The sequence below is a fragment of the Haematobacter genomosp. 1 genome (genome assembly GCF_002196855.1).
Classification (GTDB): Bacteria; Pseudomonadota; Alphaproteobacteria; order Rhodobacterales; family Rhodobacteraceae; genus Haematobacter.
This window is the reverse complement of record NZ_NIPW01000005.1, coordinates 112,861-170,413: the sequence shown is the minus strand read 5'-3', so window position 1 is coordinate 170,413 and position 57,553 is coordinate 112,861. Positions and strand designations below refer to the sequence as shown.

Annotated in this window: 52 protein-coding genes (2 of these 52 running past the window's edge); 32 read left to right on the top strand and 20 right to left on the bottom strand. The window is 64.1% G+C overall.

What is annotated here, in order from left to right; all coding sequences use genetic code 11:
* From CDV49_RS02930 to CDV49_RS02830, 21 genes are all read left to right on the top strand, one after another.
* Positions 1-257: the final stretch of an ABC transporter substrate-binding protein gene (locus tag CDV49_RS02930; RefSeq protein ID WP_088214081.1), read on the top strand. The gene continues 1,333 nt to the left of window position 1, outside the view; 257 of the gene's 1,590 nt are visible here — the last part of the coding sequence; its start codon lies off the left edge, out of view; it ends in the stop codon at positions 255-257.
* Between the two features lie 54 nt (positions 258-311).
* A complete protein-coding gene (locus CDV49_RS02925) occupies positions 312-1,244 on the top strand; it encodes an ABC transporter permease (protein WP_088214080.1) in 933 nt (310 codons plus the stop codon).
* A gap of 9 nt (positions 1,245-1,253) precedes the next feature.
* Positions 1,254-2,075: an ABC transporter permease gene (locus tag CDV49_RS02920; RefSeq protein ID WP_035747025.1), complete on the top strand. Its 822-nt coding sequence runs from the start codon at positions 1,254-1,256 to the stop codon at positions 2,073-2,075.
* Positions 2,072-3,049, top strand: coding sequence for an ABC transporter ATP-binding protein (locus CDV49_RS02915; protein ID WP_088214079.1), 978 nt, complete (start codon positions 2,072-2,074; stop codon positions 3,047-3,049). The genes CDV49_RS02920 and CDV49_RS02915 overlap by 4 nt, the downstream gene beginning before the upstream one ends.
* Positions 3,042-4,043, top strand: a complete 1,002-nt coding sequence (locus CDV49_RS02910) for an ABC transporter ATP-binding protein (protein ID WP_088214078.1) — start codon at positions 3,042-3,044, stop codon at positions 4,041-4,043. The genes CDV49_RS02915 and CDV49_RS02910 overlap by 8 nt, the downstream gene beginning before the upstream one ends.
* A gap of 1 nt (position 4,044) precedes the next feature.
* Complete coding sequence (locus CDV49_RS02905) at positions 4,045-5,571, top strand: L,D-transpeptidase family protein (RefSeq protein ID WP_088214077.1); 1,527 nt, start codon at positions 4,045-4,047, stop codon at positions 5,569-5,571.
* A 154-nt stretch (positions 5,572-5,725) separates the two neighbouring features.
* A complete protein-coding gene (locus tag CDV49_RS02900; protein WP_088214076.1) occupies positions 5,726-7,528 on the top strand; it encodes a methanol/ethanol family PQQ-dependent dehydrogenase in 1,803 nt (600 codons plus the stop codon).
* 151 nt (positions 7,529-7,679) lie between these two features.
* Entirely contained in the window at positions 7,680-8,201 is a 522-nt protein-coding gene (locus CDV49_RS02895; RefSeq protein ID WP_088214075.1) for a c-type cytochrome, methanol metabolism-related, read from the top strand.
* On the top strand, positions 8,201-9,025 hold the full coding sequence (locus CDV49_RS02890; protein ID WP_088214074.1) for a substrate-binding domain-containing protein: 825 nt from the start codon (positions 8,201-8,203) through the stop codon (positions 9,023-9,025). Before CDV49_RS02895 ends, CDV49_RS02890 begins: the two co-directional genes overlap by 1 nt.
* A 123-nt stretch (positions 9,026-9,148) precedes the next feature.
* A complete protein-coding gene (locus tag CDV49_RS02885) occupies positions 9,149-10,357 on the top strand; it encodes an ABC transporter substrate-binding protein (protein ID WP_088214073.1) in 1,209 nt (402 codons plus the stop codon).
* 10 nt (positions 10,358-10,367) lie between these two features.
* The gene (locus tag CDV49_RS02880; RefSeq protein ID WP_373447780.1) at positions 10,368-11,336 is read left to right on the top strand and encodes a YVTN family beta-propeller repeat protein; all 969 of its coding nucleotides are present in this window, start codon (positions 10,368-10,370) and stop codon (positions 11,334-11,336) included.
* A 14-nt stretch (positions 11,337-11,350) separates the two neighbouring features.
* A complete protein-coding gene (locus CDV49_RS02875; protein ID WP_088214071.1) occupies positions 11,351-11,791 on the top strand; it encodes a hypothetical protein in 441 nt (146 codons plus the stop codon).
* Positions 11,792-11,817: 26 nt separating this feature from the next.
* Positions 11,818-12,066, top strand: coding sequence for a PepSY domain-containing protein (locus CDV49_RS02870; protein WP_256947209.1), 249 nt, complete (start codon positions 11,818-11,820; stop codon positions 12,064-12,066).
* Positions 12,067-12,070: 4 nt separating this feature from the next.
* Positions 12,071-12,823 carry an ATP-binding cassette domain-containing protein gene (locus CDV49_RS02865; protein ID WP_256947208.1) on the top strand — a complete coding sequence of 251 codons (753 nt, stop codon included), beginning with the start codon at positions 12,071-12,073 and terminating at the stop codon, positions 12,821-12,823.
* A 61-nt stretch (positions 12,824-12,884) separates the two neighbouring features.
* A complete protein-coding gene (locus CDV49_RS02860; RefSeq protein ID WP_256947224.1) occupies positions 12,885-13,709 on the top strand; it encodes an ABC transporter permease in 825 nt (274 codons plus the stop codon).
* Entirely contained in the window at positions 13,706-14,302 is a 597-nt protein-coding gene (locus tag CDV49_RS02855) for a hypothetical protein (protein WP_088214068.1), read from the top strand. The genes CDV49_RS02860 and CDV49_RS02855 overlap by 4 nt, the downstream gene beginning before the upstream one ends.
* Positions 14,299-15,816 carry a sensor histidine kinase gene (locus CDV49_RS02850; protein ID WP_143413110.1) on the top strand — a complete coding sequence of 506 codons (1,518 nt, stop codon included), beginning with the start codon at positions 14,299-14,301 and terminating at the stop codon, positions 15,814-15,816. Before CDV49_RS02855 ends, CDV49_RS02850 begins: the two co-directional genes overlap by 4 nt.
* Positions 15,813-16,493, top strand: coding sequence for a response regulator transcription factor (locus tag CDV49_RS02845; protein WP_088214066.1), 681 nt, complete (start codon positions 15,813-15,815; stop codon positions 16,491-16,493). The genes CDV49_RS02850 and CDV49_RS02845 overlap by 4 nt, the downstream gene beginning before the upstream one ends.
* A complete protein-coding gene (locus tag CDV49_RS02840) occupies positions 16,490-17,128 on the top strand; it encodes a hypothetical protein (RefSeq protein ID WP_088214065.1) in 639 nt (212 codons plus the stop codon). Before CDV49_RS02845 ends, CDV49_RS02840 begins: the two co-directional genes overlap by 4 nt.
* A 3-nt stretch (positions 17,129-17,131) precedes the next feature.
* Positions 17,132-17,473, top strand: a complete 342-nt coding sequence (locus tag CDV49_RS02835; protein WP_088214064.1) for a hypothetical protein — start codon at positions 17,132-17,134, stop codon at positions 17,471-17,473.
* Between the two features lie 99 nt (positions 17,474-17,572).
* Entirely contained in the window at positions 17,573-18,529 is a 957-nt protein-coding gene (locus tag CDV49_RS02830; protein ID WP_088214063.1) for an NAD(P)-dependent oxidoreductase, read from the top strand.
* A gap of 4 nt (positions 18,530-18,533) precedes the next feature.
* Here the strand turns inward: CDV49_RS02830 and CDV49_RS02825 are convergent, their stop codons facing one another.
* On the bottom strand, positions 18,534-19,517 hold the full coding sequence (locus tag CDV49_RS02825; RefSeq protein WP_088214062.1) for an SdiA-regulated domain-containing protein: 984 nt from the start codon (positions 19,515-19,517) through the stop codon (positions 18,534-18,536).
* 218 nt (positions 19,518-19,735) lie between these two features.
* Between CDV49_RS02825 and CDV49_RS02820 the strand changes: the two genes are divergently transcribed.
* Positions 19,736-21,025: a PQQ-dependent sugar dehydrogenase gene (locus CDV49_RS02820; protein WP_088214184.1), complete on the top strand. Its 1,290-nt coding sequence runs from the start codon at positions 19,736-19,738 to the stop codon at positions 21,023-21,025.
* A gap of 49 nt (positions 21,026-21,074) precedes the next feature.
* Here the strand turns inward: CDV49_RS02820 and CDV49_RS02815 are convergent, their stop codons facing one another.
* The gene (locus tag CDV49_RS02815; protein WP_256947207.1) at positions 21,075-23,105 is read right to left on the bottom strand and encodes a DEAD/DEAH box helicase; all 2,031 of its coding nucleotides are present in this window, start codon (positions 23,103-23,105) and stop codon (positions 21,075-21,077) included.
* Between the two features lie 450 nt (positions 23,106-23,555).
* Between CDV49_RS02815 and CDV49_RS02810 the strand changes: the two genes are divergently transcribed.
* The 4 genes from CDV49_RS02810 to CDV49_RS02795 all read left to right on the top strand — a co-directional run bounded on the left by CDV49_RS02810 (position 23,556) and on the right by CDV49_RS02795 (position 29,044).
* On the top strand, positions 23,556-25,133 hold the full coding sequence (locus CDV49_RS02810; protein ID WP_088214060.1) for a peptide ABC transporter substrate-binding protein: 1,578 nt from the start codon (positions 23,556-23,558) through the stop codon (positions 25,131-25,133).
* Positions 25,134-25,391: 258 nt separating this feature from the next.
* On the top strand, positions 25,392-26,315 hold the full coding sequence (locus CDV49_RS02805) for an ABC transporter permease subunit (RefSeq protein ID WP_088214059.1): 924 nt from the start codon (positions 25,392-25,394) through the stop codon (positions 26,313-26,315).
* Positions 26,308-27,426 carry an ABC transporter permease gene (locus tag CDV49_RS02800; protein ID WP_088214058.1) on the top strand — a complete coding sequence of 373 codons (1,119 nt, stop codon included), beginning with the start codon at positions 26,308-26,310 and terminating at the stop codon, positions 27,424-27,426. Before CDV49_RS02805 ends, CDV49_RS02800 begins: the two co-directional genes overlap by 8 nt.
* A 1-nt stretch (position 27,427) precedes the next feature.
* Positions 27,428-29,044: an ABC transporter ATP-binding protein gene (locus CDV49_RS02795; protein ID WP_088214057.1), complete on the top strand. Its 1,617-nt coding sequence runs from the start codon at positions 27,428-27,430 to the stop codon at positions 29,042-29,044.
* Between the two features lie 37 nt (positions 29,045-29,081).
* Here the strand turns inward: CDV49_RS02795 and CDV49_RS02790 are convergent, their stop codons facing one another.
* From CDV49_RS02790 to CDV49_RS02770, 5 genes are all read right to left on the bottom strand, one after another.
* Positions 29,082-29,447, bottom strand: a complete 366-nt coding sequence (locus CDV49_RS02790) for a DUF1850 domain-containing protein (protein WP_256947206.1) — start codon at positions 29,445-29,447, stop codon at positions 29,082-29,084.
* Positions 29,447-31,600 (bottom strand): TRAP transporter permease, encoded by a 2,154-nt coding sequence (locus CDV49_RS02785; RefSeq protein WP_088214056.1) that lies wholly within the window; start codon positions 31,598-31,600, stop codon positions 29,447-29,449. Before CDV49_RS02785 ends, CDV49_RS02790 begins: the two co-directional genes overlap by 1 nt.
* Positions 31,601-31,629: 29 nt before the next feature.
* Complete coding sequence (locus CDV49_RS02780) at positions 31,630-32,580, bottom strand: TAXI family TRAP transporter solute-binding subunit (RefSeq protein ID WP_088214182.1); 951 nt, start codon at positions 32,578-32,580, stop codon at positions 31,630-31,632.
* A gap of 215 nt (positions 32,581-32,795) precedes the next feature.
* Positions 32,796-34,121 carry a sigma-54-dependent transcriptional regulator gene (locus CDV49_RS02775; protein ID WP_088214055.1) on the bottom strand — a complete coding sequence of 442 codons (1,326 nt, stop codon included), beginning with the start codon at positions 34,119-34,121 and terminating at the stop codon, positions 32,796-32,798.
* A complete protein-coding gene (locus CDV49_RS02770; protein ID WP_088214054.1) occupies positions 34,118-35,944 on the bottom strand; it encodes an ATP-binding protein in 1,827 nt (608 codons plus the stop codon). Before CDV49_RS02770 ends, CDV49_RS02775 begins: the two co-directional genes overlap by 4 nt.
* Before the next feature lie 100 nt (positions 35,945-36,044).
* Here CDV49_RS02770 and CDV49_RS02765 point away from each other — a divergent pair, with 100 nt between their 5' ends.
* From CDV49_RS02765 to betC, 3 genes are all read left to right on the top strand, one after another.
* A complete protein-coding gene (locus CDV49_RS02765) occupies positions 36,045-37,067 on the top strand; it encodes an LLM class flavin-dependent oxidoreductase (protein ID WP_088214053.1) in 1,023 nt (340 codons plus the stop codon).
* Positions 37,068-37,143: 76 nt separating this feature from the next.
* Complete coding sequence (gene choX, locus CDV49_RS02760; protein ID WP_088214052.1) at positions 37,144-38,085, top strand: choline ABC transporter substrate-binding protein; 942 nt, start codon at positions 37,144-37,146, stop codon at positions 38,083-38,085.
* 12 nt (positions 38,086-38,097) lie between these two features.
* The gene (gene betC / locus CDV49_RS02755; RefSeq protein WP_088214051.1) at positions 38,098-39,606 is read left to right on the top strand and encodes a choline-sulfatase; all 1,509 of its coding nucleotides are present in this window, start codon (positions 38,098-38,100) and stop codon (positions 39,604-39,606) included.
* A gap of 3 nt (positions 39,607-39,609) precedes the next feature.
* Here the strand turns inward: betC and CDV49_RS02750 are convergent, their stop codons facing one another.
* Positions 39,610-40,332 (bottom strand): haloacid dehalogenase type II, encoded by a 723-nt coding sequence (locus CDV49_RS02750; RefSeq protein ID WP_088214050.1) that lies wholly within the window; start codon positions 40,330-40,332, stop codon positions 39,610-39,612.
* Positions 40,333-40,426: 94 nt separating this feature from the next.
* Between CDV49_RS02750 and CDV49_RS02745 the strand changes: the two genes are divergently transcribed.
* The gene (locus CDV49_RS02745) at positions 40,427-40,876 is read left to right on the top strand and encodes an NUDIX hydrolase (RefSeq protein WP_088214049.1); all 450 of its coding nucleotides are present in this window, start codon (positions 40,427-40,429) and stop codon (positions 40,874-40,876) included.
* Between the two features lie 40 nt (positions 40,877-40,916).
* A complete protein-coding gene (locus tag CDV49_RS02740; protein ID WP_088214048.1) occupies positions 40,917-41,534 on the top strand; it encodes a DUF1345 domain-containing protein in 618 nt (205 codons plus the stop codon).
* 158 nt (positions 41,535-41,692) lie between these two features.
* On the opposite strand, the gene CDV49_RS02735 is transcribed toward CDV49_RS02740, so the two are convergent.
* From CDV49_RS02735 to CDV49_RS02710, 6 genes are all read right to left on the bottom strand, one after another.
* On the bottom strand, positions 41,693-42,628 hold the full coding sequence (locus CDV49_RS02735) for a LysR family transcriptional regulator (protein ID WP_088214047.1): 936 nt from the start codon (positions 42,626-42,628) through the stop codon (positions 41,693-41,695).
* Between the two features lie 95 nt (positions 42,629-42,723).
* A complete protein-coding gene (locus CDV49_RS02730; RefSeq protein ID WP_088214181.1) occupies positions 42,724-43,746 on the bottom strand; it encodes a histone deacetylase family protein in 1,023 nt (340 codons plus the stop codon).
* 33 nt (positions 43,747-43,779) lie between these two features.
* Entirely contained in the window at positions 43,780-45,375 is a 1,596-nt protein-coding gene (locus CDV49_RS02725) for an ABC transporter ATP-binding protein (protein ID WP_088214046.1), read from the bottom strand.
* Positions 45,376-45,383: 8 nt separating this feature from the next.
* Positions 45,384-46,223 carry an ABC transporter permease gene (locus CDV49_RS02720; RefSeq protein WP_088214045.1) on the bottom strand — a complete coding sequence of 280 codons (840 nt, stop codon included), beginning with the start codon at positions 46,221-46,223 and terminating at the stop codon, positions 45,384-45,386.
* 9 nt (positions 46,224-46,232) lie between these two features.
* On the bottom strand, positions 46,233-47,210 hold the full coding sequence (locus CDV49_RS02715) for an ABC transporter permease (RefSeq protein WP_088214044.1): 978 nt from the start codon (positions 47,208-47,210) through the stop codon (positions 46,233-46,235).
* 74 nt (positions 47,211-47,284) lie between these two features.
* Positions 47,285-48,832 carry an ABC transporter substrate-binding protein gene (locus CDV49_RS02710; protein ID WP_088214043.1) on the bottom strand — a complete coding sequence of 516 codons (1,548 nt, stop codon included), beginning with the start codon at positions 48,830-48,832 and terminating at the stop codon, positions 47,285-47,287.
* 287 nt (positions 48,833-49,119) lie between these two features.
* Here CDV49_RS02710 and CDV49_RS02705 point away from each other — a divergent pair, with 287 nt between their 5' ends.
* A complete protein-coding gene (locus CDV49_RS02705; protein WP_088214042.1) occupies positions 49,120-50,364 on the top strand; it encodes a Zn-dependent hydrolase in 1,245 nt (414 codons plus the stop codon).
* Positions 50,365-50,798: 434 nt separating this feature from the next.
* On the opposite strand, the gene nrdF is transcribed toward CDV49_RS02705, so the two are convergent.
* From nrdF to CDV49_RS02675, 6 genes are all read right to left on the bottom strand, one after another.
* On the bottom strand, positions 50,799-51,776 hold the full coding sequence (nrdF, locus tag CDV49_RS02700) for a class 1b ribonucleoside-diphosphate reductase subunit beta (protein WP_088214041.1): 978 nt from the start codon (positions 51,774-51,776) through the stop codon (positions 50,799-50,801).
* 186 nt (positions 51,777-51,962) lie between these two features.
* Positions 51,963-54,038 carry a class 1b ribonucleoside-diphosphate reductase subunit alpha gene (gene nrdE, locus CDV49_RS02695; RefSeq protein WP_218821878.1) on the bottom strand — a complete coding sequence of 692 codons (2,076 nt, stop codon included), beginning with the start codon at positions 54,036-54,038 and terminating at the stop codon, positions 51,963-51,965.
* A 59-nt stretch (positions 54,039-54,097) separates the two neighbouring features.
* Positions 54,098-54,487 carry a class Ib ribonucleoside-diphosphate reductase assembly flavoprotein NrdI gene (nrdI, locus tag CDV49_RS02690; protein ID WP_088214039.1) on the bottom strand — a complete coding sequence of 130 codons (390 nt, stop codon included), beginning with the start codon at positions 54,485-54,487 and terminating at the stop codon, positions 54,098-54,100.
* 12 nt (positions 54,488-54,499) lie between these two features.
* Positions 54,500-54,721, bottom strand: coding sequence for a glutaredoxin-like protein NrdH (gene nrdH / locus CDV49_RS02685; RefSeq protein WP_035711562.1), 222 nt, complete (start codon positions 54,719-54,721; stop codon positions 54,500-54,502).
* A 438-nt stretch (positions 54,722-55,159) separates the two neighbouring features.
* Positions 55,160-56,977, bottom strand: a complete 1,818-nt coding sequence (locus CDV49_RS02680; RefSeq protein WP_088214180.1) for an ABC transporter ATP-binding protein — start codon at positions 56,975-56,977, stop codon at positions 55,160-55,162.
* Between the two features lies 1 nt (position 56,978).
* Positions 56,979-57,553, bottom strand: partial view of a gamma-glutamyltransferase family protein gene (locus CDV49_RS02675; protein WP_088214038.1) — the 3' portion only. 1,207 nt of this gene lie beyond the right edge of the window; 575 of the gene's 1,782 nt are visible here — the last part of the coding sequence; the start codon falls outside the window, past its right edge — the gene reads right to left on this strand; the stop codon is at positions 56,979-56,981.

Below are 57,553 nucleotides of genomic sequence, written 5' to 3'. Positions count from 1 at the left end.
GCTCGGCCTACAAGAACCTCGAATTCGACAAGGTACTGGATGCTGCCGCCGCCGAGGTCGATCACGGCAAGCGCGTGGCGCTCATCCGTGAGGCCGAAGGCATCGTGTTCAACGATGCGCCGGTGTGGTTTCATAACTACAACAAGGCGGTGCTTGCCACGCAGCCCTGGATACACGGTGTCGATGCGAATGTGACCGAGGCCGCGATCCTTGAGGTGGACAGCATCTGGGTGGACGAGAACAAGCCCAACCGCTGACCGCAGGGCGACCCGAAAGGGTCGCCGGCATCCCAGCCAGAGCAAGGACATGCCATGCTACCGGTGATCGGCAGGCGACTGCTGCAATCCCTCGTGACCATCTGCGCGGTGGTGACGCTCGTCTTCCTGCTGTTCAGCGTGATACCGGGGTCGTTCACCTCGGCACTTCTGGGCGACAAGACGGATGTGGATCCCCGCGTGCTGGAGCGTATCGAGACGCAGCTCGGGCTGAACCAGCCGGTGCATGAGCGTTTCGGAGGCTATGTGGCAGGGCTGGTCCGGGGTGATCTCGGCACGTCCTTCGCCACCCAGCGCCCGGTGACCGACGTTCTTGCGGGCCGGATCGGCGCGTCGCTTTCGCTCGCCGTGGCGGCGATCCTGTTTGCCGTGGCGGTGGGCCTGCCGCTCGGCTTCATCGCGGCTGTCCGGCAGGGCACATGGGTGGATACGCTGGCAATGACATTCGCGGTTTCCGGTCTGTCTGTCCCCGCCTTCTGGTTCGGGCTGCTGGCGATGTATTTCTTCTCGGTCCAGCTCGGGCTGCTGCCGACCTTCGGTTATGGCAACGGCGCGTTCAGGAACCTCATCCTGCCTGCCGTGACGCTGGGGATCGCCCCGATGGCCCTGCTGGCCCGCACCACCCGCGCCGCCGTTCTGGAAACGATGAATGCCGATTTCATCCGCACCGCGCGCTCCAAGGGCAACCCGGAGCGGCGTGTGATCACACGCCACATGGCGCGGAATGCCTTCGTGCTGGTGCTCACCACCATCGGGCTGCAATTCGGCTCCATGCTGGGCGGCTCGGTGGTTATCGAGAACCTGTTCGCCTGGCCGGGTATCGGGTCGCTTCTCACCCAGTCGGTCGCTGTGCGCGACATTCCTACGGTGCAGGGCTGTATCCTGCTCATCGTCGGCTTCTTCCTCGTCATCAACACGCTGGTCGATATCGCCTATCTGATGATCGACCCGCGCATCCGCTATCGCTGAGGGGCCGGGATGAAGCTGTCACCCAATCTGCTGATCGGCCTGACGATCTTTTTCATCGTGCTGATCCTCGCGGTTTTCGCGCCGATCATCGCGCCATTCGATCCGGTGGCGGACAGCAACCTCATGTTCTCCGAGGAGCCTCCCTCCGCCCGGTTCTGGTTCGGGACGGACGAGCAGGGGCGGGACATCTTCTCCCGCATCGTCTATGGCGCACGCATTTCGCTGACCATCGGGTTGGCGGTCCAGCTCATGAACACGGTGATCGGGGTCTGTCTCGGCCTTTCCGCGGGCTATCTCGGCGGTTGGTGGGACGAGGTGGTCCAGGGGTTGACCAACCTCATGCTCTCCATCCCGACGGTGGTTTTCGCGCTCGCCCTGATGACGATCCTCGGGCCGGGGATCCTGTCGCTGCTGATCGCGCTCGGCCTGACGGACTGGGCCTATTCCTGCCGCATCTCCCGCGCACAGGTTCTCAGCCACAAGGGGCAGAACTATGTGCAGGCGGCACGCACGATGGGCTTCGGGCGCGGGCACATCATGTTCCGGGAAATCCTGCCGAATATCGCCGGGCCGCTCGTCGTCGTGGCGACCATGGGCATCGGCTCCGCAATCATGGCAGAGGCGGCGCTCTCCTTCCTCGGTCTCGGCGTGGTGCCGCCCGATCCGTCGTGGGGGTCCATGCTGTCGCGCGCACGGGAGCAGTTGATGACAACGCCCTGGGTCGCGATCTTTCCGGGTCTGGCGCTGTTCGTCACGGTTCTGGGGTTCAACCTGCTGGGGGATGGTCTGCGCGACCTGCTCGATCCGCATGGCAAGGCGCGCCGGGCATGAGCGGGCCGATCCTCGACGTAAGCGGCCTTCGCCTCGCCCTCCGCGCGGACGGGGCGGAGTATCAGGCGGTCAATGGCGTGAGCTTCTCCATCGACCGGGGCGAGGTCTTCGGGTTGGTGGGGGAGTCCGGTTGCGGCAAGTCCATCTGCGCGCTGACCATCGCGGGCCTCCTCCGACCGCCGCTGCATGTCACGGGTGGCAGCGTGTCCTTTGACGGAGCCGATATCGCGCGGCTGTCGAACCGCAGCCTGCGTCAGCTTCGCGGCAATCGCATCGCCATGATCTTTCAGGAGCCGATGACCGCCCTGAACCCGCTGATGACCATCGGCGAGCAGATCGGCGAGATGTTCATGCTGCATGAGGGGCTGAGCGCGCGTGCGGCCCGCCGCCGGGCGGTGGAGGCGTTGGAGCAGGTTCAGGTGCCAAGCCCGGAGCGGCGCGTGCGCGATTATCCGCACCAGTTGTCCGGCGGGATGCGGCAGCGGGTGATGATCGCCATCGCTCTCGCCTGCAACCCTGACCTGCTGATCGCGGATGAGCCGACGACCGCGCTCGATGTGACGATCCAGGCAGAGATCGTGCAGCTCATCCTCGACCTCTGCCGGGAGCGGGGGACGGCGGTGCTGATGATCTCCCACGACCTTGGCCTCGTCGCACGGATCTGTGACCGGGTCGCCGTCATGTATGCGGGCGATCTCATCGAACAGCGCCCCGCGCGGGAGGTGTTTCTGGACCCGCGCCATCCCTATACCCGCGGCCTGATCGCCTCGCTCCCCCGGATGGGGCGGCGTCTGGCGGAGGGGCAGCGTCCGCTGGCGGAGATACCGGGCATCGTGCCGCCGCTTTCCGAGCGGGTGGTAGCCTGCGGTTTCGCCCCGCGCTGCCCGCTCGCGACCGACCTCTGCCGGACGACGCCGCCCCCGGTGGAGCGGCTCGCGGAAGGCGGCCTCATCAGGTGTTACCATCATGACTGATCCCGCAACGCCCGAGAGCGACGAGGTTCTGCGCGTCTCGGGTCTCAAGGTGCATTATCCGGTCCGCGAAGGCTTCTCCCATCGCCAGTTGAAGGCGGTGAATGGCCTCGACCTCACGCTCCGCGCCGGGGAATGCCTCGGCTTGGTGGGGGAGTCCGGTTGCGGCAAATCCACCCTCGCCGGGGCGATCATGGGGCTGACGCGGATCACCGAAGGCTCGGTCACCGTTGCGGGGCAGGATGTCGGCGAGGCGATGCGCGCCGACCCGCTGGCGCAGGCGCGGCGTGTGCAGATGGTGTTTCAGGATCCCTTCGCCTCGCTCAACCCGCGCAAGACCATCCGTCAGGCGCTGGCCGAGCCGTTGCGGCTTCACGGGCTTCGCGATGCGGCGGAAATCGAACACCGCGTCATCGCGATGCTGGACCGGGTCGGCATCAAGCCGGACGGGGCAGGGCGGCGCCCGCATGAATTCTCCGGCGGTCAGCGGCAGCGCATCTGCATCGCCCGCGCCCTGATCGTGGAGCCGCGTCTGCTTGTCTGCGATGAGCCTGTCTCTGCGCTCGACGTCTCCATCCGGGCGCAGATCATCAACCTGCTGCTGGAACTGAAGAACGAAACCGGCGTGGCGCTGCTGTTCATCTCCCACGATCTGGGGGTGGTGGAGCACATGTCCGACCGGATCGCCGTCATGTATCTGGGCCGCATCGTGGAGGAGGGGCCTTGGTCGGACATCTTCACCCGTCCCGCGCATCCCTACACACAGGCGCTGATCGCCTCCATTCCAGATCCGCTGTCGCCCGCGTTTCGGGAAAACCGCATGACAGGAGAGGCCCCCTCCGCCCTTGCTCCGCCGCCGGGCTGCGCCTTCCATCCCCGCTGTCCGAAGGCGTTCGGGCCGTGCCGGACGGGAGAGATTCCCGCCTTCACCACAATTTCCGCAGCGGGCGGCGACATGCATCGCGCGCGCTGTCACCTGCTTCACCAAGGATCATGAGATGAGCCAGCATCACCACGGAACCCTCATGCAGAACGTCGTCATCGTTCGTGTCGGCCACGATCCGGCCCGCCCGCATATGGGAACCCTCTCCATCGGGGAATGGACGGTGCCCTGCGCCACGGGCCGCGGCGGGCTTCGCTGGCCGACAGAAAAGCGCGAGGGTGACGGCGCGACCCCGATCGGCCGCTTCCCGCTCCGCTACGGCATGTATGACCCGGAGGTTTTCGGGCCGGATATGCGGGGCCTCGCCTTTTCCTTCATCGAAAAGCCCGACACCTATTACTGGGAGGAGGATCCAGCCTCCCCGTTCTACAACCGGCTGGTGTTTGAGACCGATATCGCCCGCCCCAAGCGCCGGGGCCAGCGGTTGTTCGACCTCATCGTTCCCATCGGCTTCAACGATGCGGAAGTCCGGGCGGGGGGCGGTTCCGCCATCTTCTTCCACGCCGCACGGGAGGATTTCAGCGCCACGGCGGGCTGTGTCGTCATCGCGCATGACCAGCTTGCAGAGTTCGCCCGTCGCCTGCTGCCCGGCATGCATATCGACATCGCACCCGTCGATGCCGCGCCGCCTCACGACAGTGACGATGCCCGCGCGTTGGAGACTGTGACGTTCCACGGGCTGGAGCGGGGGCCGCGTGTGATCGTGACCGGGGCCGTTCACGGCAACGAGCCCTCCGGCCCCATGGCCATCCGCCGGTTGATAGAGGAGTTCCGCTCCGGCAGGCGGAGGCTGCTTCGCGGGCGGCTTACCTTTCTTCCGGTGACCAACCCTCTCGCCTTTGCCAGGAACACCCGGAGCGGGGATCGGAACCTGAATCGCCTGCTGGCCGAAAGCGCCATTCCGCAGGACAACGAGGACCGGGTGGCAAACGCCCTCTGCCCGCTGCTGCGCGACAACGATGTGCTGATCGACCTGCACAGCTTCGGGTCCGAGGGGGAGCCGTTCGCCTGCTTCGGGCCATCCAACAACGATGGCCCGCTGGAACCCTTCCGGCACGCTGCGGAGGAGGAGGCTCTGGCCGCCGCGCTCGGGTTGCCGCTGCTCGTGCACGGCTGGCTCCCGGCACATCAGAAGGCAATCGCGATGAAGGAGCGGGAGGGCGTCATTGGCCTTTCCCCTCTCACCGGCGTTGGCACGACGGAATATATGCGGGCGGTCGGCGGCTATGGCGTGACCGTCGAATGCGGGCAGCACCTGCAGGCGGACGGGCCGGCCATTGCCTATGACGTGACGGTCAACGGACTTGTCCATCTGGGTCTGATCGCTGGCCCTGCGGTGACCAGACCCCGCCCGCGCGTGATCGAGATCGCGGACGCCATCCTTGCGGAATCGCCGGCCGACCGCCTCTCTCGCCGCTTTGCCGCGGGCGAAGTGATCCGCGAGGGCGACGTGCTCGGCACGCGCGCCGACGGGCGCGCCATCGTTGCGCCCTACGGCGGAGCGGTGATCTTCGCCTCGGTCACTGCGCCTGCCAACAGCGAGTTGTGCTTCCTCTGCCGCGACAGCAACCGGATCTCATGACCCTTCATACTTAGGGAGGAGACCGAGGAACTTATATTTTACTGGCCGCGTGAGGAGTTTTATAATAATTTCATAAGACGATAGCCTGATCGGAGGATGCCCATGCGGGCAGAGCAGGCAGTCAGCGGAATCGCACTCAAGGGAGGAGGTCGCGATGACTATGAAAATGGCAGGGCTGGCTTTGCTGCTCGCATCCGTGGGGATGCCGGCGCTTGCCAACGATTCCCTCATGCAGATCACCAAGGATCCGAAGCAATGGGGAACACAGCTCGGGAATTATGCCGGGATCCGGTATTCCGAGCTTGACCAGATCAACGCGAAGAACGTCAAGGATATGCGCGTCTCCTGGATGTTCTCCACCGGCGTGCTGAGGGGCCATGAAGGCTCCCCCCTTGTGATCGGCGATGTGATGTATGTGCACACGCCCTTCCCGAACATCGTCTATGCGCTCGACCTGAAGAACGAGGGCAAGATCCTCTGGCGCTATCACCCGGAACAGAACCCGGACGTGATCGGCGTGATGTGCTGCGATACGGTGTATCGCGGGCTCGCCTATGCGGACGGGATGATCTTCCTCAATCAGGCCGATACGACGCTCGTCGCTCTGGACGCCAAGACCGGCCAGGTGAAATGGAGCGTCAAGAACGGCGACCCCTCCAAGGGTGAGACCTCCACCGCCACCGTGCTGGTGGTCAAAGACAAGGTGCTGACCGGCATTTCGGGCGGCGAGTTCGGTGTGCGCGGCTCCATGACCGCCTACAACATCAAGGACGGATCGCTCGCTTGGCGCGCCTATTCCACCGGCCCGGATGCGGAAATGCTCGTGGACCCGGAGCACACGACGGTGCTGGGCAAGCCCATCGGCAAGGACAGCTCGCTCAAGTCGTGGGAAGGCGATCAGTGGAAGATCGGCGGCGGCACCACCTGGGGCTGGACGACCTATGATCCCGATCTGAACCTCATCTACTACGGCACCGGCAACCCCTCCACCTGGAACCCATCGCAGCGTCCCGGTGACAACAAATGGTCGATGACCATCATGGCCCGCGACCCTGACACGGGCATGGCGAAATGGTTCTACCAGAAGACCCCGCATGACGAATGGGACTATGACGGGGTGAACGAGAACCTGCTGGTTGACAAGGAGATGGACGGCCAGATGCGCAAGCTGCTGGTCACCTTCGACCGGAACGGGTTTGCCTATACGCTCGATCGGGCCTCCGGCGAGTTGCTCGTGGCCGAAAAATACGATCCCGCCGTCAACTGGGCCACGAAAGTGGACATGGACCGGAACTCCGCGACGTTCGGTCGCCCGCTCGTCGTCGCGGAATATTCGACCTCTCAGAACGGCGAGGATGTGAACACGACCGGCATCTGCCCGGCCGCGCTCGGGACGAAAGACCAGCAGCCCTCCGCCTATTCGCCCAAGACCGGCCTTTTCTACGTGCCGACCAACCACGTCTGCATGGATTACGAGCCCTTCCGGGTGAGCTATTCCGCAGGTCAGCCCTATGTCGGCGCGACGCTGTCGATGTATCCCGCACCGAACAGCCATGGCGGCATGGGTAACTTCATCGCCTGGGACGCGGTGCAGGGTAAGATCGTCTGGTCGCTGCCGGAGCAGTTCTCGGTCTGGTCCGGTGCTTTGGCGACGGCCGGCGACGTTGTCTTCTACGGTACGCTTGAGGGCTATCTGAAGGCCGTGGACGCCAAGACGGGTGAGGAGCTTTACAAGTTCAAGACGCCGTCCGGCATCATCGGCAACGTCTTCACCTATGAAAGCGCTGGCAAACAGTATGTCGGTGTGCTTTCCGGCGTTGGGGGTTGGGCGGGTATCGGTCTTGCGGCCGGGCTGACCAATGCCAACGAAGGCCTGGGGGCGGTGGGCGGCTATGCTGCGCTGCACGACTACACCGTGCTCGGCGGCCAGCTTACCGTGTTCGAGGTCCCGAACTAAAATCTGACAAACGTCAGCCGACGCCGCCGGATATCTTTCGGCGGCGTTGTCATGACCGTTTCGCGGCGAAACTTCATACCGAAACTAAAGTCTGATTCCGATGGGGAAGGCACTGCGGTAGCCTCGACCCAGCTCTTTGGGAGGAGAGATTATGCTGTCAGCAATGCGCCCCCTTGCGCTCGCCACGACCCTTGTCGCGTCCGTCATCAGCCTGCCTGTTGTCGCTCAGGCCGCCCCGGACACCGCCGTCGCAGAATTTGACGGCACACGCTACAGAAACGCTGAAGGCAACCCGACCTTCAAGGTGGAGGACGGCGTCGTCGATTGGCCGACCTTCTCGGGCTATCGCCGGTATCACGCGGAATGTCACGTCTGCCACGGGCCGGATGGGGAGGGCTCGACCTATGCGCCTGCACTCAAGAATTCGGCCCTGAAGATGGATTACTACGATTTCGTCGGCACCATCGCCAGCGGTCGGCAGAAGGTGGGCAACACGGAAAACCAGGTGATGCCGGCTTTCGCAACGAATCCGAACGTCATGTGCTATGCCGACGATATCTATACCTACCTGCTCGCCCGCGGCACCGAGACGATCCCGCGTGGCCGTCCCGCCAAGCGCGAAGACAAGAGCGAAGGCTATGCCGCCGCCGAAAAAGCCTGCATGGAGCAGTAATGACCCGCTCCATGATAATCGGCCTGCTCTGCGCGGCGTTCTGCGGCGCGGGAGCGGCTGGCGCTCAGGTTGCCGACCTGGTGGACCGCGACAGCTTTCGGGTCTGCGCCGACCCGGCCAACAAGCCGCTCTCGGCGGAGGATGGCTCCGGTTTCGAGAACCGTATAGCGGCCCTGCTCGCGGAGCGCCTTGGTGTTCCCTTGCACTATACGTGGTTTCCGCAGGTCACCGGATTCGTGCGGAATACGCTGGGAGCCGGCAAGTGTGATGTGGTGATCGGCTTTGCGCAGGGCGATGATCTCGTGCTTAACACCAATCATTATTACACTTCCACACACGTCCTTGTGACCCGTGCGGACAGCGAACTCGCCGCCGTGGACAGCCTCTTCGATCCCCGTTTGAGAGGGCATCGGATCGGGGTGGTCGTAGGTGCCCCCGCCACCACCCATATCGCCCGCGCAGGGCTGATGAAGGACGCGGAGCCCTATGCGCTGATGGTGGACCGGCGGGTCGAGAACCCCGCGGGTCAGATGCTGGAGGACGTCAAGAGCGGCAAGACAGATGCCGCTGTCCTCTGGGGTCCGATCGGTGGCCCGCTTGCGAAGGGTGATCCTGCGCTCAAGGTCACGCCCCTGCTGAAAGATGAAGGGACGCCGCGACTTTTCTACCGGATCACCATGGGCGTTCGTGCCGGTGAGGATAACTGGAAGCGGGAGCTCAACAGCCTTATCCGCCGCAATCAGTCCGATATCGACGCGATCCTCAGGGACGCCGGTGTGCCGATTCTGGATGATTACGGCAAGGGCCTGAAGCCGGCAGGCTGAGGGACGGACCATCATACAAAAGTATGGAAACCCCACTAAGGCATTCTTATAATTTACTTATCATGAAAAATTGCTTTGCGGACCCCGTACTTTGCTGTCCGATAAGGGCGGGGAGGACTTGGGATGATACCTGAGCGTTGGACAGATGCCGCGCCGCTTGCGCGTACTCTGGCGCTATGTCTGGGCGCCAGCCTGCTCTGCGCCACATCCGTCGCCGCACAGAGCGAATACCGTGCGGCTGTGCTCCGGGTCGATGCGCCGAAACCGTTGCCGATCTCGCGCCTTGACCTGCCGCCCCCGGACCTGGGGTTGGCCGGGGCGGCGCTGGCCACGTCCGACAACATGACGACCGGCAGCTTCATGAAGCAGACCTTTACCACGGAGACGGTCGTTGCCACGCCGGAGACGGCGGAGGCGGAGATGAAACGCCTGATCGCCGAGGGTATTCGATTCATCGTCACCATGGCCGACGAGGACATGACGCTGAAGCTGGCCGATGCGGCCGGAGACGGCGTTGTGGTCATCAACGCCTCGGCTACGGGCGACAGGCTCCGGGGCGCGGATTGCCGCGCGAACCTGCTCCACACCGCGCCTTCGGACGCGATGCTGACGGATGCATTGGCGCAGTTCCTTGCGTGGAAACGCTGGACGCGCTGGTTCCTGATCGAGGGCAGCCACCCAGAGGACAAGGCGCTTGCCGAATCCTACAAGCGCGCGGCGAAGAAATTCGGCGCCCGCATCGTCGAAGAGCGCGTCTATGAGGATCGTGGCGGCGCGCGGCGGACGGATTCCGGCCAGGTGCCCGGTCAGCAGGAAATGCCCGCCTTCACCCAGCGCGCCGCGGAACATGACGTCGTCGTCGTCGCCGATCACAGTGGCTATTTCGCGGATTACCTGCCCTACCATACCTGGGAGCCGCGCCCGGTGACCGGGTCCGCCGGTCTTGAGCCGGAAAGCTGGTCGCCCGCGCATGAGGCCTGGGCCGGGATGCAGTTCCAGAGCCGGTTCGAGAAAATCTCCAACCGCCCCGCGCGCCCGGAGGATTATCAGGTCTGGATGGCGCTGAGAACGCTGGGAGAGGCCGCGACCCGCACCAAGTCCGAGGATTTTGCCACGCTGCGCGACTACATCGCCAGCGGGAAGATGGAGCTTGCAGCCTTCAAGGGCCAGAAGCTTACCTTCCGCGACTGGGACGGGCAGTTGCGCCAGCCCATCCTGCTGGTCGCAGGGCCGGTTGTGGCCACGGTCTCGCCGCAGGCGGAGTTCCTGCATCAGGTCAGCCAGCTCGACACGCTGGGGATCGACCGGCCAGAGACGCAATGCAAACGCTGAGGGGGGAATGATGACACGATTGGCCTTGCTGCTCTGCACAGCCGCGCTCGCCGGAGGGCCGGCTTTCGCGGACAAGATTTTCGTCTCCAATGAAAAGGGCAATTCGATCAGCGTGCTCGATGCCGACAGTCTGGAGGTCATCCATACCATAACGGGCATGCAACGCCCGCGCGGCATCACCGCAAGCCCGGATGGCAAGATCATCTATGTCTGCGCTTCCGACGATGATCTGGTGCGCGTCTATGACGCCACGACCTATGAGGAACTGCCCTCGCTGCCCTCCGGGCCGGATCCGGAACTGTTCGTGCTGCACCCCTCCGGCAACCCGCTCTACATCGCCAATGAGGATGACAACATCGTCACCGTGGTCGATGTCCATACGCGGCAGGTGCTGGCGGAGGTTCCGGTCGGCGTCGAGCCGGAGGGTATGGGCGTATCGCCGGATGGCAAGACGGTGGTCAACACCTCCGAAACCACCAACATGGCGCATTTCATAAACACCGAAACGTTCGAGATTTATGAGAACGTGCTGGTGGACAGCCGTCCGCGTTTCGCACAGTTCAATTCGGATGGCTCGATGCTCTACGTCACCGCAGAGATCGGCGGCACGGTAAGCGTCATCGACCCGGCGAAGTCGGAGGTTGTCCATACGATCACCTTCGCCGTGCCGGGCGTGCTGCCGGAAGCCCTGCAACCCGTCGGCCTGCGCCTTACACCGGACGACAAGACCATCTTCGTGGCCCTCGGCCCCGCCAACCGTGTCGCCGTGGTGAACGGCGAGACATGGGAGGTGGAGGACTATCTGCTGGTCGGTCAACGGGTCTGGCAGCTCGGGTTCTCGCCCGATCACAAGTGGCTCTACAGCACGAACGGCAATTCCAATGACATCTCGGTCATCGATGTGGCCAACCGCAAGGTGGTGAAATCGGTGCAGGTGGGCGAGCAGCCCTGGGGTGTCGTGGCAGTCAAATCTGAGTAGTAGGGGAGGATGCAATGAAACAATGGATCGCCGGTGCGGCGCTCATCGCTGCGGTGCTCGGGGCGCCCGTCGCAGCGCAGCAGTTCGACTATGGTTTCGCCGGCCTGATGGGCAAGGCCAACCGGTCGCAGCTTCCCGATCTGACGCTGGCCGCGGGCAAACCGGTGGCCGAGGGGCCGATCGAACTGAAATCGGGCGGCTACTACAAGATGAAGATCAACGCCGACGGATCGCAGGAATTGGCGCTGTCGGGAGGAGATTTCTTCCGCGCGATCTGGATCAACGAGATCGTCATCAACGGCATCGAAATTCGGCCGATGGGCGTTCATTCCATCGAGTTCGACAAGGCGGGCACTGCGGAAGTGTCCTTCATCGCGGTGCTTCCGGGCAAGTACGAACTGCATATTCCGGGATCGACCGGAGAGTCGCAAAAAGCCGTATTTACTATTCGCTGAGTTTTTTTTGAGGGAGGAGTATGACAATGAAACCTATCCTGATTGCAGCCGGCATCCTGATGATGGCGGGCCCCGCGCTGGCCGATGACAAGGCGACGCCGGAGCAGCTCACCCGCATCGACGAGGTATTGAAGTCGATGAGCTGTGAGGTGGATCATGACAACGTCGAGGTGGAAAACGGGATCTTCGATCTCGACGACGTCATGTGCGCGGACGGGCAGTATGACATCAAGCTCGACGCGTCCTACAACGTGACGAACCGCCGGAAGGAGTAAGGGTGTGGGCGGCAGGGTGCAAAGTGGCGCGACCGGCCTGCCGCCCGCGCTTTCCATCCGGGGGGTAAGCCATCGCTTCGGCAGAGTGGTCGCCCTGGAGGATGTGAGCTTTACCGTGCCCCGTGGGAGTTTCACGGCCCTTCTGGGGGTGAACGGCGCGGGAAAGACCACGCTTTTCTCGCTTATAACAAGGCTTTACGATTCAAACTCCGGCGTGATCGAAGTGGCTGGCCATGATGCGCGCCGCGATGCGGGAGAGGCGCTGGCGCGGCTGGGCGTGGTGTTTCAGAGCCGGGCGCTCGACCTTGATCTGACGCTGCGGCAAAACCTCACCTATCATGCCGCGTTGCACGGGATGGGCGGGAAGGCCGCTGCGGCACGGATCGCCGATGTGCTGCGCCTTGTCGTTCTGCAGGACAAGGAGGGGCAGCGGGCGGGCACACTCTCGGGAGGTCAGCAGCGACGGGCGGAAATCGCGCGTGCGCTGCTGCACGGGCCCGAGCTGCTGCTTCTGGATGAGGCGACGGCGGGGCTGGATGTCCGCTCCCGCGCGGAGGTTCTCGCGCTGGTGCGTCGGCTGATCCGGGAGGAGGGGGTTTCGACCCTGTGGGCCACCCATGTGTTCGAGGAGATCGCGCCGGAGGATCACGTGGTCATTCTCCACAAGGGGCGCGTGCTTGCCGACGGTCTTGCGGGGGGTATCGGCGAGGGCGGGCTGACACCGGCGTTCCTTGCCCTCACGGGAGAGGCGGCGTGAACGTCAACCAAGGATCAGCGGCATGACCACGGTTGAGGAGCGCCACACCCCATCGCGGCGGATGCGGAGACCGCGGCTTCTCCGCCCCGGCTCGGGCGTCGCTTTCCGTGGTATCGCGCGGCGGGAGTTCCTGCGCTTCTTCCATCAACGCGAGCGGTTCTTTGCCGCGCTGGTGCGCCCGCTGGTCTGGCTGTTCATCTTTGCGGCGGGCTTCCGGTCGGTGCTCGGGCTCTCCATCACGCCGCCCTACCAGACCTATGTTCTTTATGAGGAATACGTCACGCCTGGTCTTTGCGGAATGATCCTTCTGTTCGCCGGGATGCAGTCGTCGCTTTCCATGGTGTATGACCGGGAAACGGGGGCGATGCGGACGCTGCTGGTCAGCCCCTATCCGCGGTGGTTCCTGCTCGGATCGAAACTTTTCGCCTCGGTCCTTGTGGCGACGCTTCAGGTCTATGCCTTTCTGCTCATTGCCTGGTTCTGGGGGATCGAACCGCCGGTGTGGGGTTATGTCGCGGTGTTTCCGGCGCTGATCCTTGCAGGTCTGATGCTTGGGTCGTTGGGACTGCTCATCTCATCCACCATCCGGCAGTTGGAGAATTTCGCGGGTGTGATGAACTTCGTGATCTTCCCCATGTTCTTCGCTTCGACCGCGCTTTACCCGCTCTGGCGGATGCGGGATGCGAGTGTTCTGCTGCACGATATCTGCGCGCTGAACCCGTTCAGCCATGCCGTCGAACTGATCCGATTTGCGCTTTACGGCCGGTTCGACCCGCTGTCTTTCTGGGTGGTGCTGGGCTGCTTCGCGGCGTTCTTCGGCGCGACCGTTTTCATGTATGATCCGGCCAAAGGTCTTTGGCGTGGCCGGGGAAAGGGGGGAGCATGATCCGCTGGATCGCCACCGTCATCTGTCTTGCGGGCACGCCCGCGCTGGCCGCGGGACCGGTGGACCCGGATTGGCCTTGCATCCAGCGCCGGGTGCCGCATCTGTCGCTCGGCCAGGTCTGGTCCGGCCCGGTGCCGGATGCCGCGGCGACGGAACGGTCACAGAGCGCGGAGATCCGGGATCTGGCCCGGGTCATTTCTTTGCGCCGGACCGATCTGAAGGAAGCGGGCGCGGCGATAGACAGCTTTGCCCCGGGCCGCTCGGCGACGGATTTGACGGCACTCATGGTGGCCACGTTCCGGGATATCGACACCACGCGGGACCGTGTGATGAGCGGTATCACCCGCTATGCCCACAAGCAGGAGGATCTGGATCGCGAGATCAACGCCCGGCGCAATGAGTTCGACACCGTAAATGCCGCGGAACCCAAGGATTTCGACCGGCTCGACGCGCTGGAGACCCAGATCGACTGGGCGACGCGGGTTTTTCGTGACCGGCAGCAATCCCTGACCTATGTCTGTGAGACGCCTGTCATCCTCGAGCAGCGGGCCTTTGCGCTCGGCCGACTCATCGCGGCCCACCTGCCGGAGTGAAACGCCTGCCGCGCCGTTACCGACTCAACCTGTCTTTGCGGTTGGCGCTTGCTGCTGCAACGCTCGCACTGCTCACTGTCGCCGCGGCGGGGGTCGCGCTCTATGGTCTGGACCGGACGGCGCGGCTTGCGGCGGAGGCCATGGCGGCACAGCGGCGACTTGAGGCCTATGCGACCTATTCCGGCCGGGTGAACGAGTGGACGCTGTCGTTGATATCCGGCGCTCCGGCCGGTGATGCGGGGGTCATCGCCTCGCTCGATGCGCTTGACCGGCTGACCGAGGAGGACATCGCGGCGGCGCAATCGGAGGCGGAAGCCGCGGAGCGCACGCAGGGCCATGTGCCCGCGCGGCTCCGCGCGCAATTCGGACAGTTGTCGCGGAGCATGACGTCATCTGCCAGCGGTGCGGCCAGCGTAACGGCGGCCCAGCTTTACGCGGCCTCGGCCCCCGCGATCATCGGCCAGCAGATCGTGCGGGAGGCGGAGCGTCGCGACGAGGCCCTCACCCAGATGGAGGCCGCACGGCGGGGGATGCGGCGGGCCGCCATCGCCATCGGCATCGCGGCCCCTCTGGTGCTCGGTGTGCTTTATCTCGCCATCCTCCGGCCGCTGTTCAGTCGGCTGCAGAGCGCCAGCCGCGCGGCGGAGCGGCTGGTCGCCGGCGGGGCGGTCGGCGAAGGTTACGGCCATGACGAGCTGGGCCTGCTGTTCGCGCGGCTTCGGCAGATGGCCGCGCGGCTTGACCGGCGGCGCGGCGCCCTCCTGCGCGACCGGGAGCGGCTGGGTCAGCTGGTGGAGGAACGGACAGCCGAGCTTTCCCGCGCCAATGAGCGGCTTGAGGCGGCTGACCGGCAGCGCCGGCGTTTCTTTACCGACGTGAGCCATGAGCTGCGCACGCCGCTCACTGTCATTCTGGGGGAGGCGGAACTGGGCGCGCAGCGGGGCGATGCGGAGACCCGCGCCGCCTTTGCCACGATAGAAGCCCGGGCGTTGCGTCTTTTCCGCCGGATCGAGGATCTGCTTCGGATCGCGCGTTCGGAGAGCGGTCAGCTCGAACTGCGACAGGAGCAGGTGGATCTGGCTCGCGTGGTGGCGATGGCTGTTGCCGACCTTCAGCCTCTGGCGCAACGGGGAGGGTTGGCGATCGTCACCGATGTGCCCTCTCTTCTCGTTACCGCCGACCCGGATTGGCTGCGGCAGGTCATCTCCGGCATCGTGGAAAACGCTGTGAAATATGCCGGACGTGGGGCGACGCTGACGATCCGCGGGGCGGAGGCGGGGCAGATGGCGGCGCTCACCCTGACCGACGACGGGCCCGGTATGCCGCCACAGATGCGGGCGCACCTTTTTGACCGTTTCGCGCGCGCGGGCGAAGCGCCCGGCTTCGGTGTGGGGCTTGCACTTGCAGCCTGGGTGGCAGAGGCTCAGGGCGGCGGGCTCGAACTCCTGCCCGCGCCGGAGGAGCAAGGGACGCGTCTGTGCCTGACCCTGCCGCTCTGGAAGGAGGAGACATGACGCGCATCCTGATCGTCGAGGACGATGCCGATATCGCTTCGCTGCTGGCGCGCGGGCTGGGCGCCGCGGGTCATGCCACCGACTGGGCGGAAACGCCGGAGGCCGCGATGGACAGGCTCGGCGGGGCGGATTACGACGCGGCGATCATCGACATGATGCTCGGCCATGACAGCGGTGCTGCGCTTCTGAGCGACATGCGGGCGCGCGGTCACCGGCTGCCAGCCATCATGCTCTCCGCACTTTCGCGGGTGGAAGAGCGGGCGGAAGGGCTGTCCGCCGGCGCGCAGGATTACGTGGTGAAGCCGTTCCAGATGAGCGAGCTGCTGGCGCGGCTGGAAGTGCAGCTTGTCCGGGCCGCGCCGCGGGTGGAGCCGATGCGCCTCGCGGGGCTGTCCTATGACGGTGCCACGCGCACCGTGACCGGGGCTGCACGCTCCGTGCTGCTGACGGAGCGGGAGGGGGAGTTGCTGGCCTATCTGCTGGCCCGCCCCGGTGACGTGCTGAAAAGGGCGGAGATCTTCGACGCGCTCTGGGCGCCGTTGGGCGGTTCGACGGAGAATGTCGTGGATGTCTATCTGGGATATCTGAGACGAAAACTGGGAAATTTCACCGAATACGGACTCGCGCTTCGGACGATGCGGGGGCGGGGGTTCGTGCTGACGCTGGAGGATGAATGAGGCTCTGTCTCGTGCAAACAATCGCCCGTATGGTTGCCGGCGCCGTTGCCGCAGCCGTTCTTTCGTTGCCATTGCAGGCTGGCGCCCTGTCGGATGACGTCATGGCGCCGGGAGGCTTCGCGGGGGCACAGACTGGTGTGTTGCTCAACTACAGCCACAGCCGGACCCTGCCGCCGAGCGCGGCGAAGAACAACCTGACCGACACGCATGTCTGGCTGCAGTCCGATCCGGGGGAGCATGGCCCCGTGCTGTCGCTGTTCGAGGAGAGGGACGGCAAGACCCGGCCCATCGCGGCCTTTCCGGCGCAGGGAGCGAACCCGGTGCTGCTCTACTATCTGGAAGGCGTGGTGCATGCGATGGCAGAGGCGACGGGAGGCAGTCCCTTCTATATCCGCAACCGGATACGGGACGCGCTGGTCGCGGCCCCTGCGGGAGAGGTCGTGGATGGTCGCGTCACCGCCATCGTCACTCCTTTCGCCAGCGACCCCAACCGCGCGCATATGGGCAGCTTCGGGGATCTGACGCTGACCATCACCTATCCGAGCGATGCGCCGACGCGGCTTCTCAGCCTTTCGGCGGATACACCGGATGGGGATGAGGGTTATCATGACACGATGCATCTCATGGGGGAGTGACAGATGCGCCCGTCCTTTATTCTCGCGCCGCTCGCGCTGGCGTTGACGGCCGGAGCGGCGCCGGTCGTGAACGATTACCCGACCAATGCCCGGGCGGAGTATGTCTTCGCCTGCATGGCAACGAACGGTCAGACGCAGGTTGCCCTGGAGAAGTGCTCCTGCTCCATCGACGAGATTGCCCAGATCGTTCCCTATGACCGTTATGTGGAAGCGGAAACCGTGTTGCGCATGCGTCAGACCACGGGGGAGCGTGCCGCGGTGTTTCGCGGCAATGCACCGACGACCTCGCTTGTGGCGGAGTTGCGACGGGCGCAGGCCGAGGCGGAGATGACCTGCTTCAACTGACCGCACGCCCTCTTGCCATTCGCGCCGCTCTCCGGGAAAGGAGGGCGGCCACGCCGGTCACCCGCGCTGGCCTTGCGAAACCTTGAGCGGGATATCCCCATGAAATGCCTGATCCTTCAGCCGATCCACGCCGCGGGCCAACGCCTTCTTGTGGAGGAGGGCATTACGCCGGTTCTTGCGCCGGACACCCGGCTGGCGACGATCCTGCCGCTCATCTCCGATTGCGATGCCGTCATTACCCGTGACCATGGCCTGTCGGCGGCGGCGTTCGCGGGCGGGCAGCGGCTTCGCGTGGTTGTCGTCCACGGCACGGGACATGACGCGGTGGACAAGGCGGCAGCGGCGGCGCAATCCGTTCTGGTCTGCAATACGCCGGGCGAAAATGCGCGCTCCGTATCGGAACTGGCGCTTGGCCTGCTGCTCGCGGCGGCGCGGCGCATTCCGGCTGCGGATCGCTCCGAGCGGGCCGGGGTGACAGGTTTCCGGGAGTCCGCGTCGTTCAGCGAACTGTCCGGTAAGACTGCGCTGATCATCGGCTGGGGAGCGATCGGTAGCGGGCTCGGGCAGATGCTGGCCACGACCTTCGGGATGCGGGTGATGATCTATTCGCCGCGCGGGGAGGTTCAGCCTCCGTTCGAACGGGTGGAGCGGCTCGAGGATGCGCTGCCGCTTGCGGATGCCATCTCGCTGCACACGCCCCTTCGCCCGGAGACGCGGCATCTGATGAACGCGGAGCGGCTGGCGCTGGTGAAGTCCGGCGCGATTCTTGTGAACACGGGGCGGGCGGGGCTGGTGGATGAGGCGGCGCTGACGGCGGCGCTGGCCTCCGGGCACCTTGGTGCGGCGGCGCTTGACGTCTATGAGCATGGCGCGCCGACCGGACCTCTTGCGGCCTTTCAGAACGTCATCTTCACCCCGCATCTGGGTGCGACGACGGAGGAGGCGCTGCGGCGCGTCGCGGAAGGCGCCGCCCGCCATGTGATCACAGCGCTTCGGGGCAAGCGTCCTGCCACCACCCTGAACCCGGAAGTCTGGCTGGACGTGCCGGCAGAGTGAGCGCCTAATCCTCCCGGGCCGCGACCTGCGTCTGGCGGGGGCCGCGGTCGAAGCGATAGAACAGGTTGGGTTCGGAGGTGAGGTAAATCTCCCCCTCCGGCCCCACGGCGACGCCTTCCGCCTGCGGGATGGTTTCTGCGAGACCGTGCCAGCCCTTCCACAGCGGCATGACGGAGACCGGCGTTCCATCCCGCCGGTATTCGGAGAGCGTGCCGCTCATCTCGCTCAGCAGGAGTAGATTGCCGGTCCTCTCGTCCTGCGTGATCGATGAGAGATCGCCTGCCGCATGGCCAAAGCTGTGGCCGGGCTTCCACTCCCGGATATCGACAGCCAGCGCTTCGCCTGCGGCCGCCTGCTCCAGCCCGGTGACTTCCAGCACCCGGACGGGCAGCATTTCCTGCGTCACCAGCAGGCGCCGGTTCGCAGCATCCCAATGAAGCCCTTCGATTCCCATGTTTCCGAAAAGACCGAGGTTCAGCACGGTGCCTGCTGCGCCCGACAGGTCGAGTTCGGTGGCCTCTGCGGGAAGGTCAAACAACACGATCCGCTGCCGGGCTTCCTCCGCCAGTGCGAACCGCGTGCCCTCGATATGCGCGATACCCTCCGGGTCATCGATGCCTTTCAGAGGTATGCGGCGCAAAAGCTCCCCTGTGCGTGACAACTCCACCATCTCCGCCGGACGGTTGACCACACCGAAAAGCGTGCCCGTCTCAACGTTGAAGGTCAGGCCGGAGAGGTTGTCCCGGAGACCGGCAACCTGAACACCCTGCACCGCGGCACTGTAGGCGGGAAGCCAGATCGACCCTTCCGTCTCCTCCGCCCCCCTCTGTCCGAGAAGCTGGAAAGCGACGCCGCCAAGTCCGCTCATCCAGAGCCAGCCGCTCGTGCCTGTTAAGGCGAGGAGGGCGGTGACAGCCGCGGCGCGCAGCGCTCGCTTCGCGGGTCGCTCCCTGGCGACCCGCCCATGGAGATACGAATGGTCGGTCATGCTCTGTCCCCATGCGCCGGATCTCTGTCCGGTGTGCTGCCGCGGTCTCCTAGCAGACAGGCGCGGGCCTGTCGCGGGCAATCACCATGCATCCGCAGCATTCCGTCCACACACGACAGCGATATGTCGTGGGCCACGCGGGATCATGACAAATGCGACTGGCCTTGACGCGGGCGGTGCGGCTAGGGTCGCCGAGACTGAAGAACCGGGGGACGATGATGGACATGATGGCACGGCTGGTCGCCGCAGTCGGCGGCGCGATGGTCTGGGCGCGGCGCCGCGACACACCCGAAACACAGGCGACGGGTACTGCCCCCCGCATCCCCACCGCCCGGAAACAGGGATTGATGACCCTGAAGATGCCGACGGCCAAAGGATGGGAACCGGGCGGGACGCCGACGCCCGCAGCAGGGCTCGCGGTCAATGCCTTTGCCACCGGTCTTGCCCACCCCCGGTGGATCGAGGTGTTGCCCAATGGCGATGTGCTGGTAGCCGAAGCGTTGCAGGAACCGCGCGCCCCGCAAGGCTTGATGGACCGGGCGATGCAGGCCACGATGCACCGTGCGGGCGCGGTGGGAAGGAGCGCGAACCGCATCAGCCTTTGGCGGGATGAGGACGGCGATGGCGTGGCGGAGGTGCGGGAGGTTTTTGTCGAAGGACAGCGACAGCCCTTCGGCATGGCGGCGACCGAAGACACCTTCTACGTCGGGAATACCGATGGGATCGTTGCCTTTCCCTATCAGCGCGGTCAGCGGCGGCTGGAAGGGGCCGGAAGGCGCATTGTGGAGTTCAAGCCGGGCGGTCACTGGACGCGGAGCCTCCTGCTCTCCGCCGACGGCAAGCGGCTCTACTGCGGTGTCGGCTCCCTCTCCAACATCGGCGACGAAGGAATGGCGGTGGAGGAGGGCCGCGCGGCGATCTGGGAAGTTGACCTTACCAGCGGCAGCGCGCGGGTCTTTGCCTCCGGTCTCCGTAACCCCGTGGGGATGGCGTGGGAGCCGGAGACGGGCGCGCTCTGGACAGTGGTGAACGAGCGTGACGGATTGGGAGATGAGACACCGCCCGATTACCTCACCTCCGTTCGGGAAGGCGGCTTCTATGGCTGGCCCTACTGCTATTGGGGGCAGGTTGTGGACGATCGCGTGCCGCAGGATGCGGCTGCGGTCGCCCGGGCCATCCGGCCGGATTACGCGCTCGGCGGCCATACGGCCTCGCTCGGGCTCTGTTGGGTGCCGAAGGGGACCTTGCCGGGATTTTCCGCCGGAATGGTTATTGGGCAGCACGGCTCATGGAATCGCGCAAAATTAAGTGGTTACAGACTGATCTTCGTGCCATTTGAGAACGGAAAACCCAGCGGCGAACCGCGCGATCTGCTGACGGGATTTCTGTCGCAGGACGAAAAGTTCTCCTTCGGGCGTCCCGTCGGCGTCGCCATCGGACCGGATGGGAAGTCCCTGCTGCTGGCCGATGACGTGGGCAACGTCATCTGGCGGGTCGCTGGCGCCTGACAGCACCCCAAAAGAAGAAGGAGGGCCCGAAGGCCCTCCCGTCATCAAATCAGCCGTTCCGCTGCTTGCCCTTTGGCGCACCATAGGCCGGCTTGGCGCGCTTCGGGGTGTATTTCGCCTCACCGCGCGGACGCTCCCGATCACTGGGTGCAGCGCTGCGGGGCTTGCGCACCTCACCGTCGCTCAGGGGTTTGTCGCTGTAGGATTGCCCCCCGAAGGATTTGCCGCCGTAGGGTTTTTCGGGGCGATCCTTATCGGCGAAGCGGGGCTTGGCGAAGCTGCGCGGCCCGCGGTCTTCGCCGGCAGGCTTCTTGCTGAACTTGCGCTCGCCCGTGCCCTCATCGTTGAAGCTGCGCTCCCGCGGGAAGGGCTTTTTGCCGTAGGGTTTGTCGCTTTCACCCCGCGGGCGCTCGTCGTTATACGGGCGGTCCTTGGCGTAGGGCTTGCCGAAGGGCTTGTCGCCCTGACGGCCCGGCTTGCCGGTGAAGGTCCGCGGACGCGGCGCGGGCATATCCGGCACACCATCCGTCGCTTCCAGGATGATCCCGTCGGCGATCTCGCGATCGGGGCCGAGGGTGGCAAGGAAGTGTTCGACCGCCTCCAGAGCGATCTCCACGAAGGTTTCCTCGTCACCGATGCGGATGGCGCCGATCTCCTTGCGGGTCACGCCCCCTGCATCGCAGATTTTCGGCATCAACCACTTCGGATTGGCGTTGCGATCCCGTCCGATGGACAGGCGGAACCAGCGGCTCGGGCCGAAGCTCTGGCCTTGCGGGTTGCGCGGCATCACGGAGAGCAGTTCCTCGGGCGCTGAGCGCTGCCCCTGCCACAGGCGGAGCACGGCGAGCGCCAGAGCTGCCGGTTCCCGCTCGGCAAGAAGCTGGTCGAGGGCGCGGCCCTCGGCTTCCGTGGCCTCCTCGGCCCAGACCGGGTCGGCAAGGAGCCGCGATTCATCCCGTTCCCGCACTGCATCGGCGGAAGGTGCGGCCTCCCATTCGGCGCGAAGCTTCGCTGCGGCGAGCAGCCGCTCCGCCTTGCGGCGGGCGCGTGGCGGAACGATCAGCGCGGAGAAACCCTTGCGCCCGGCCCGGCCGGTGCGGCCGGAGCGGTGAAGCAGGGTTTCCTCATTCATCGGGAGCTCCGCATGAATGACGAGGTCAAGGTTCGGAAGGTCGATCCCGCGCGCGGCCACATCGGTCGCCACGCAGACGCGGGCGCGGCCATCGCGCATCGATTGCAGCGCATGGCTCCGCTCACCCTGCGACAACTCGCCGGACAGGGCGACGACGGCGAACCCGCGGTTCGACAACCGCGTGACCAGCCGCGAGACGGCCGCACGGGTATTGGCGAAAATGATGGTGTTCGGCGCTTCGTGGAACCGGAGCAGGTTGGTGATCGCGTTCTCTTCGTCATGCTCGGCGACGAGCACGGCGCGATAGTCGATGTCGCTGTGCTGACCACCGGTCGTCTGCACGGAGATCCGCTGCGCATCACGCTGGTATTCGGAGGCGAGCGTCGCGATGGCGCGGGGCACGGTCGCGGAGAAGAGCAGCGTCTGACGGTCTTCGGGCGCCGCTTCGAGGATGGTTTCCAGATCCTCGCGGAAGCCCAGGTCGAGCATTTCGTCGGCTTCGTCCAGCACCACGGCCCGCACGGCGGAGAGATCGACCGATCCGCGACGCAGGTGGTCGCACAGCCGCCCCGGCGTGGCGACAAGGATATGCACCCCGCGTTCCAGCGCGCGACGTTCCCCGCGCATGTCCATCCCGCCCACGCAGGAGGCCAGCACGGCGCCCGCGCCGGCGTAAAGCCATTCAAGCTCCCGCTTCACCTGAAGCGCAAGCTCCCGCGTCGGCGCGATGACAAGGGCAAGCGGCGCTTCGGCGATGCCGAAACGTTCATCCTCGCCCAGAACGGTCGGCGCGATGGCAAGGCCGAAGCCCACCGTCTTGCCCGAGCCGGTCTGCGCAGAGACAAGCAGGTCAAGCCCCCGGAGCGACGGCTCGGTGACGGCCTCCTGCACCGGAGTAAGTGTGGAGTATCCGCGCGCGTCGAGCGCGGCCAGAAGAGACTGTTTCACGCGAGAGTGTCCGAGTTCCAGAGAAGCGGAGGGGGCTCCGGCTGCAGGCCATGTCGGCCCGCCGCCTCCCGAGCCCCGGTAAAGCGAAGTTGGTCCCATACAGAATATCTTGCGAATGGTAAAGTAAAATCGTGCCGGTTGCGTCAAAACGCCCGGTCAGATCACCCCCAGGTTGCGGCAAGGATGAAAGATCCGCAGTTGACCCGCAAGGATACCTCGTCGTGCAGAGCCTCTTGCCGACCCGGTCCGTCAGAAATTCCGTGAGAGGCAAGCCCGTGCAGCCAGCTAAAATCCCGCGGCAAGGTGCGGATACGCGCTGTTTTGCCACGTCACCTTGGGATAGTCTGGGGTGTAGGGGGGAACGCTGTCGCTTGACGGAGCAGGCTTCTGAACACAGAAATCGCGCTCATGACGGTTTTCCGGAACCAATTTCCAAACAGGGAGAGAAACATGTCCACGCGTGATCTTCTGGCTGCTTCGGCGCTCGCGCTGGTGTTGGGGGCAGGGGCTGCCTCGGCGCAGATGGTGCTGAACCGCGGCAATGACACCGATCCGTCATCGCTCGACCCGCATCAGACCTCTACGGTCTCGGAGAGCAATGTGCTTCTGGACCTGTTCGAGGGGCTTCTCGCCTTCAACACCGCAGGCGAGGCGGTACCGGGCATGGCGGAGCGTTGGGACATCTCCGAGGACGGGCTGACCTACACATTCCATCTGCGCGACTCGAAATGGTCGAACGGCGATCCTGTCACGGCGGACGACTTCTCCTTCGCCTATCACCGGATCATGGATCCCCAGACTGCGGCGGGCTACGCTTCCATCCTGTTCCCGATCAAGAACGCCGAAATGGTGGCGGGCGGGAAGATGCCGCTCGATCAGCTTGGCGTGAAGGTCATCGATCCGAAGACGCTGGAGATCACGCTCGAGGCACCGACGCCTTATTTTCTTGAGCTGCTGACCCATCAGACCGCGCTCCCGCTGCACCGCAAATCGGTTGAGGAGCTTGGCAACCAGTTCACCCGCCCCGGCAATCTGGTGAGCAACGGCGCGTTCAGACTGGCCAGCTTTACCCCGAATGCGCAACTCGTGATGGAGAAAAACCCCGGCTACTACGACGCGGGCAATGTCAGGGTTGACCGGATCAATTACATCCCCTTCGAGGACCGCTCCTCCTGCATCCGCCGTTTCGAGGCGGGAGAAGTGCAGATCTGCTCCGACGTGCCCGCGGAACAGATGGATTATGTGCAGAAGAACCTGACGCAGGAACTGCGCATCGCGCCCTATCTCGGGGTCTATTATCTGCCGGTGAAGGGTGCGGAGGGAAGCCCGCTGAAGGATGCGCGCGTCCGCAAGGCGATCTCCATGGCCATCGACCGCGATTTCCTTGCCAATGAGGTCTGGGCCAAGACCATGCTGCCGAGCTACGCCTTTGTTCCCCCCGGCATCGCCAACTATGTCGATGGCGGTGTCACGGTGGATTACGCAAGCGAAGACCTGTTCGACCGCGAGGATGAGGCGAAGAAACTGCTGGAAGAGGCGGGCGTGGCGCCCGGCAGCCTGACGGTGGAGCTTCGCTACAACACGTCCGAGAACAACAAGAACACGATGGCGGCAATCGCCGACATGCTGAAGAACATCGACATCAATGCGCGGCTGAACGAGGTCGAGGGGACGACCTACTTCAACTACATGCGGGAGGATGGGCCTTTCGACATCTCGCGCGCGGGCTGGATCGGGGACTACAACGACCCGCAGAACTTCCTCATGATCAACATGGGGAACACGCCGTTCAACTATTCGCGCTGGAAAAGCCCGGAATATGACGCGCTGATGAACAAGGCGGCGGAGACGCTAGACCTTGGGGAGCGGGCCAAGGTGCTGGCCGAGGCAGAGACGCTTTTGCTCGACCAGCTTCCGGTCATTCCGATCCTCTCCTACTCCTCCCGGGCGCTGGTTTCCACCAAGGTCGGCGGGTATGACGACAACCTGATGGACAAGCATCCGACGCGCTGGATGTCGGTCAACTGACCCGGATGGGGCGGTCTCCGTCCCGTTCCACCGGTGTCCATGTGCGACGTCGGTGCGGATTGACGCTGCTTCCGGCATATGACATCGGCAGCCTCCAGAGAGGCTGCCGTTCTCCGGGTCAGGCCCGGTCGCAGCGATTCTCTGGACGGCACGCCTTCCTCTTTCTTTCGCGTCAGCGATGGACCGCAGCGGTTCGGGCTGACTTCTGCTTCAGGGCGGCCCTGCGGGGTCCGTCCCGTTCTCTCGGGAAACCAACCGATGCTCGGATATACCCTGCGCCGGGTCGTGAGTGCGGTGCCGACGATTTTCATCATCGTCACGCTCACCTTCTTCGCGATCCGTATCGCTCCGGGGGGACCGTTCGATCTGGAACGTCCGCTCGACCCGCTGATACTCGCAAACCTTCAGCGCGCCTACAATCTCGATGCGCCGCTCTGGCAGCAATATCTTAATTATCTCGGCAATCTGTTGCGCGGCGATCTCGGGCCGAGCTTCACACGCCGTGATTTTACGGTGAACGATCTGTTCGCGCAAGGGTTGCCCGTTTCCATCCTGCTGGGATCGCTGGCGCTCAGCACCGCGGCGGTGCTCGGGACGTTTCTGGGCGCGATCGCGGCGCTCCGTCAGAATTCGTGGCTCGACAACGGCATCGTGGCGGTGGCAACGCTCGGGATCACGACGCCGACCTTCGTGGTGGCGCCGTTGCTCAGCCTGCTGTTCGGCGTGATCCTCGGCATCCTTCCCGCCGGCGGCTGGAGCGGTGCCAACCCGGCATACTGGGTGCTGCCGGTCGCCACGCTCGCGCTGCCGCAGGTGGCGGTGATCGCGCGACTGGTGCGGGGGGCGACGGTCGAGGCCCTCCGTGCAAACCACGTCAGGACGGCGCGCGCCTATGGCCTGCCGACCCGGATCGTCGTCGGGGTTCATGCCCTTCGTGCCGCGATGTTGCCCACGGTGAGCTACCTCGGCCCGGCGGCGGCGAGCCTGCTCACCGGATCGGTTGTGGTGGAGACGATCTTCGGCCTGCCCGGCATCGGACGCTATTTCGTTCAGGGTGCACTCGGGCGGGACTACACGCTCGTCATGGGGACGGTGGTGGTCATCGCGGTCTTTGTGGTGATCTTCAACCTGCTTGTCGATCTCGCCTATGCCTGGCTCGACCCGAGGGTGCGCTATGACTGACACAGACATGAACCTGGCACCGGCAACGACGAGCCGGTCGCTCTGGCAGGACGCCTGGTTGCGGCTTCGCAAGAACCGGACGGCCGTGGCGAGCCTCTTCGTGCTGATCTTCCTTGCCCTCGCGGGGATTTTCGGGCCGATGCTCTCGCCGCATTCCTATACGCAGATCTATCAGAACTACGTGCGCGTACCGCCGAGCCTCGAGGCCTATCCGCGCGCCGACGCGATCCTGCCCGCCTTTGAGGGGTTGATGAGCCGCGCGCGGATCGAGGGCACACCGGAGCTTTCTGGCGGCACGGTCTCGGTGGAACTGACGGCGACCACGCCGATCGACGAGCGTGTGCTGCGCTATTTCCAGCGCTCGGACCTGTTCACCAACCCTGAACTCACACTGGCGGAAGACGGGTTGAGCGGCACGCTCTCCGCACATGTCGAGCGGAGCTACTTCTTCCTGGGCACCGACAACCTCGGGCGTGACATGCTCTCCCGTATTCTTATCGGGGTCAGGATCTCGCTCGCCATCGGGTTACTCGCCTCCGGCATGGCGCTGGTGGTGGGCGTGACCTATGGCTCCATCTCCGGCTATCTGGGCGGGCGGGTGGACAACGTGATGATGCGGATCGTGGACATCCTCTATTCGCTGCCCTTCATCTTCTTTGTCATCCTGCTGCTGGTGTTCTTCGGACGGAGCCTCGTCATCATTTTCATCGCCATCGGCGCGACGGAATGGCTGGATATGGCGCGGATCGTGCGGGGGCAGACGCTGAGCCTCAAGCGTCGGGAATTCGTGCAGGCGGCAGAAGCGATGGGTGCCACCAAGGCGGGGATCCTCAAGCGGCACATCATCCCGAACGCGCTTGGGCCGGTCATCGTTTTTGTGACGCTGCTCGTTCCGAAGGCCATTCTGGCGGAGAGCCTGCTCTCCTTCCTCGGCCTCGGCGTACAGGATCCGATGACTTCGCTGGGGCTGCTGATCTCGGAAGGCGCCGCCAACATGCGGGGTGCGCCGTGGCAGCTTTTCGGCCCGGCGCTCACCCTTACCGCCATCCTGTTTGCGCTGAACTTCCTCGGCGACGGGCTGCGCGACAGTCTCGATCCGAAGGAGCGCTGACATGTCCGAAACCATCCTTTCGGTCCGTGATCTTCGCGTGACATTCCAGACCAACGATGGCCCCGTCGCGGCGGTGAAGGGCGTGAACTTCGATCTGAAATCGGGCGAGACACTGGCCATCGTCGGGGAGTCCGGTTCGGGCAAGAGCCAGACCACGATGGCGCTCATGGGCCTGCTCGCGGCAAACGGGGCGGCGAGCGGCAGCGTCCGCTATCGCGGGCGGGAGATCCTGAACCTGCCCGACCGGGAGTTGAACCGGATCCGCGGCGCCAAGATCACCATGATCTTTCAGGAGCCGATGACCTCGCTCGACCCGCTCTACAGGATCGGGGATCAGCTCGCGGAGCCGCTGAAATACCATGGCGGCCTGTCTCGCCGCGCCGCGCGGCCGCGGATTCTCGAACTGCTGCGGCTTGTCGGCATACCGGAGCCGGAGCGGCGCATTGACAGCTATCCGCATGAGCTTTCGGGCGGTCAGCGGCAGCGTGTGATGATCGCGATGGCGCTGGCCAACGATCCCGACATCCTCATCGCGGACGAACCGACCACGGCGCTCGACGTGACCATCCAGGCACAGATCCTGGAGTTGCTGGCGGATTTGCAGCGGCGTCTGGGCATGGCGATCATCTTCATCACCCATGATCTGGGCATCGTGCGCCGCTTTGCAGACCACGTGGCGGTGATGCGGCAGGGTGAAGTGGTGGAGGATGGCACGGCCGAGGCGGTTTTCACCGCCCCCCGCCATCCCTACACGCGGATGCTGCTGGATGCGGAACCCGACGTGCAGAAGCTTCCGCCCTCCGGCTCCGCTCCGGTGCTGTTGAGCGGCGAGGACGTGCAGGTGACCTTTTCCAGCGGCGGCGGTCTGCTGGCGAAGCCGCATCTCGTGCATGCGGTTCGGGGCATCTCCGTCGCGCTGCGAGAAGGGCAGACCATCGGGGTGGTGGGAGAATCCGGTTCGGGCAAGTCCACGCTGGGCCGCGCGCTCCTTAGGCTGGTGGAGAGCGAGGGGCGGATTGCATGGCTGGGCAAGGAACTCCCCCGCACGGTGGAAGAGATGCGTCCCTACCGGCGGGAACTGCAGCTGGTGTTTCAGGATCCGTTCGGCTCCCTGTCGCCCCGCATGACCGTCGGCCAGATCGTCACCGAGGGCCTGCTGATCCATGAACCCCAACTCTCCGCTGCGGACCGCAGACGCCGTGCGATCGAAGCACTGACGGAGGTCGGCCTCGATCCCGCCATGCGCAACCGCTATCCGCACGAATTCTCTGGCGGACAACGGCAGCGGATCGCCATTGCGCGGACCATGATCCTGCGCCCGCGCGTCATCGTTCTGGATGAGCCGACGAGCGCGCTTGACAGGTCCGTCCAGAAACAGATCGTCATGCTGCTGCTTGATCTCCAGCAGAAGCACGACCTGTCGTACTTCTTTATCAGCCATGATCTTGCCGTGGTGCGGGCGGTGGCGGATTACATCCTCGTCATGAAGGACGGCGAGGTGGTGGAGGAAGGTCCGACGGAGGCAGTTTTCGACGCGCCGCAACAGGACTACACGCGAAATCTGATGGAGGCTGCGCTTTCCACCAAGCGGTTCCGGGAGGAGGCGCAGACGGCCTGAACCATGACGGCTCGAACCACAACGGCCTGAAGCACGTTCAGCCGCAGTCGGCCGCCGCCCACAGGCGAAGCGGCGGCCCCGCCTGCCGCCCCAGTTCGTGGCACTCCCCCAGCGCGCAGAGCATCCAGCCGCCGGGTGTCTCGCCGGAGGCGGCGAGCACCACCTCCCGTTGGGCCGGTACGTGGGGGGTGTAGCGCCAGCCCTGCGCGGTGCGCACAGCATCGTCCGGGATTTCCATGCCCGCCCCCGGCCCCTGCACCTCCGCCTCGACAGGGCGGAGGGTGGTTTCCGTGACTTCCCATCGCTCGGTCCAGCGGGTGCGGGCAACGGAATGGGTCCAGCTCAAGGTGAAGTGGTCCGTGGCAAGGGCGAGTACCGCTCCGGCTACGGCCACGCAAAGCATCAGGCGATGGCCCGATCGCCCGACCGTGCGACGCGAAGACGCTGCACGATCACCACCGCCGCAGCGATGACGAGACCGGCCACATCTGTCTCCACCGTCGGCAACACGAGCAGCACGCCGCCACCGAAGGCAAGCAGACGCTCCCACCACTGCGCCCGCATGAACAGGAAGCCCACCACCGCGACCCCCCAGAGCGCCACTGCCACCGCCGCTTTGAAGGTGACGAACAGAACCTCCGCCCAGTAACCGAAGGTTTCGGCGAAGAAGGAGCCGGGGTAGGGATCCTGCAACATGAGCGCGGGCGAATAGACCGCGATGAACGGCATGATGAAACCGGCGATGGCAAGTTTCGTGGCGTCGATGGAGATCTTCAGCCCCGAGGTCTTGGCCATCGGCGCCGCTGCAAAACACGCAAGCGCGACGGGAGGCGTCAGGTCGGCCATGATGCCGAAGTAGAACACGAACATGTGGCTGACGATCAGCGGGACGCCAAGCTGCTCCAGCGCCGGACCGGCAAGGGAGGAGGTGATGATGTAGTTCGGGATCGTCGGTATCCCCATGCCAAGGATGAGGCAGGTGATCATCACGAGCACGAGCGACAGGAACAGGTTGTGCTCCCCGATCTTCAGCACGGCGCCGATGAAGGTGGAGGCGATGCCGGTCAGCGTCAGCGTGCCGATGACGATGCCGACGATCGCACAGGCCGCCGCCACCGGCAGCGCGTTCCGCGCGCCGAGGGCCAGCGAATCCCTGATGATGACCAGTGCCCCCCGCGCGCCCTTCAGCACGAAACAGGCGATGAGCAGCGTGCCGATCACCAGCATGAGCAGGTTGACGCCATATTTCAGGAAGGCCGCGGAAGCGATTCCGACGGCAATCCAGAACGCCATCCGGAAGGCGAAGGGCCCTATGGTCGCCGCGATGGCCGTGCCGAGGATGAGCACAACCACCAATGCCAGCCCCATGGAGCCTGCGAAGATCGGCGTATAGTCAGAGAACAAAAGATAGACGAGGGCGCCGAGGGGAATGAGCAGGCCCCATTGTTTCTTGATCGCCTGCCACGGGTTGGGAAGCTCTTCCTTGGGCAGGCCCATCAGCTTGTGCTTGCCGGCCTCCAGATACACCGTCCAGAAGCAGGTGCCGAAATACATCGCCGCGGGGATCAACGCGGCGCGAACGATGTCGCCATAGGGGACATTGAGCGTCTCCGCCATGATGAAGGCCACCGCGCCCATGATCGGCGGCATGATCTGCCCGCCCATGGAGGATGTCGCCTCGACCCCGCCCGCGAAGGACGATCGGAAACCGAATTTCTTCATCAGCGGAATGGTGAACTGACCCGAGGCCACTACGTTGGCGACGCCGGAGCCGGAGACGGTGCCCATCAACGCCGAGGAGAGCGTGCACACCTGTGCCGCACCGCCCCGCCAGTGGCCGACCAGCCCAAGTGCCACGTCGTTGAACAGATCGAGCATTCCTGCCCGTTCAAGGAAGGCCGCAAAGACCACGAAGATGAAGATATAGGCCGAAGACACGTAGATCGGCGAGCCGTAGATGCCTTCGGTACCAAAGGCGAAATGCTCGATCAGGATTTCCCAGTCATAACCGCGATGGCCGAAGACACCGGGCAGATGCTGTCCGAAGGCGCAATAGCTCAGGAACAGACAGGCGATGATGAAAAGCGGCCAGCCCATCAGACGCCGTGCCAGCCAGAACACCAGCACAAGAAGGATCACCCCCATCGTCAGGTCCATGGGCGTGAGGAAGTTGGACCGCATGATGATGTCGCGGTAAAAGACCCAGTTATAAAGGCCGGTGCAGAAACCGACGGCACCGAGCAGCCAGTATGCGCGCCGCGCCATCGGTGTCTTTGTCAGCAGGTTGCCGATGAGCACGAAGCCCAGCAGCAGCAGAAAACCCACATGCATCGCCCGGACGATCTGGCTGGGCAGCGTGCCGTACATCGCCACCCAGATTTGAAAGAGGGAGAATACGAGGGCGATGCCATAGGCGATCTTGCCGGGAATACCCTCCCCAAAACCGGCGGGGAGTCCCTCGATCTGCTCCTCTGCGGTATGCTGGGCGGGCGGTGCTGCGGAAACATCTGTCACGGAGCGCTCCTTCAAATGCAATGGCGGAGGAGATGTGCCCATCCCCTCGCCAGATGGTCATGCGTCGGAGGTCAGTTCAGGACGCCGATTTCGCGGTAGTATTTCTCGGCACCCGGGTGGAGCGGGATCGGCAGATCCTTCACCGCCTTCGCCGGATCGAGGGCGGCCGCCGCGGAATGTGCGGCTTTCAGCTTGTCGATGTTCTCAAACATCAGCTTGGTCATCGCATAGACCGTTTCGTCTGAAACCTTGTCGGACGTCACCAGAATATTGGTAACCGCCGCTGTCGGCACGTCCGCGTCCTGACCGTCGTAGGTGCCGGCGGGGATGACGGTCGCGATGTAGGGCGGGCCGATCTTTTCGACCACCTCCGCCGGAATGGCGACGATGGTGATGTCATGGGTGGTCGCGAGGTCCTTGATGAAAGCCGCGCCCAGCCCGGCAGACTGAAGGGTGGATTGGAGCTGGCGGTTCTTGATGAGCTCGGCGGATTCGGAGAACGGCAGGAACTCCACGCGGCCCATGTCGTCATAGGACATGTCCGCAGCCTTGAAGATCTCGCGCGCGTTAAGCTCCGTGCCCGACGCGGGCGCGCCGACCGAAATGGTCTTGCCCTTCAGGTCTTCGAGCGAGGAAATCCCGGATGATTTCTCGGCTACGATCTGAATGTAATTGTTGTAGATACCGCCGATCGCGCGCAGGTTCGTCAATTCCGCCTTGAAGCCTGCATCCTTGTCACCTTTCCACCCGGCAACCACGGAATCACCGAGCGCGAAGGCCACTTCACCACGGCCCGCGGAAAGGAGGTTCAGGTTTTCGACGGAAGCCTTGGTGGCCTGTACCTGCGTGCGCGCGCCGTCGATGCCGGCGGCATAAAGCTCCGACAGAGCGACGCCGAGCGGATAATAGACCCCCGAAGTGCCTCCTGTAAGCACGTTGATGAACTCCGCCTTGGCAACCGGTGCAGTCAGACCAAGGCTCGCAACGCCAAAAGCGGCGCCCGCGACGAAACGGGACATCATGGACATTCTGGTTCCTCCCCCAAATGTGATCCACTGAGAGTGGAAGGGAATGAATTGCGGAAGAAGTGTTTTCTGAGGAATAATCCGTTGGATTAGAAATGAAACGTATATACTTGATAAGTAATTGTATTATTCATGATTATTGTTGGGAATGTCTGGCGTGATCCTGGCGGATTCTTGCCAGCCGGATGAGTGCGGGCAAGAATCCGCCCCGCTCATCGTTCTCGCAAGCCATACCGGGCGATCTTTTCGTTGAGCGTGCGGCGGGGCAGGCCCAGCCGTTCTGCGGCGCCTGCGGACGAACCGCCGGCCTGGGCCAGAGCCTCTATGATGAGAGAGGCTTCGAATTCCGCGACTTTCTGCGCGAGCGGCAGTCCGGCATCCATCTCACGTTCCGCCGCCGGCGCGTTTCCGGCCCGGAGGCCGAGCACATGGCGTTCAGCGACGGCCTGAAGCTGCGACAGATTGCCGGGCCAGCTTCGCGCTGCCAGCGTCTCCAGATCCACCGGGCCCGGCGTGGGCTCTGGCCTGCGGAAACGGCGCGCGGCCTCCATCAGATAATGGGCGTAGAGAAGTGGTATGTCCTCGGTCCGCTCTGCCAGAGAGGGGAGATGGACCTCCGCCGTGGTAAGGCGGAAATAGAGATCGCGGCGAAACTGGCCACGCTCCAGCAACGCGGACAGGTCCAGGGATGTCGCGGCGACGAGGCGCACGTCCACGGGCCGGGAAACGTTGTCGCCCATGCGGGTGAAGGTTCTGTCCTGAAGGAACCGCGCGAGCCGAGCCTGCAAGGCGGGTGAAAGCGCCTCCACCTCGCTCAGAAAGATCGCACCGCCATTGGCGAATTCAAACCGCCCCTGTCGTGCGGTGGGCGGATTGCCCCCGCGTTCTTGTCCGAACAGTTCCGCCTCCAGCGCCGCTTCGGGTATGGCCGCACAATCCAGCGCGACGAAGGGCCGCCGCGCGCGAGGCGACAGGTCGTGGACCAGACGCGCGAAATCCTCTCTCCCGGTGCCCGGCTCCCCCTGCAGAAGCACGTCCACAGGCACATCGGCGAGGCGCAGGGCCATGTCGCGCAGATGCGCCACCTGCGGCGAACGACCGATCAGCCGTTGTTCGACCACCCGGCGCTGGCTCTGCGGCGCGCGGAGTTGAACGAGTTCCCGCCGGAGAAGACGCCACTCCACCGCGCGCTGCGTCACCGCCGCGAGATATTCGGCGCCGCAGGGTTTCTCTATGAAGTCATGCGCCCCGTCCCGCATGGCGGCCACCGCCAGGGGGATGTCGGCATGGGCTGACATCAGCACGACGGGCAGATCCGGCTCCCGCGCGCGCAGCGCGGCCAGCAGCGCGTCGCCGGTCAGACCGGGCATCCGCAGATCGGTGATGACGGCATCGGTCCGGGCGAGGTCGATCTCCTCCAGGGCGCGGAGCGGGTCCGTCCATGTCTCGACGGTGAAGCCCGATGTCTCCAGCCAGTCGGCGACGGCGGCGCACAGCTCCGCCTCATCGTCCACGAAGGCCACGTGACCGCGCGTCATCCCCGCTCTCCTTCCTCCGGCTCTCCCGGATCGGCGGCCGGCAGGCGGATGGTCACCAGCCCCCCCGTGCCGTCCGGGTCGTTGGCAAGCAGAAGCTCGCCCTGCATCTGCTCCAGCAGGGATTGCACGATGGACAGGCCGAGGCCAAGCCCCTGTCCGCCGATCTGCCCCGGATCGCCGGTGACGAATGGCTCGATCAGCCCCTCGGCTCCGGGCGGCAGGCCCGGGCCGGTATCGGCGATCTCGATAAGCACGCCCTCGCCAGTGCGGGTGGTGGAAAGGCTGACCCGGCGCGGCGGGGGGGTGCGGCCCGTTGCATCTATCGCGTTCAGCAACAGGTTGGTCAGCACCTGTTCAAGCCGCGGGCCATCGCCCCGCACCGATGGCATGGGGTCGTCGGGCAACGCGAACTGCACCCCAAGCTCCCGCGCGCGGGGTGTCACGATCTCAACGGCCGTGGCCAGCACGGGCGCCAGCGGCACAGTTTCGGGCGTAACGGATACCTGCCGCCGCCCGAAGCTCCGCAGGCGGGAGACGACCCCCTGAAGACGCCCGACCATTCCCCGCGACCGGCCCAGAGCGGCAGCCAGCCGCTCACGCCGCCCCGCATCGCCATGCGCCTGGGCAGCGGCGAGGTTGTTGTCGAGCGCCGAGAGCGACTGTCCGATCTCATGCACGATCGCCGTGGACATGCGCCCGAGAACGGCCAGCTTCGCGGCGTGGACGAGCCGCTCATGGGTCTGCAGCAGCTCCTCCTCCGCGCGGCGGCGTTCCTCCACTTCGGCGGCAAGCTCGCGCGTCCGGGCCTGAACACGCTCCTCCAAGTCCGCTGCCTGCCGGAGCCGGATGCGCATGATCTGCCGCCGTTGCGCAAGTGCAACCATTCCGGCGGAGAGGAGCGCGCCAAGGCTTCCCGTAACCAGGGCAGTCAGCAGGGCGGTGCGCCGCGCCTCCTCCGTCGGCAGCGCGACGAGAAGGGTCCAGTCCGTCCCTCGCACGGGCCCGGTGTGGATGCGCAGGACGCCTGCTTCGGGATGAGAGAGCGAAAGGCCGTCAATGGGCAGCGGCTCGGCCCGTGACAGAAGGGTGGAGGGATAGCGCCGCTCAGCCTCGATCCGCGAGATATTCTCAGGCCCCAGGGGAGAGAGCGGGCGGAACCGCCAGGCGGGTTGGGAGGCAAGAAACACCATGCCGTCCGGATCGGCCACCGCCGTCAGCTCTCCTGCCCGCGCCCAGGCGATCTCCAGCGCACCGAGTTCCATCTTGGCCACCGCAACGCCCGTTGTCACGGCGTCAATCCGGGCGGAGAGAAACGCGCCCGGTCGCCCGGTCGTGACGCCCACGGCATAATACTGAGCCGTGCCGGCCTTCAGGGCACCGCGGAAATAGGGACGGAAGCCGTAGTTCATGCCCAGAAAGCTGCCCGGCTCGTTCCAGTTGGACGCCGCGAGCGTAATGCCATCCGACCCGACGAGATACAGCTCGTCTGCGCCGGTCACCCCCCGCGCCGCTTTCAGATAGGCGTTTGCGGCAGCGACGGCATGAATGTCTCCGGGTGCAGCCAGAAGCGCGTGAAGCCGGGGGTCCTCTCCCAGAATGCGGGGCAGGTAGCGCAGCCGCTCGATCTCCGCCGTCAGCCCGTCTGCTGTGATGGAATGGCGGTCCGCCAACGACCTGTCCAGCGCCGCGATACCCCGCCGGTAGCTCTCCCACCCCGCAAGGCCTGTGGCCGCCAGGGTAACGGCAACCGCCAGCAGGAGGCCGAGGGACATTCCCGCGCGCGGCATCGTCAGGGCGAAAGGTGGGGCAGGGATGATGCTCATCGGGCGACTTTAACGTGGCCGTGGCATCACGTCATGCGGGCATCGGGGTGAAAGCGGCGGCGATCTTCCCTATCTGTGAGCCGACATAAGGAACACCATCATGAAAAGCATCGGATTTCTGTCTTTCGGCCACTGGTCCCCTGCCAAGGGATCAGGGACGCGCTCCGCGGGGGACGCGCTGCTCCAGTCCATCGACCTTGCCGTGGCGGCGGAGGAATTGGGGGCGGACGGGGCCTATTTCCGCGTCCACCACTTCGCGCGGCAGCTTGCTTCTCCCTTCCCGCTGCTGGCCGCCGTCGGCGCGCGGACGAGCCGCATCGACATCGGCACCGCCGTGATCGACATGCGTTATGAAAATCCGCTCTACATGGCGGAGGACGCGGGCGCGGCCGATCTGATTGCGGGAGGAAGGTTGCAGCTTGGGATCAGCCGTGGTTCGCCGGAGCAGGTGATCGACGGGTGGCGCTACTTCGGCTACGAGCCCATGGAGGGGGAGAGCGACGCCGACATGGCCCGCCGCCACACGGAAGTGCTGCTGGAGGTGCTGAAGGGAAACGGCTTTGCCAAGCCGAACCCGCGCCCCATGTTTCCCAATCCGCCGGGCCTGTTGCGGGTCGAGCCGCATTCGGAGGGCCTCAGCGACCGCATCTGGTGGGGTGCGGGTTCCAATGCCACGGCCGTCTGGGCGGCGAAACTGGGGATGAACCTGCAAAGCTCAACCTTGAAGGATGACGAGACCGGAGAGCCCTTCCACGTGCAGCAGGCCGCGCAGATCCGCGCGTTCCGCGAAGCGTGGAAGGAGGCCGGTCACAGCCGGACGCCGCGTGTCTCCGTCAGCCGGAGCATCTTCGCCCTGACGGATGATCGGGATCGGGCCTATTTCGGCCATGGTGACCAGTCCGAGGATCAGGTGGGCTTCATCGACGAGCAGACCCGTGCGATCTTCGGCCGGAGCTATGCGGCGGATCCCGTGAAACTCGCAAGACAACTCGCGGAGGATGAGGCGATACAGGAAGCCGATACGCTGCTGCTCACCGTGCCGAACCAGCTCGGCGTGGAATACAACGTGCATGTGATGGAAGCGATCCTGAAGCACGTGGCGCCCGAGCTGGGCTGGCGCTGACGGATTGCCGCGCGCTGGGGGTTGCTCCCGGCGCGCGGGCATCGCAAGATCCGGTCAACAGAGGAGATACCAGATCATGCGTTCCATGACCCCCGCAATTGCCGCCGCCCTGACCCTTGCGGCGGCGCTTCCCGCGCAGGCCGCAGATCCGGCTGCCTGCCAGACGGTGCGGCTCTCCGATCCGGGCTGGACGGACATCACCTCCACCAATGCCGTGGCGAGCGTGCTGCTTGAGGGGCTGGGGTATCAGCCGCGCATCTCGACCCTCTCCGTTCCGGTGGGATATCAGGCGATGAAGAGCGGGGATCTGGACGCTTTCCTCGGCAACTGGATGCCCGCCCAGCAGCATTTCCGCGACGATCTGGAACAGGCAGGGTCTGTCGATGTGCTGACCCGCAATCTCGAAGGCGCGAAGTTCACGCTTGCCGTGACAAAGGCCGCCGCCGACGCGGGGGTGAAGGATTTCTCCGATCTCGCTCCGCATGCGCGCGAGTTCGGCAGCACGATCTACGGGATCGAACCGGGCGCGCCGGCGAACCAGAATATCCAGAAGATGGTCGATGCCAACGATTTCGGGCTGGGGAGCTGGCGGCTCATCGAGTCCGGTGAGCAGGCTATGCTGAGCCAGGTCGCGCGGAATGACGGTCAGGGCAAGTTCTCCGTCTTTCTCGCCTGGGCGCCCCATCCGATGAACGAGACGCTCGATATCACCTATCTTTCTGGCGGGGATGAGTATTTCGGGCCGAACTATGGCGGGGCCGAGGTATTCACGCTCGCGCGGAAGGCATGGGTGGCGGAATGTCCGAATGCGGCCCGATTCCTGACCAATCTCGTGTTCAACGTGAGTATGGAAAACCAGATCATGGGCCGGATCCTCAACGACAATGCCGACCCGAAGGCCGCAGCGACCGACTGGATCAAGGCCAATCCCGACGCGCTCGGCCCGTGGCTGGAAGGGGTGATGACACGCGCGGGGGAGCCGGGGCTCGCCGCTGTGCGCAAGGCTCTGGCTCTCTGACACGCGCTCGCGATGCAGCCCAATATCCTGATCGTCATGGCGGACCAGTTCGCGGGGACGCTGTTCCCCGATGGGCCGGCCGCCTTCCTCCATGCGCCCATTCTGCGCGCGCTGGCCGACCGGTCCGTCCGTTTCGTGAATACATACACCGCCAGTCCGCTCTGCGCGCCGGCGCGGGCCTCCTTCATGTCCGGGCAGCTTCCCCGGCGCACGCGGGTGTATGACAACGCGGCGGAGTTCGCCTCCGACATCCCGACATTCGCCCATCACCTTCGGCGTGCTGGCTATCATACATGCCTCTCGGGCAAGATGCATTTCGTCGGCCCCGACCAGATGCACGGGTTCGAGGAGCGGCTGACCACGGATATCTATCCCGCCGATTTCGGCTGGACGCCGGATTACACCCGGCCGGGCGAACGCATCGACTGGTGGTATCACAACCTCGGCTCCGTCACGGGGGCGGGGGTGGCGGAGATCACCAACCAGATGGAATATGATGACGAGGTGGCGTTTCTTGCGGGGCAGAAGCTCTATGACCTTGCCCGTGGTCACGATGCGAGACCCTGGTGCCTGACGGTGAGTTTCACCCATCCGCATGATCCCTATGTCGCCCGACGGAAGTTCTGGGATCTCTACGAGGGAAGCCCCGCGCTGAAACCGGCGGTGCCTGCGATCCCCTATGCGGATCAGGACCCGCACTCCCAGCGGCTGATGAACGCTTGCGACTACCAGCACTTCGACATCACATCCGACGATATCGCCCACGCCCGACAGGGGTATTTCGCCAACATTTCCTATGTCGATGAGAAGGTAGGGGAACTTCTGGACATCCTCGACCGGACCCGGATGGCGGAGAATACGGCCATCCTCTTCCTCTCCGACCATGGCGACATGCTGGGAGAGCGGGGAATGTGGTTCAAGATGAGCTTCTTCGAAGGGTCCGCGCGCGTGCCGCTCATCGTATCCGCACCGGGGTGGGTGCCTGGGCGCGTGGAGACGCCGGTTTCCACGCTTGACGTGCTGCCGACGCTGGCGGGGCTGGCGGGGATCGACCTTGGCAGTATCGCGCCCTGGACGGATGGCGCGGACCTCGAGCCGGTCGCGAAAGGCGGTATCCGGGGGCCGGTGCCGATGGAATATGCGGCCGAAGGCTCCGTCGCGCCGATGGTGGCGCTTCGGGACGGGCGGTGGAAAATCGTGCTCTGCGATGCCGATCCGCCCCAGCTTTTCGACATGCAGAACGACCCCAACGAACTGACGGACCTTGCCGCGGACCCGGCCCATGCGGAGACGCTGCACCGGCTGACCATGCTGGCGCAGAGCCGCTGGAACCTTGCCGCCTACGACGCGGAAGTGCGCGAGAGCCAGGCCCGGCGCACGATCGTTTACGAGGCTCTGAGAAACGGCGCTTATTTCCCGTGGGATTTTCAGCCGTTGCAACGCGCCTCCGAACGTTACATGCGCAATCACATGGACCTGAACGTTCTGGAGGAGGCTCAGCGCTTCCCTCGGGGGGAATAGCGATCAGCGGGGCCGGCCGATGCGGTCGGCCAGATCCTCGACGCTCTCCGCCACCACGTCCCAGTCGGCGCTTGGTGCAAGGTCGGTCTCTTGCCCGGGCCCGTATTCAAGGGGGCGCGGAATGAAGGCGGTGCGAAGACCGCAGGCCCGCGCGGCGGCAAGATCGTCGTTATGCGCGGCCACGAGGCAGACCTGCTCCGGCGGCAGCATCAGGATCTCCGCCGTGCGCAGATAGGCCGCCGGGCGCGGCTTGTAGGCCTGCGCCGCCTCTGCCCCCAGAATGGCATCCCACGGAAGACCCGCGCGCTTGGCGATATCAATCATGAGGCGGATATTGCCGTTGGAGAGCGGCGCGATGATCGCCCCGCGGCGCAGCCGTGTCAGCCCCGGTACCACGTCGGGCCACGGATCCAGCCGATGCCAGGCAAGGGTTAGCGTGTCCAGTTCCTCCGCGGTCAGGCCCTCCGGGTCCAGCCCGAACTCCGGCAGGATCGCGGCGAGGTTCTCGCGGTGCAGCACGTCAAGACGGGTGAAGAGACGACGCCCCTCGCGGACCTCCGTCATGGCGGGCTGATAGCGGTCGCGCCACGCATCCGCGAAGGCCTGCGCCTGCGACGGATCCCCCCCGTGCCGGGCAAGAAACGGCGCCGCATCGCGGGCGACCCCGCCGCGCCAATCAACCAGCGTACCGAATACGTCGAAAACATAGGCCCTTACGCTCTGCATTCGATTTCACCCCCCCCTGGCGCTGCCGGTTGACAAGCATCGATCAACAGGCGCTTCATCCGGCATGATCCGCACATAACAACCCGTCTCCGCCATGACCGCAAGCATTGATACAGCGCTTCTCAAACCGGTTCCGGCGGTGCTTTCCGTCGTGTTTCGGGAGGGCAAGGTGTTGCTCGTGCGGCGCGCCAATCCCCCGGATGAGGGCTTTTGGGGCTTTCCGGGCGGCAGGATCGAGGCGGGGGAGACACTCTTTGCCGCTGCGGAACGTGAACTGACGGAGGAGACAGGGGTCACGGGGGTTGCCGCCGCCATTCTAACCGTGCTCGACGCGCTGGACCGCAGTGAGGATGGAAAGCTCCGCTTTCATTATGTGCTGGTAGCCGTAGCCTGTCGCTGGGTGGCCGGTGAGCCGGTCGCCGATGACGATGCGCTGGAGGCCCGCTGGGTCGCGCTCGACGACATATCGGGGCTGGACAACGTGAGCCGCGATGTGGAGCGCCTGGCCCGGCAGGCAGCGAGAGATGCTTGCCAATCGCGCTGACCACGGCATGATCTGTTGAGCGCCCTTGCAAGCGGACATCATGACCGTTCCCCGTCACCCGAGGTTCATCGCCTTCTTTGCCACGCTCGCCCTCGCCTGCGGGGGGCTTGCCCTGCTGCTCGACTGGTCGGAGGCCCTGATCCTCGGCTTCGATCTCGCGGCGGCGGTCTTCATCGCAAGTTGCGCGCCACTCTGGCTGGAGGAGGATGAGCAGGCCTTTCGCGCGCGCAAGACCCGTGACGATGGCGGACGGCTGTTTCTCGCGCTGACCGTGACGGTGATCCTGCTGATGGTGCTGGTGACGCTTGCGCTGCTCGTGGGGGGCAAGCAGGGGATGACGGCGCTGGATCTCGCCCTTGTCACCGCCACGCTGGCGATAAGCTGGCTATTCGGGAATCTCGTTTACGCATTTCATTATGCGCATGTGTACTACGATGAGGAAAGTCGTCCCGCGCTTGATTTTCCGGGCGATGAAGCCCCGCTCTTCGCCGATTTCTGCTATTTCGCGCTGGTGATAGGGATGACGTTTCAAGTGTCGGACGTCCAGATCACCACCCGTCGCTTCCGTCGCATCGCAACGCTGCACGGGATCGTGGCGTTCTTCTTCAACCTTGGCGTCGTCGCACTGACGATCAATGTCGTGGCAGGTGTGCTTTAGCAGGCTGCCTAAAAAGCATTCTGAGTTTACACTGAGGCGGAGACTTTGCCCATATTGTTGAAGAGCGCTCCGGAAACCGCAACTTTGGCTCCGGACCGGACCGATTTTCCGGCTTTCACCGCAAGCTCGGGCAGGTGCCCGACTTTTTCAGCAGCCTGTTAGATCATGTCTGGATAAAGGACGCGCAACTCGTCCAGCAGCTCCACGAAGCGGCGCTCGGGCGGGGTGAGCGGGGTAAGGGGGTTGCTGACGAGAAACACATCCGCGCCCAACGGCTGATCCGTGATGCGGAGCGGCCACAGGCGACCCTTTTCGACCTCCTCCGCCACACTCATCAGGGGCAGAAGGCCGATGCCGAGGCCGAGGGAGATCATCCTGCGCACCTCCTCCAGACTGCGGCTGGACCCGCTGATGCGGTTGCCAAGGCCAAGCCCCTCCCGCAGCATGATCATCGGCTCCAACCCGAACCCTTCTGTTGCACATTCAAAGGCGATGAAGGGTTCGCGTGCCAGTTCGCGCACCGTGACTTCCGCTTGCCCGTAGAGCGGATGCTCGGCACCGCAGAACACTACGAACTCCTCCCGGAACAGCAGTTTGCAGTCCAACGTGATGATGGGTTTTGTCAGGAGGCAGATGCCCAGGCCCGCCTTCTCCTGCGTGATGCGACGAACCGTGTCCTGACTGTTCTGAACATCCACCATCCAGGTGATCGAGGGATAACGCTGATGATAGAGCCGGATCGCCTCGTCGATCAGGGTCGAGTTGAGGGTGCTGAGCGTCTGGAGGCGGAGTTCACCGAATTCCTCCGCGTTGCGATCCTCCGTCAGATCGGAAATCCGGTCCACACAGCGGAAAATCTCGGCGCATTCCTGATAGACCTTCTCACCACGAAGGGTCAGGCCGAAGCGGCGACTGTCGCGGAACACGAGTTGGCAGCCCAGTTGCTCCTCCAGCCTCTGGAGGGCAACGGTCACGCTCGGCTGGCTGAGCGACAGCCGTTTCGCCGCGCGGGTGATGCTTTTCTCCTCCGCAATGGCGCAGAAGGTGCGAAGCAGGTTCAGATTCATATCGCCGAGCGGTGTGCGGGCGGGCATGGCGGCTCTGCTTGGGACGGGGAACCCTGCTCTAGCGCGAACGCTGCCAGAGGTCCACCGTCTCCAATCCGGGGGTTGGCCGGGACGCCGGGCCCTTACGCCGACCGCAGCCCTTTCAGGAAGCTCGCCAGATTGTCACCAAGGCTCGGCTGCATGTATCCACCCTCCTGCACCGCCAGAGTAGGAAGGCCCAGAGCGGCAAAACGCTGCCCGATCTCGGCAAAGCCCGGCGTGGTCACGGCAAGCCCGCGGAAGGGGTCATTCTCATGCGCGTCGAGGCCGAGCGCAATGACCAGCGCCGTCGCCCCATAGGCCCGTACCTGGCCAAGCGCGATGTCCAGCGCGGCGAGGTACCCGTCCGTTCCCATACCGCGTGGCAGCGGCAGGTTGACGTTGTAGCCCAGGCCGCGACCGGCTCCGGTCTCCTGCTTTCCGCCGGCATAGTAGGGGTAGAACTGCGCGGGATCGACGTGGAGAGAGATCGTCAGAACATCGTCCCGGTCATAAAAGATGCCCTGCGTGCCGTTGCCATGGTGCACATCGATATCGACGATGGCCACGCGATGCCCACCGGCGCGCAACCGCTCCGCCGCGATGGCAGAATTGTTGAGGAAGCAGAACCCGCCCGCCAGTTCCCGGTAGGCGTGATGGCCGGAGGGGCGGCAGAGCGCATAGGCCTTCGCCTCGCCCGACAGGATCAGCTTCGCGCCGGTGACTGCGGTCTGGGCGGAGCAATAGACGGCCTCCCATGTCGCGGCGGAAACGGGGCAGGAGGTGTCGGCATTGAAGAAGCCGATCTGCGCCTCCGATTCCTCGGAGTAGAACATCGTCCGGTCGGGGCAGAAGCGGCCGGGCACCACTTCCTCAAGATCGGGAACCAGCGCGATGCGACGATCCCAGATGGTGCGGAGGTAGTCGAGATAACGCGGCGTGTGGATCGCGGCCAGCGGCGCCATCCCGTGATCCTCGCTGGCGACAAGCTCCAGTCCGGCCTCCGTCGCGCCACGCAGCAGTTCGGCCACCCGGTCGGGGCGGTCGGGATTGAGCACGACACGTCCGTTCTCCAGCCGGAAGCGGGGGTCGTGGGCGCGCTGGCGTTCGTCGAAGATGGCCTTCATCATATCCTCACGGTCTCGTTTGGGAAGGGGCGGTCAATCCGCCGCCTGTCCGGTAAGCTCCAGCCCCGGCGCGGCGGCCAGCAGGCTCTGGGTGTAATGTTCACGCGGGTGGCGGAACACCTGCTCCACCGGCCCTATTTCGACGATACGACCCTTCTGCATGACGGCAACCCGGTCGCAGATCTTGCCAGCCACGCGCAGATCATGCGTGATGAAGATGAGCGTCAGGCCAAGCCGCGCCTTCAGATCCTCGAGCAGATCCAGCACCTGGGCCTGCACGGAGACATCAAGCGCGGACACCGCTTCATCGGCGACCACGATTTCGGGGTCGAGGGCGAGGGCGCGGGCAATTCCGATCCGCTGCCGCTGCCCGCCCGAGAATTCATGCGGATAGCGGTCGATCGCACTTTCGTTGAGCCCCACCAGCGTCAGGAGTTCGCGCGCGCGGGTCAGTGCCGCGGCGCGGCTCTTGCCATGCGCCATCGGGCCTTCGGTCAGGATCCGTCCGATGCGGGAACGCGGGTTGAGGGAGGCATAGGGATCCTGAAAGATCATCTGGATGCGTCCGCGATGACTTTTCAGAGCGGCTCCGCGAAGGGTGGATATGTCCGTTCCCTCCATGGTGATCGACCCGGCATCGGGCCGGGCAAGTTGCACGATCATCCGCCCCAGCGTCGATTTGCCGGAGCCGCTTTCGCCGACGATCCCCAGCGTTTCGCCCCGCAGCAGATCGAAGGAGACATCGTCGCTCGCCCGCACGATCCGGTCACCGCTGGTGAATTCCTTGACCAGATGGCGGACTTGAAGAAGCGGCGGCGCTTCCGGCTCCTGGTTCGCGGCCAGATCGACCTTTGGGATCGCGTCGATCAGACGGCGGGTATAGGGGTGGGACGGATGCTTCAGAACCTGCTCCGCGGGGCCGCTCTCCACCAGCCGCCCGAGCTCCATGACGGCAACGTCATCGGCGATCTCGGCCACCACGCCGAAATCGTGGGTGACAAACATCACCGCCATGCCATGCCGCTGCTGCAACTCCCGGATCAGTGTCAGGATCTGTGCCTGGGTCGTGACGTCCAGCGCGGTCGTGGGCTCATCGGCGATGAGCACACCCGGCTCCAGCGCGAGGGCCATGGCGATCATCACCCGTTGCCGCTGACCGCCGGAAAGCTGAAACGGATAGGCGAATTGCGCCCGTTCCGCGTCGGGAATACCGACCTCTTTCAGAAGCTCCAGCGCGCGGGACGCGCGTTCGCCGGGGGCGAGCCTTCCATGCGCCTCGAACACCTCTGCGATCTGCGCCCCGATCCGCATGAGCGGATTGAGCGCCGTCATCGGTTCCTGAAAGATCATCGCGATCTTTGCCCCCCGAAGCGAAGCCCGTGACGCTTCGTCCAGATGGGTGATATCCGCGCCGTCCAGCAGGATGCGCCCGCCGGTGATCTGCACACCCTGCGGCAGCAGCCCCATCACGGCATTGGCGGACATGGATTTGCCCGAGCCGGATTCACCCACCACACAGAGCGTCCGTCCGCTGTGGAGGGTGAGCGTCACATCCTCGATCGCATGGGGGCGGTCGGCACCCTTGGGCAGTGCTATGGTGAGGGTCTCGATACGGAGTGCGTCCTGCATGTCGGGCCTCACGATTTTCGCCGCGCGAGGCGGGGGTTCAGCGCGTCGTTCAGGCTTTCGCCGATCAGGTTGAGCGCCAGCACGGTGATGACGATGGCCGCGCCCGGCAGGAAGGACAGCCACCACGCCTGCCGGATCACCGTCCGCGCCGCGCCGATCATGTAACCCCACGATAGCAGGTTGGGATCCCCCAGCCCCAGAAAGGACAGCGAGGATTCCAGAAGGATCGCGCTGGCCACCATCAGGGACGCCATGACGATGATCGGCGAAACGGCGTTCGGCAGCACCTGCCCCAGAATGATGGACCGGCTGGACAGACCCTGAAGGATCGCCGCTTCGATATATTCGCGTTTGCGCAGCGACAGCACTTCCCCCCGCACCAGCCGCGCGACCGGCGGCCAGGAAACGATGGCGATGGCAAGGGTGATGGAGACGACGGACGGCTCGAAGATCGCCACCAGCACGATGGCAAGCGCAAAGCTCGGCACCGTCTGGAAGAACTCCGTCACCCGCATCAGAATGTCATCCACCCAGCCGCCGAAGTAGCCGGCCAGCGCGCCCACGGGTATGCCGATCAGCAGCGCCGCGAGGGTGGAGACGAGGCCGACCAGCAGCGAGACCCGTGCCCCATGTGCCAGTCCGGCAGCCACGTCGCGCCCCAATGTGTCCGTGCCCAACGGGTAGGCCATGTTCTCGAGCGGCGGCAGAAAGGGCCGCTGCACCATCCGCCACGGATTGCCGGGAAAGAGCAGGGGGGCCGTCACCGCGATGACGACAACCAGCAATAGAAGCACCAGCCCGATCACGCCGCCCTTGTTCGTCGCAAAACGTTTGAGGAAATCTTTCATCGGCCTCTCCTAGCGCTCGAGCCGGATACGGGGATCGACGATCCCGTAGATGACATCGGTGATAAGGTTGAACACGATCACCATTGCGGCGGAGATGAAGAAGACGCCGAGCAGCACGTTGTAGTCCCGCTGCGTCAGCGCTTCGAACATGAGCCGTCCGATGCCGGGCCAGGCAAACACCGTCTCCGTGAGCACCGCGCCGCCCACAAGCTGACCCGCCTGCAGGCCCGCCAGCGTCACGATCGGCAGAAGCGCGTTACGGAGGATGTGCCGACGCTCGATCACACCGGGCGCAAGCCCCTTGGCACGGGCGGTCTTGACGAAATCCATCTGGGCGACCTCCAGCATGGAGGCCCGCGTCATCCGCGAATAGACCGCCATGAAGAACAGGCCGAGTGACAGCGCCGGAAGCACCAGATGCGCCGCGATATCGCCCATCCGGGCAAGGCCGGTGAGGTTGGAGCCCACGGTCTCGTAGCCGAAGGGCGGCAGCCATCCCAGCGTCACGGAGAAGAGCAGCACGCCCATCAAGGCCGCCCAGAACAGGGGGGTCGCGTAGAACAGAAGGGCTATGGAGGAGATCAGTGTATCCGACCACCGCCCCACGCGGCTTGCAGCCAGCACACCGGCAAGCACGCCCAACACCAGCGAGATCACGAAGGCCGTGCCCGTCAGCAGCAGGGTCGCCGGCAGGCGGTCGAGTATGAGGTCGATCACCGGCATCTGCTGGCGGTAGGAATAGCCCAGATCGAACTGCAACACGCCGCTTATGTAACGCCACAGCTGGACGTAGAATGGCTGATCCAGACCGAATTTCTCCCGCAATTGCTGCAGGAAGATCTCGTCCGTTGCACCTGCCTCGCCGGCCATGACCTTGGCCGGGTCACCGGGTGCCATGTGGATCAGGATAAAGTTGAGCACCAGGATGGCCAACAGCACCAGACATGCCTTGACCAGCCGCGACAGAATGCGGGTGAGGAGTTTCATTGGTCTGCCCTGAATGGAGGTCCCATCGGGGGACGGGGCGCACCCGCCGGTACAAGGGGCGGGTGCGGGGCGGATCAGCGTTCGATATACGCGTTCTTGAACCCGTCGTTCAGACCGATGCCGGTCGTGACGAGATCCTTGATGTTGCAGCGCGCGATCGTCGGGAAGCCGAGATCCAGAAGCCACGCCACCGGTACGTCCTCCGAAAGCTTGGCCTGAACCTCCTTGTAGAGGGCGGCGCGCTCTTCGGGGTTGATGGTCGCGGCGCCTTTCTCGAACAGCGCGTCGACTTCGGGATTGGAATAGCCCTCGACGTTGTTCCAGGGCGAGCCCTTGGCGATATTCGTCGAAACATAATTCCGCGCCACGCCGAGCGCGGGGTCGCCATACTGATAAAGGAATGTCGTGGACAGATCGAAGTCCCAGTCACCAAGCCGCTGGTTCCAGCCCGCCACATCGGTCGCAACGATATCGACCTTCACGCCCACATCCGCGAGGTTCTGCTTGATGACTTCCGCCAGACGCATCCACGTCTCACCATAGGGCATGGGCACGAGACGCAGTGTCTCGCCGTTGTAGCCTGACGCTTTCACCAGCTCCTTCGCCTTGTCGGGATCGAAGGGATAGGGCGACAGGTCGGTATCGTTGAACTTCGTCGTTGCGGCGAAGGGGCCGTTCGAGACATTGCCCAACCCGTTCCAGAGAACATCCTTGATGAACTCGCGGTCGAGCGCATAGAGGATCGCCTGCCGGAACTCCTTGTTGGCGGTCGGTCCCTGACGGTTGTTGATCCACACCCACGATTGCGGCGAGAAGAATTCCCAGCCTTTCTGCGTGACGCAGGTGTTGTCGAGTGCGGTGAGCCGGGGAACGTCGAAGTTCTCCACCGCGCCGCCCGGCAGGATGTCCACCGTCCCCGTCTCATAGGCCACGGCACGGGCTGCGGCGTCCGGGATCACATGCCAGTAGATTTCATCCAGGTAGGGTTTGCCCTCATCCCAGTAGTCGGGGTTCTTCTCCAGCCGGATGTAAGATCCCTTCACCCATTCCGCGAACTTGAACGGGCCGGTGCCGATGGGGGTGTTATTAGCCGGGTTGGTCGCGAAATCCGTGCCCTCGTAGATGTGCTTGGGCACGATCGGCATGGAGCCGACCTCAAAGGAGTTGAGGAACGGGCCGAACGGCGCCTTCAGCTGGAAGACCACCGTATGATCGTCAGGGGCAGTGATCGACTCGACATGGGTCAGCACGGCGCGGAAGCGGGGATGCGACTGGCGCAGGAAGACATCGGCGGAGAATACCACATCGGCGGCGCTGAACGGCGCTCCGTCGTGCCATTTCACCCCGTCCTCCAGATTGAACGTATAGGTCCGCCCGTCCTCCGAAACCGTCCACGACTTCGCCAGGGACGGCATCGGGTTGAGATCGTTGTCGTAGCGCAGCAGCCCCTCATAGATGTTTCCGCCAACCATCTGGGTCGGAGCGTTCTGGAACAGGCCCATCATCAGGCTCGGCGGCTCAGGCTGAACGACGACATTCGCGCGTCCTCCTGCCATCGGATCGGCGGAGGCTGTGCCGATGGCGAGGAAACCGGCTAGCGCGGCGGCGAGAAAACGGTTCATGGCAGATCCCTGTGTTGTCTTTGTCTTGGCCCGTCCGGGGCGCTCTTATGGCGTGGGTCCATTCTCCGCAACTGGCGGGAGGAGACAAATAGACTAGGGCTATGGCAATCATAGTTCAGGTAAATCGGTGGATGCAGTTAACGCGGCCAATGAATTTATGACTTCTCTACAGTATGTTAGCTACAAATACGCAACGGACCATGAGTGATGACTGACATTACCTCAGCCTATTTGTGATAGCCCGCGCCGTCTGCTTTTCTTGTCGCGACAGCAGAAAGGATGGCGCGATGACTTTCACCGGTGACAGCCGCATGAACCTTGACCGGTTCTGGACCACGATGGAACGGTCGAGCGAAATCGGAGTCGGAAGGCCTGGTGGGCTCTCGCGCCTCACGCTCAGCGATGCTGATCGGGAGATGCGCGACCTTTTCGTAAGCTGGTGTGAAGAAGCGCACCTGACCGTGGAAGTCGATGAACTCGGGTCGATCTTCGCGCGTCGGGCAGGAGAGTGTGACGACCTTCCGCCGGTGATGATCGGCAGCCACCTGGACACGCAGGTCAACGGCGGCCGCTTCGACGGTATCGTCGGCGTCCTGGCCGGCCTGGAGGTGGCGCGAACGCTGAACGACCTCGACCATGTCACGCGGCGCCCGCTGGTTCTTGTCAACTGGACCAATGAGGAAGGTGCTCGTTTCTCCCCCCCGATGGTTGCCTCTGGAGCGTTCGTCGGCAAATATGAACCGGATTGGGTGCGTGATCTTGTCGATGACGAGGGCATCCGTTTCGGGGATGAGCTGGAACGTATCGGTTATCGCGGCACGCGTTCAGCACCCGGTGGCCGTGTTGATGCCTATTTCGAACTGCATATCGAACAGGGCCCGATCCTTGATGCGGAACGGCGCGCGGTTGGCGTCGTTACCGGCGGCTATCCCAGCCACGGCATGCGCGTGCGCTTCGAGGGGCAAACCGCCCATACAGGGCCCACGCCTATGGACCTACGCCACAATGCGCTGATAGCAGGTGCGCGCTGGCTGACAGCAGTGGACGACATCGGCTGGGATTTTGCTGTTCACGACGGCAAGGCCACCGGATCACGTCTGACAGCATGGCCAAACAAGCCGGGCATCCTTTCGGAAACAGCGGAATGCGTGGCCGACGTCCGTCATCCCGATCCCGTCACCGCCGGTGTGATGGCTGAAAAGATGCGACGCGCTGCATTTTCCGCTGCGGCGATAGCAGGGTGTACGGCAGTTGTGGAGGATGAATGGTCTTGGGGCGGAGCGATCTTCGACCAGGACCTTATTGATCTCATCCGGTCCGAGGCGATCCGCCAGGATCACAATTGGCGCGATATACAGTCTCAAGCCGGCCACGATGCATATCATATGGCCATGCATTGCCCCACGGCCATGATATTCACTCCCTGCCGTGGCGGTATCACTCACAATAATGCCGAGGCCTGTTCTCCGCAGGATTTGCGCGCCGGGATGGATATTCTTTTGCACAGCGCCGTCAGCCGGTTGAACCGCTAACGCATTACATAACCATGACTATCGCTTACACGGGGAGCCACTCGGCGCACGTTAACGTAAATCGCGGTTTTTGATTTCCTGTATTTCGCCGGAGCGCCATCTGGATATGAAGGGGCGCGATAGCGCCCTAACGTCATGGCTTAGAAAGCTGCTTTTAAGCCCGGATAGTTCCAAGCTCCCAAACAGGGGCACATGATGAGCGAACATTTCTGGCTGACGGACGAACAGAACAGTCGTCGGTCCAGACAATGATGATTTTGTCTGGGCCGCCATAGACGCTGATTATCGAGCCATGATCAGGTTGTCGCTCTTATAAACTATGGCTCCGAGAGGCTTGTGATATTCGCCCAACCTTTGGCGTAAAAGCTCAGCGTATGAAATCGGGAGTACACCTATTGCCGCATGCACAATACCCGGTGCTTCCGGCCGGCGGGTTAGAAATCCCAGTCGTCATCCTCGGTAGCAACGGCGCGGCCAATGACATAGCTTGATCCGGAGCCAGAGAAAAAGTCGTGATTTTCATCCGCATTGGGGGAAAGAGCAGACAGGATTGCAGGGTTCACATCAGTCACGGATGTGGGAAAAAGCGATTCATATCCCAGATTCATCAATGCCTTATTGGCATTATAATGCAGGAATTTCTTCACATCTTCCGTAAGACCCACACCATCATAAAGCTCGGCGGTATAGCGAGATTCGACTTCATACAGATCGAACATCAACGCAAAGGCAAAGTCCTTGGCTTCCGCGCGTTTCGCTTCCGGGAGCCGCTCAAGCGCGCGTTGGAACTTGTAACCGATATAATAGCCATGCACCGCCTCGTCGCGAATAATAAGGCGGATAAGGTCGGCAGTGTTGGTCAGCTTTGCCCGGGATGACCACCACATCGGCAGGTAGAAACCCGAATAAAAGAGGAAGCTTTCAAGAAACACGCTGGCTATCTTGCGGCGTAGCGGGTCTGAGTTGGCGTTATATTCGTCAAGGATCAGGCGCGCTTTTTTCTGAAGGTGCTCGTTTTCCTCAGCCCACCGAAACGCTTCATCCACCTCGGCAGTCAGGCAGAGCGTGGAGAAGATGGAGGAGTAGGACCGCGCGTGCACCGCCTCCATGAACGCGATGTTTGAGAGCACGGCCTCCTCATGCTGGGTCGCGGCATCGGTCATGAGTGCGGGCGCGCCCACGGTGTTCTGCACGGTATCGAGCAGAGTCAGGCCGGTGAACACGCGGATCGTCAGCCGGCGCTCCTCCGCAGTCAGCGTCGACCATGAGGGGATGTCGTTGGACAGCGGAACCTTCTCCGGCAACCAGAAATTGCCCGTCAGGCGATTCCAGACCTCCAGGTCCTTATCGTCTTGCAGGCGGTTCCAGTTCACGGCGCGCGCGACGACGCGGGATTGCACGTTGTCCTTCATGGTCTTGTTCCCGAGTTGGAGGGCTTCCCGCGGCGAGCATCTCACCCGCTGCGCCGATTCGAGCTATCTTACCGCAGACACTCGGCGCTGGCGACCCGTCGTCCATATGTGGTGGCTAAAATTACAGCATCAGCTAAATGGAGGGGCGCCATCTGCAAGACGGCGCCCCTCCCACAGCAGAACTGCTCAGAGCGTGCAGGACACGCAGCCCTGCACTTCGGTCCCTTCCAGCGCCATCTGGCGCAGGCGGATGTAGTAGATCGTCTTGATGCCCTTCTTCCAGGCGTAGATCTGCGCCCGGTTGATGTCCCGCGTCGTCGCCGTGTCGCGGAAGAACAGAGTCAGCGACAGGCCCTGATCGACGTGCTCGGTCGCCGCGGCATAGGTGTCGATGATCGCCTCCGGCCCGATCTCATAGGCGTCGCGGTAGTATTCTAGGTTCTCGTTGGACATGAAGGGCGCGGGGTAATAGACGCGGCCGATCTTGCCTTCCTTGCGGATCTCGATCTTGGACACGATGGGATGGATCGAGGAGGTCGAGTTGTTGATGTAGCTGATCGAGCCGGTCGGCGGCACCGCCTGCAGGTTACGATTATACAGCCCGTCACGCATGACCGCCGCCCGGAGCGCGGCCCAGTCTTCGCGGGTCGGGAGCGGCAGGCCGGCGAAGATCTCCGTCACCCGATCCGTCTTGGGCAGCCAATCCTTCGTGGTGTATTTGTCAAAGAACGACCCGTCGGCATATTTCGAATTCTCGAAGCCCTTGAACGACTGCCCGCGCTCACGCGCCAGCGCATTGGAGGCGCGGACGGCGTGATAGAGGATCGTCGCGAAATAGACCGAGGTGAAGTCGATACCTTCTTCCGATCCGTAGTGGATCCTCTCCCGCGCCAGATAGCCGTGCAGGTTCATCTGGCCCAGACCGATGGCGTGACTTTCGTCGTTCCCACGCCGGATGGAGGGCACGCTATCGATCGACGACATGTCCGACACAGCCGTCAGCGCACGGATCGCCGTTTCCACCGTGGCGCCGAAATCCGGGCCATCCATCGTTGCCGCGATGTTCAGCGACCCGAGGTTGCAGGAGATGTCCGTCCCCATGTGATCGTAGGACAGATCGTCATGATAGGTGGAGGCTTCGTTGACCTGCAGGATCTCCGAGCACAGGTTGGACATGGTGATGCGCCCCGCAACCGGGTTCGCGCGGTTCACCGTGTCTTCGAACATGATGTAGGGATAGCCGGATTCGAACTGGATCTCTGCGATGATCTGGAAGAATTCGCGGGCTTTGATCTTCTTCTTGTGGATCCGGGGGTCGTCCACCATCTCCCGATACTTCTCCGTCACGGAAATCTCGGAGAACGGACGGCCATAGACCTTCTGGATATCGTGCGGGGAGAACAGATACATGTCCTCGTCCCGCTTCGCGAGTTCAAAGGTGATGTCGGGGATCACCACGCCGAGCGAGAGCGTCTTGATGCGGATTTTCTCATCCGCATTCTCCCGCTTGGTGTCGAGGAAGCGCAGGATGTCGGGGTGATGCGCGTTGAGATAGACCGCCCCCGCTCCCTGACGCGCGCCGAGCTGGTTGGCGTAGGAGAAGCTGTCCTCCAGCAGTTTCATGACGGGGATCACGCCCGAAGACTGGTTCTCGATCCCCTTGATCGGCGCACCGGACTCCCGCAGGTTGGTCAGCATCAGCGCGACACCCCCGCCGCGTTTCGACAGTTGCAGCGCGGAGTTGATGGAGCGTCCGATAGACTCCATGTTGTCTTCGATCCGCAGCAGGAAGCAGGAGATCAGCTCTCCCCGCTGCTTCTTGCCGGCATTGAGGAAGGTGGGCGTCGCGGGCTGGAAGCGGCCGGAGATGACCTCCTCCATCAGGCGCATGGCAAGGTCTTCGTCCCCTTGCGCGAGCGCCAGTGCAACCATCACCACCCGGTCCTCGTAACGTTCGAGGTAGCGTTTGCCGTCCCAGGTCTTCAGCGTATAGCTGGTGTAATATTTGAAGGCGCCGAGGAAGGTCGGAAAGCGGAACTTCCGTGCAAAGGCCGCGTCCCAGATCCGGCGCAGGAAGGCGGGCGCATACTGGTTCAGAACCTCCGCCTCGTAATATCCCTCCTCCACCAGATAATCGAGCTTCTCCTCCAGCGAATGGAAGAAGACCGTGTTCTGGTTCACGTGGTCGAGGAAATACTTGTGCGCCGCATAGCGGTCTGCGTCAAAACGGATGCGGCCCTCGTTGTCATAGAGGTTCAGCATCGCGTTCAGCGCGTGATGATCGAGCCCGCGGAACTCCTCCGGGATCGATTTTTCTTTCCTCACTGGGCTGGAGAGAGCTGCCGTGTCCAAAACCGTTCCAATCCTGATCTGACGCGCGCCACATCCTCATCCGTGCCCGAAAGCTCGAACCGGTAGAGGAGCGGAACTCCGCATTTCATTGCGATGACATCGCCCGCGCGGGCGAAGAATTCCCCGAAATTCCTGTTGCCCCCAGCGATCACGCCCCGGATCAGCCTCCGGTTGGCGGCGTCGTTGAGGAAGCGGATAACCGGTTTCGGCACTGCTCCCCGCCCCTCGCCATCCGCATAGGTGGGCGTAACAAGCACGAAGGGTTCCACCGGCGGTTCCGCCAACCGCACCGCCGGAACGCCGAGCCGCGCGATGAATCGCGCGGTGTTCCCCGAGGCGGTGGAGTAGAAGGCGATCACCGCAGCGCTGCCTCAGGCCAGCGTGGCGATGCGGTCCGGGCGGAATCCGGCCCAGTGCTCGCTGCCCGCCACGACGACCGGCGCCTGACGATATCCCATGGCCTGCACCCGCTCCATCGCCTCGGCATCCTCCGTCAGGTCGATGACGGTGTAGCCAATGCCGCGGCTGTCGAGCGCGCGCGTGGTGGCTGTGCATTGCACGCAGGCGGGCTTGGAATAGACAGTGACGCTCATCGCAGGTTCCTCAGGACGTTGATGGCGGAGCATGGCGATCCGACCGATGCACAGGCAGCGATCGTTCCGTCAGGCAATCCGCCCGTTGATCATGGCGCCCAGGCTCGGTATCTGCCCCGACCAACGAAGACCGGAACCTTCCGGCGCGCCGCTGATCCCAGCGAAAAGGGGAGCATCCCCTCCTCGCCTGCCGTATCCCTAGGGGGGCCGGGCTTCCTGAACGCTACATATGGTAGCTGGTTTCGCGCTGGTGTCTACAGGAACTTTCGCCGAACTCAAGAGGCCAGATACCACTCTCCAGCATTTTGCAATTTTCGTCCAGCCGCACCCTTCGGCAACGCATCAATCGCCCTCCTGACGGCCGAGAGAGGCGTAAACTGCAAAAGAGGGAGCCTTTTCCAGCCCCCTCTTTCATCCCAAGGAAACGGACTGTTGCTGTCAGGCGGCCATTACCAGATGCCCTGCCCCCAGATCCTCCCACCGCCGCTGCGGCGGTTCGAATCCTCGCGGGCGGACCGGGCTCTTTAGCTCCTCGGTCATCAGGCCCCGCCGCAGGCTCCGGCGGGCGGGATCGGGAACGGGAACGGCAGAGATGAGTCGCTTGGTATAGGGATGCTGCGGATTGCCGAAGATCGCCTCCCGCGGGCCGATCTCCACGATCTCGCCCAGATACATCACCGCGACCCGGTGGCTCACCCGTTCCACCACCGCCATGTCGTGACTGATGAACAGGTAGGCGATCCCGAACTCCTGTTGCAGATCCATCAACAGGTTGCAGACCTGCGCCTTGATCGACACGTCGAGCGCGGAGACGCTCTCATCCGCAACGATGACCTTGGGGTTGAGACCCAGCACGCGCGCAATGGCCACGCGCTGCCGCTGCCCCCCCGAGAACTCATGCGGATAGCGGTCCATCATGGTACTGGAGAGGCCCACCTGCTCCAGCAGCGAGGCCGCTTTCTGTCGCGCAGCCTGTCCGCTGGCAATGCCGTGCTTGACGATGGGTTCCGTCACCGCCTGCCCCACCGTCATGCGGGGGTTCAGGCTGGAGAACGGATCCTGAAAGATCATCTGCACGGAACGCCGCAGGTCTCGCAATCCTGCGGTGCCGAGGGTCAGCACATCCCGACCGTCAAGGGTAACCGCGCCGGACGTCGGCTCCACCAGCCGCGCGACGGAGCGGCCAGTGGTCGATTTGCCACAGCCCGATTCGCCCACCAGCGCCAGCGTCTCCCCCGGAAAGAGGTCGAACGAGACATCCTGTACCGCATGGACCTCTCCCGTCGGGCGGCCCAGCAGATCGGACCCCACCTTGAAGCGGGTGACGAGGTTGCGGACCGACAGCACGGGGGCTGCGTCACTCACCGTATCGGCCACCGGCGGTTCTGCGGTGATCGCGCCCGTCGCCATGTCCACCTTCGGGAAACGGAGCGGCCATTTCTGCCCCTCCATCGAGCCGAGCCTGGGCACGGCGGCAAGCAGCGCCCGCGTGTAGGGATGCTGCCCGTCGTGGAAGATCTGCGCCGTATCGCCGGTTTCCACCACGTCACCGCGGAACATGACAACCGTGCGATCCGCGATTTCGGCCACCACGCCCATGTCATGCGTGATGAAGAGGACAGCCATCCCCTCCTCCGCCTGCAATTCCTTTATGAGGTCGAGGATCTGCCCCTGGATCGTCACGTCCAGCGCCGTCGTCGGCTCATCCGCGATGAGCAGCTTCGGACGCGAGGCCAGCGCCATGGCGATCATCACCCGCTGCCGCATGCCGCCGGAGAACTGATGGGGATATTCGTCAAAGCGCGCGGCCGCGTTGGGAATGCGCACCTTCTCCATCAGCCGCACCGTTTCCCCGCGCGCGGCACGGCGGTCCAGCCCACGGTGACGGATCAACACCTCGGAGATCTGCCGTCCCACGGTATAGACCGGATTCAGCGAGGTCATCGGCTCCTGAAAGATCATCGCGATGTCGTTGCCGCGTATCTCCCGCATCTCGCCTTCGGAGAGGGCGGTGAGACTGCGCCCGTTCAGCAGCACCTCCCCCTCGATGCGGGATTGCGCGGGGTCGAGCAGCCGCATGACGGAGAGTGACGTCACGCTCTTGCCCGACCCCGACTCCCCCACGATGGCGAGCGTCTCGCCAGCGTGGATCTCGAAGGAGACGTTGCGCACCACCGGCTTCCAGCCCTCGTCGGTGTGGAAGGAGGTGGTGAGGTTTCTGACCGCCAGGACCGGCGCGTTCGTGGCTCCCGCCATATCAGCGGCCCACCGCATAGGCCTGCATGAGCCGGGGCGTCGCGGCGGCACGGATCAGCCCGTCCCTCTCGCGCCGCGCCGCCGTCAGCCGCCCGATGGACCAGCCGTCGGCCACCGTGAGCTTGTGGCCCCGCCGGCGCAGCTCGGCGATGGTCGCGTCGCCCATCCGGTCCTCGATCATCACGCCGCCGGGTTCGGAGGTGCGGGGATAGAAGGACGCCGGGAAGTGGGTGGAGTGGAACAGGGGTTGGTCGATCGCTGCCTGAAGATTGCCTTCGTGATGGACGTAACGCAGGAAGAAGGCGAGTTGCCATTGGTCCTGCTGATCGCCGCCCGGCGTGCCGAAGGCCAGCGTCGGCCGCCCGTCCTTGAGCGCGAGCGAGGGCGTCAGCGTGGTCCGCGGGCGCTTGCCCGGTGCGAGCGAGGTCGGCAGCCCCGGGCGCAGCCAGAACATCTGCGCACGGCTGTTCAGGCAGAACCCCAGCCCCGGAATGATCGGCGAGGATTGCAGCCAGCCGCCCGAAGGCGTGGTGGAGACCATGTTCCCCCAGCGGTCCACCACGTCGATATGAACGG

Coding starts and splice junctions, on each gene's coding strand:
- CDV49_RS02925 (WP_088214080.1), top strand. CDS start 312: ATGCTACCGGTGATCGGCAGGCGACTGCTGCAATCCCTCGTGACCATC.
- CDV49_RS02920 (WP_035747025.1), top strand. CDS start 1,254: ATGAAGCTGTCACCCAATCTGCTGATCGGCCTGACGATCTTTTTCATC.
- CDV49_RS02915 (WP_088214079.1), top strand. CDS start 2,072: ATGAGCGGGCCGATCCTCGACGTAAGCGGCCTTCGCCTCGCCCTCCGC.
- CDV49_RS02910 (WP_088214078.1), top strand. CDS start 3,042: ATGACTGATCCCGCAACGCCCGAGAGCGACGAGGTTCTGCGCGTCTCG.
- CDV49_RS02905 (WP_088214077.1), top strand. CDS start 4,045: ATGAGCCAGCATCACCACGGAACCCTCATGCAGAACGTCGTCATCGTT.
- CDV49_RS02900 (WP_088214076.1), top strand. CDS start 5,726: ATGACTATGAAAATGGCAGGGCTGGCTTTGCTGCTCGCATCCGTGGGG.
- CDV49_RS02895 (WP_088214075.1), top strand. CDS start 7,680: ATGCTGTCAGCAATGCGCCCCCTTGCGCTCGCCACGACCCTTGTCGCG.
- CDV49_RS02890 (WP_088214074.1), top strand. CDS start 8,201: ATGACCCGCTCCATGATAATCGGCCTGCTCTGCGCGGCGTTCTGCGGC.
- CDV49_RS02885 (WP_088214073.1), top strand. CDS start 9,149: ATGATACCTGAGCGTTGGACAGATGCCGCGCCGCTTGCGCGTACTCTG.
- CDV49_RS02880 (WP_373447780.1), top strand. CDS start 10,368: ATGACACGATTGGCCTTGCTGCTCTGCACAGCCGCGCTCGCCGGAGGG.
- CDV49_RS02875 (WP_088214071.1), top strand. CDS start 11,351: ATGAAACAATGGATCGCCGGTGCGGCGCTCATCGCTGCGGTGCTCGGG.
- CDV49_RS02870 (WP_256947209.1), top strand. CDS start 11,818: ATGAAACCTATCCTGATTGCAGCCGGCATCCTGATGATGGCGGGCCCC.
- CDV49_RS02860 (WP_256947224.1), top strand. CDS start 12,885: ATGCGGAGACCGCGGCTTCTCCGCCCCGGCTCGGGCGTCGCTTTCCGT.
- CDV49_RS02855 (WP_088214068.1), top strand. CDS start 13,706: ATGATCCGCTGGATCGCCACCGTCATCTGTCTTGCGGGCACGCCCGCG.
- CDV49_RS02845 (WP_088214066.1), top strand. CDS start 15,813: ATGACGCGCATCCTGATCGTCGAGGACGATGCCGATATCGCTTCGCTG.
- CDV49_RS02840 (WP_088214065.1), top strand. CDS start 16,490: ATGAGGCTCTGTCTCGTGCAAACAATCGCCCGTATGGTTGCCGGCGCC.
- CDV49_RS02835 (WP_088214064.1), top strand. CDS start 17,132: ATGCGCCCGTCCTTTATTCTCGCGCCGCTCGCGCTGGCGTTGACGGCC.
- CDV49_RS02830 (WP_088214063.1), top strand. CDS start 17,573: ATGAAATGCCTGATCCTTCAGCCGATCCACGCCGCGGGCCAACGCCTT.
- CDV49_RS02825 (WP_088214062.1), bottom strand. CDS start 19,517: ATGACCGACCATTCGTATCTCCATGGGCGGGTCGCCAGGGAGCGACCC.
- CDV49_RS02820 (WP_088214184.1), top strand. CDS start 19,736: ATGGACATGATGGCACGGCTGGTCGCCGCAGTCGGCGGCGCGATGGTC.
- CDV49_RS02810 (WP_088214060.1), top strand. CDS start 23,556: ATGTCCACGCGTGATCTTCTGGCTGCTTCGGCGCTCGCGCTGGTGTTG.
- CDV49_RS02805 (WP_088214059.1), top strand. CDS start 25,392: ATGCTCGGATATACCCTGCGCCGGGTCGTGAGTGCGGTGCCGACGATT.
- CDV49_RS02800 (WP_088214058.1), top strand. CDS start 26,308: ATGACTGACACAGACATGAACCTGGCACCGGCAACGACGAGCCGGTCG.
- CDV49_RS02795 (WP_088214057.1), top strand. CDS start 27,428: ATGTCCGAAACCATCCTTTCGGTCCGTGATCTTCGCGTGACATTCCAG.
- CDV49_RS02790 (WP_256947206.1), bottom strand. CDS start 29,447: ATGCTTTGCGTGGCCGTAGCCGGAGCGGTACTCGCCCTTGCCACGGAC.
- CDV49_RS02785 (WP_088214056.1), bottom strand. CDS start 31,600: ATGGGCACATCTCCTCCGCCATTGCATTTGAAGGAGCGCTCCGTGACA.
- CDV49_RS02780 (WP_088214182.1), bottom strand. CDS start 32,580: ATGATGTCCCGTTTCGTCGCGGGCGCCGCTTTTGGCGTTGCGAGCCTT.
- CDV49_RS02775 (WP_088214055.1), bottom strand. CDS start 34,121: ATGACGCGCGGTCACGTGGCCTTCGTGGACGATGAGGCGGAGCTGTGC.
- CDV49_RS02770 (WP_088214054.1), bottom strand. CDS start 35,944: ATGAGCATCATCCCTGCCCCACCTTTCGCCCTGACGATGCCGCGCGCG.
- CDV49_RS02765 (WP_088214053.1), top strand. CDS start 36,045: ATGAAAAGCATCGGATTTCTGTCTTTCGGCCACTGGTCCCCTGCCAAG.
- choX (WP_088214052.1), top strand. CDS start 37,144: ATGCGTTCCATGACCCCCGCAATTGCCGCCGCCCTGACCCTTGCGGCG.
- betC (WP_088214051.1), top strand. CDS start 38,098: ATGCAGCCCAATATCCTGATCGTCATGGCGGACCAGTTCGCGGGGACG.
- CDV49_RS02750 (WP_088214050.1), bottom strand. CDS start 40,332: ATGCAGAGCGTAAGGGCCTATGTTTTCGACGTATTCGGTACGCTGGTT.
- CDV49_RS02745 (WP_088214049.1), top strand. CDS start 40,427: ATGACCGCAAGCATTGATACAGCGCTTCTCAAACCGGTTCCGGCGGTG.
- CDV49_RS02740 (WP_088214048.1), top strand. CDS start 40,917: ATGACCGTTCCCCGTCACCCGAGGTTCATCGCCTTCTTTGCCACGCTC.
- CDV49_RS02735 (WP_088214047.1), bottom strand. CDS start 42,628: ATGCCCGCCCGCACACCGCTCGGCGATATGAATCTGAACCTGCTTCGC.
- CDV49_RS02730 (WP_088214181.1), bottom strand. CDS start 43,746: ATGAAGGCCATCTTCGACGAACGCCAGCGCGCCCACGACCCCCGCTTC.
- CDV49_RS02725 (WP_088214046.1), bottom strand. CDS start 45,375: ATGCAGGACGCACTCCGTATCGAGACCCTCACCATAGCACTGCCCAAG.
- CDV49_RS02720 (WP_088214045.1), bottom strand. CDS start 46,223: ATGAAAGATTTCCTCAAACGTTTTGCGACGAACAAGGGCGGCGTGATC.
- CDV49_RS02715 (WP_088214044.1), bottom strand. CDS start 47,210: ATGAAACTCCTCACCCGCATTCTGTCGCGGCTGGTCAAGGCATGTCTG.
- CDV49_RS02710 (WP_088214043.1), bottom strand. CDS start 48,832: ATGAACCGTTTTCTCGCCGCCGCGCTAGCCGGTTTCCTCGCCATCGGC.
- CDV49_RS02705 (WP_088214042.1), top strand. CDS start 49,120: ATGACTTTCACCGGTGACAGCCGCATGAACCTTGACCGGTTCTGGACC.
- nrdF (WP_088214041.1), bottom strand. CDS start 51,776: ATGAAGGACAACGTGCAATCCCGCGTCGTCGCGCGCGCCGTGAACTGG.
- nrdE (WP_218821878.1), bottom strand. CDS start 54,038: ATGCTGAACCTCTATGACAACGAGGGCCGCATCCGTTTTGACGCAGAC.
- nrdH (WP_035711562.1), bottom strand. CDS start 54,721: ATGAGCGTCACTGTCTATTCCAAGCCCGCCTGCGTGCAATGCACAGCC.
- CDV49_RS02680 (WP_088214180.1), bottom strand. CDS start 56,977: ATGGCGGGAGCCACGAACGCGCCGGTCCTGGCGGTCAGAAACCTCACC.